This is a genomic window from Hydrobacter penzbergensis (assembly GCF_900106985.1).
Taxonomy (GTDB): domain Bacteria; phylum Bacteroidota; class Bacteroidia; order Chitinophagales; family Chitinophagaceae; genus Sediminibacterium; species Sediminibacterium magnilacihabitans.
The window spans coordinates 1-57671 of record NZ_FNNO01000011.1; the positions used below are offsets into that span (position 1 = coordinate 1).

Sequence of the window (57671 nt, forward strand, 5' to 3'; positions counted from 1 at the left end):
GGTACTTCTCAGAAAATCTAATCCCAGCTTTAAATGCCCGCTCTCCTCTCAAAATGAAAAGCCGCCTCAATTATTGTATTGAGACGGCCTCTTTTATTTTAGTGTAAGCTGTTGTTTATTGTTAGAAAGTATAACGAACTGCCAGTCCACCCCATCCGCTTTCAAAATAATTGTAGCCGATGAAGTTGAAAGACGGTTGCCAGTCGAAGCTAAGGTTAATGGGCGCGCCGGTAATCTTATAGTCAAGACCCAGTACACCATCCACACCAATGGCGGTACCGCTGTTACGGTAAGGATAAGCTTGTTTCCAGCTATCACTCCAGAAACCAACGTGGCCACCGCCTCCAATGTACCATTTCAATCCGGGCGCCCCATTGAAATCGCCATGTACTTCGTAGAGACCGGTAAGGCGGAAACCATCATTGTTGAAGTAACCCAGACCTTCCAGTGCCCTGTTATTCTGTATAAAATGTTTAATCGTTACAGCGCCAGGATATACCTTCAAACCTAAAGCTGTTTTATACGTGGAACCCTCACTTTGTGCATGTACAGCTACTGCCGCAAATAGCACTGCTACTGCCAATAATAATTTCTTCATAACTTGTTTTTTAGGTAGCATACAAAATCATGCCAAAATGCAATATGTATTTATAGTTTGATAAAAATTAATGTATTAACCATTTTAAGTTATTATAGTTAGGTTTGCGCCATGCATACATTCAAGGAACTGGTTGATTCTTTTGAGACTTTTTTTACCAGGAAGCACTTTCCGCCCGCACCTGCTACACTCTATGAGCCGGGAGAATATTTTCTATCCCGCGGGGGGAAACGCATCAGGCCGGTGATGTGCCTGATGGGCAATGAGTTATTTGACGCCATACAACCTGACAGCTGGGCAGTGGCCACTGCCATTGAGCTCTTCCATAATTTTACACTCATACACGATGATATCATGGACGCCGCCCCCTTGCGCAGGGGAATGGAAACCGTACACGTGAAATACGGTGAGAGCACGGCTCTGCTGGCGGGTGATGTGATGATGATCAGGGCTTATGAACAATTGAGCAGTGTGCAAACTCAATACCTGCCAAGGATATTGCAACTGTTCAATAAAACCGCCAGGGAAGTGTGTGAAGGGCAACAACTCGATATGGATTTTGAAAAAGCGCCATCGGTGCCGCTCAACGACTATATCCACATGATTACGCTGAAGACTTCGGTGCTGCTGGCTGCCAGCCTGCAAACAGGCGCCGTTTTGGGCGGCGCCAGCGAAGGCAATTGTCAGCATATGTATGAATTTGGCAAAAACCTGGGCATCGCCTTCCAGGTACAGGATGATTACCTCGACGCGTTTGGCGACCCTGAAAAATTCGGTAAAGAAGTGGGCGGCGATATCAGGCAAAACAAAAAAACATTCCTGTTGCTGCATGCATTGGAAACGGCTTCGCCTGAACAACGGAAACAATTACAAGAACTGATGCAGGAGAATCTGCCCGATAAAGTACAGCAGGTATTGCAACTTTTCAGGGCTTGTAATGTAGATGCATGGGCTACGAAGCTCAAAGACCAATACCTGCAAACCGCACTGCACCACCTCGATGCCATTGCGGTGGTAAGCGCCCGTAAAAAGCCTTTGCGCGACCTGGCCGAATTTCTTATCCATCGCGAATACTAACTCTTCATTCAAACCAACGACTGCTTATGCCACTTTCTTCTTTGTTCAGAAAAAAATCGATCAGCAAGATCATGGCCGAAGCCAATGCCGGTGAAGGTGATGGCCACAGCGGCCACCTGAAAAAAGTGTTAGGGGTGAGAGACCTTACTTTCCTGGGTATTGCCGCCGTGGTAGGGGCTGGTGTATTCTCTACCATTGGTGGTGCGGCTTATAATGGAGGACCGGGTATTTCTCTTCTGTTCGTCATTACAGCTGTCACTTGCGGCTTCTCTGCTTTGTGTTATGCCGAATTTGCGAGCCGTGTACCTGTTGCCGGAAGTGCCTATACATATTCTTATGTGACTTTCGGTGAACTGGTGGCATGGATCATCGGCTGGGCACTGATACTGGAATATGCCATTGGTAATGTGGTGGTGGCCATTTCCTGGAGCGGTTATTTCAATAACCTGCTGGTGAATGTTTTTCATGTCCATTTGCCCGACTGGTTATTGGTGGATCCTAAAACGGCCAGTACTGCTTTTCATACGGCTTCGCAAGCGCTGGCATCTGGCGCAACACTTACGCCGGACCAACTGAAGAATTATCAATTTGTTGTACAGGCATATAACAATGCACCGGTATTGGGCGGCTGGCATATATTTTTCAACCTGCCTGCTTTCTTTGTAGTGGGTTTCATTACCTGGCTTACCTATATAGGCATCAAAGAAAGCAAGGAGTCTGCCAACTACATGGTGATCTTTAAAGTAGCGGTGATCATTTTTGTGATCATTGCGGGCGCTTTCTTTGTAGATACCAATAACTGGAAGCCCTTTATGCCCAATGGTTTCACCGGTGTGTTAAAAGGCGTATCAGCTGTGTTTTATGCGTATATCGGTTTCGATGCCATCTCTACAACAGCAGAAGAATGTAAGAACCCGCAACGTGATATACCCAGGGGTATGATCTATTCGCTCATCATTTGTACCGTATTGTATATCCTCATCGCTATGGTGTTAACAGGTATGGAACATTACGATCATTTCATGGGCGTGAGCGACCCGCTGGCTTTTGTATTCAAACACCGTGCACCATGGATCGAAAAGATTGTATCGGTAAGCGCTGTAGTGGCCACTACCTCTGTGTTGCTGGTTTTTCAACTGGGACAGCCCAGGATATGGATGACCATGAGCCGCGATGGATTGTTGCCCAAACGTTTTCAGAAGATACACCCAAAATACCAAACCCCTTCATTCGCAACCATCATTACCGGGTTGATCGTGGGTACCGGAGCCCTGTTCGCTGAATCGGAGCTGATGACCAACCTCACCAGCATCGGCACTTTGTTCGCATTTGTACTCGTTTCCGGTGGTGTACTGTTATTACCTCCGCAAACGGAAAGAACAGGTAAATTCAAACTGCCCTATATCAATGGCAAATTCCTGATCCCTTTATTGATGGCGCTTTTCATCTATCTTTTCCGCGACCGGTTTTTCAGTTCTGTTCAACACTTTGGAGATGAGGGATACCAGGAAATACTATTCCTGGTATTTCTATTGATTGCGGTAATACTCGCCGTGCTTACTTTCATCAGGAATTATTCATTCATTCCTATCATGGGTGTGTTATCCTGCCTGTACCTGATGATAGAGATACCTATTGTAAGCTGGGAATGTTTTTTTGCCTGGATGGGGTTGGGACTGCTCATTTATTTCTTTTACGGACGGCGCAACAGCGTGCTTGCTGCGCAGCAGGGGTAGATTCATTAATTTTGTCGCATGAAATACCAGGTAGGCGACGAGATCATTGTGCTTCACTCCAACGAGGAAGGAAAAGTGATAGAGGTCATGAATGATAAAATGGTGCTCATTGAAGTAAGGGGCGTGAAATTCCCTGCTTATATGGACCAGATCGATTTCCCTTATTTTAAACGGTTCACTGAAAAAAAACTGGTACCGGAAAAAAAGCAGGCGCCCAAAACTTATATCGACCAGGTGCCCAAAGAAAAGCCGCAACCCAACCACATACAAGTGGCCAACGGCGTATGGCTCACACTGGTTCCCAAATTCGCGCTGGACGATTTCAACGACGAAGTAGTGGAACTGCTGAAAATATACCTGGTGAACAGAACGGACAAAGCCTATCGTTTTGTTTACAAACAACAGTTCTTTAACGAAACGAATTTTGAACTGGAAAATGAAGTACTGGCTTTCCACGACTTTTACCTGCACGATATTCCTTTCGAAGCGGTGAACGACAGTCCTTCTTTCAGCATAGATTTTTCCCTGGCAAAACCGGAGAAAAGAAAAGCATCGCATTTTGAAACACAGCTCAAACTCAAGACCAAACAACTATTCCGGAAAATAGAAGAGCTGAAAGAAAAAAATGAGCCGGTGATTTCTTATCCTTTATTCGATACTTATCCCGACCAGGTGGAAGACGATAAGCCCGAATGGAGCAGCCTGGCTGCCAAAGGATATAAAGTATACGATGCATCGAAAGCGCGCCAGTACCTGCCGCCCGCCCGTTCGGTGGTAGACCTGCACATAGAAAAACTCACGAACGACTGGAAACAGCTCAGTAATTTTGAGATCATCACCATTCAGTTAAAAGAATTTGAAAAATGGTATGAACTGGCGATAGCGCACCGGCAACCTTCACTGATTATTATACACGGCGTAGGTACCGGCAAGCTGCGCGATGAGATACACGACCTGCTGAAAAGCAGGCGGGAAGTGAAACATTTCATCAACCAGTACGACCCGCGTTTTGGCTACGACGCCACCGAAATATTCTTTCAATATTAAATCAGGCACCTTTCTCCAGCCATCCCAATCTATAGCGTTAAGCCTTAGGCGTTCTGCATTCAGCATTAGATTCTGTACCTTTGTACTTCCACTTGCCCGAACCATCGTCCCGTATATACGGGAAGGAAAGTCCGGACAGCGAAGGGCAACCCACCGGTGAACAGCCGGCTCCCGTTGCAGAACGGGAAGAGATAGTGCCACAGAAAATAACTGCTCCATTCAAACGGAGTAAAGGTGAAAATGTGAGGTAAGAGCTCACATCCCATGCTGGTAACAGTATGAGAGGGTAAACCTTGGGTGCTGTAATGCCATGTATAGGAACGTTTGAAGACGGCCCGTCTGAGTTCCAGGGTAGGCAGCAAGATCGCAACAGTAATGTTGCGGCCAGATAAATGATGGTTTAGAAACAGAATCCGGCTTACGAGGCAAGTGGTTTTATTATTATGATCGTCATCCCGAGCGTAGCCGAGGGATCTGCCCGAGTGTTCAGCAGGTCCTTCGACTCGCTTCGCTCGCTCAGGATGACGATCATAATAAATCAAAAATTTCCTCTATTTTCGCCGCATGACACAAGAACAGATTAAACTTATGAGGGACCGCGTGCTTGTCCTGAGGAGGTTTCTTTGACGTCGAGAACCGCACATACAAAGTAGAAACAGATCGACAACTTTCCCTTTCGCCGGGCTTTTGGGATGATAACGCAAGGGCCACGGCCATCATGAAAGAGATCAAAGTAAATGAATACTGGTTGAAACTCTATAAGCAGGTAGAAACTGCTGTGGAAGATTTTGCCGTATTGTTCGATTTCTGGAAGGGAGGAGACGCCAGTGAAGAAGAAACCAAACTGGCTTATGAATCCGCACTGGAAAGAATAGAAGAGGCCGAATTCAAAAGTACACTCAACAGGCCGGAAGATGAGTTGCCTGCTATCCTGCAGATTAACCCCGGCGCAGGTGGTACTGAAAGCCAGGATTGGGCGCAGATGCTCATGCGCATGTACCTGATGTATGGCGAAAAACAAGGCTGGAAAGTTACTGAACTGGATTTACAGGAAGGTGATGGCGCTGGTATCAAAAGCGCCACTTTACAATTCGACGGCGATTTTGCTTATGGCTTCTTAAAAGCAGAAAGTGGCGTGCACCGGCTGGTGCGTATTTCCCCGTTCGACAGCAATGCCCGAAGACATACTTCTTTCGCTTCTGTATTTGTTTACCCGTTGATCGATGACAGCATCGAAATCAACGTGAACCCCGGAGACCTCGAATGGGCTTTTTATCGCAGCGGTGGCAGCGGCGGACAAAACGTTAACAAAGTAGAAACAGCTGTTAGGCTCAAACATATTCCCAGTGGTATTATTGTGGAATGCCAGCAGGCACGTACACAAGGAGAGAACCGTGAATTGGCATTGAAGATGTTAAAAAGTCGTTTGTACGAAGAAGAATTGCGTAAACGACAGGAAGCAGTAGATGCAGCTAATGCCGGCAAAAAGAAGATCGAGTGGGGCAGCCAGATTCGCAGCTATGTATTCCATCCCTATAAAATGATCAAAGACCATCGTACCGATTATGAAGTAGGCAATGTTGGGCCGGTGATGGACGGAGAACTGGATGGATTCATCAAGGCTTACCTGATGCAGGAGAAGGAGGAGAATTAAAAAGCCAAACATATCCTGCAACCATAGCCAGCAGTGATGCGATGAGAACGGATATTTTAGCAATATCCTGAACGTTATTGTCATCAAATGCCAGTGTAGCGATGAAAATGCTCATGGTAAAACCGATGCCTGCCAGCATACAGCCACCCAACAGTTGATACCAATTGGTTGAAGAAGGCAGTACCGCCCATTTTTTTCGCACCAGCAAATAACAGGCAGCGCAGATGCCCAATGGTTTGCCAATGCAAAGGCCGGTAATGATACCCCAGCTAAGGCTTCCCGATAAAGTATGCAAGCTATTTTCGGGAAGCCTTATTGCTGTATTAGCCAGCGCAAATAGTGGCATAACAATAAAATAAACGGGCAGGTGAAACTTCAATTCCAACCGTTCTAATTGTTGAATGGGAACCATCAATGCAAAAACAACACCGGCTACCGTAGCATGAATGCCCGAATTGAACATCGCATACCAGAGCAGGATGCCCAATATCCAATGCATCCAACCGAAAGGCACTTTCCGGTAATTGAGCAACCATAAAAGCCCCACTGCCAGCAGGCAGATCAACAGGTATCCGGCCTGTAGCTGGCCTCCGTAAAAAAAGGCAATGACAATAATGGCGCCCAGGTCATCGATGATGGCCAGCGCGGTCAGGAATATTTTCAACGCTACCGGCACCCGCTTGCCTAACAAAGAAGCGATACCCAAGGTAAATGCAATATCTGTTGCCGTAGGAATGGCCCAGCCATTGATGAGTGTAGTTCCCTTGTTAAAGAGTGCAAAAAATAGCGCAGGTACTAACATACCACCCACAGCACCAAATACAGGCAACAGGGATTTTTTGATGGATGCCAGTTCTCCGCATACCAGTTCGCGTTTGATCTCCATCCCCGCCAGGAAAAAGAACAAAGCCATGAGTGCATCATTGATCACGAGCAGGGGAGAATTGGGCAGGGATAAAAAGCCTATGTGCAGGTGATGCTCAGCAGAGCCGTTGAAGCCGGCGGACCAACCATCAACATACCCATCACTCCAGAAACCACAGTTGGCAACTATGAGTGATATGGCTGTACAAGCCAATAATGTAATACCGATAGCGCGGCTATCGTTCACGAACTTCCGGAAAGGATGAATGAGTTTGGCCAGCATGTATACTTAGGATTAATTCGCTAAGATATCGAATTTGCTCTTGGGTCTCCTGGCATCGTACCAGTGAAAATTGCGCAGCTTGAGTTGATCGTGATTCACCTGCAACATCGGGTACATGGTTCCTTCCACCTTATTCAGCAGTTTTACCTGCTTCAGTTTGCCATCTGAGAAATAGGCCTTGATCATATCAGAACTGCTTTTGTTCACACCAGCCAGGCGATGCTGATCGTCCTGCGCGTAATAGACATTCTCTGCATAACCTTTGGCTTGCAAAAAATTAATTTTCCCATCTTCGAACAGCGCATTGATAGTGTATCCTTTGATCTGCTGATAATACTCGGTACTGTCTACCCGGCTCAGGGCCATGCCGTTGTTGAACACATACAAACGCTCCGGCTTTTTATTTTTCAGGTAGAGATAGATGGTATCGCCGGTGATCTGGTTCTCTTTGGCCCATACAATGGGTTCTTTGAAAAGCCGGAACACAGAATCCTGTAACGAATAAAAAAGACTATCGCCTACGGCCTGCAACGAATCGGAAAAGATCTTCACGTTGTTGTACGCTTCAAAGAATTTATCGCTGCTGCTATCGGGCTTGCCGGCAACCGTTAAAGGCGCCGTGCTATCACGCACCGATGGCACAGCGCGGGTCTTGACGAGGTCGGAGAGGCGTGCGGTATACAAAAGAGTGGCGGTTACAAAAATGGTATCGCGTTTTTGTTTGAGCAGCAACAAAGGTTTCTCCGTGGCCAGCGCCGAATTGTTTTTCTTGTTGATCTTGATATTGTTGGCAATGATATCGGCTCCTTCGGTTGAATCCTTGCCACGCAACACTGCATTCCCCCTCAATTCGCCCATGCCGGTAGAATCATCGAAAGCCATATCATCGGCAGTGGCGGTATAGGTGCTGTCGTCTATGAAAGAACGTTCATAGAGGGTGCTCTTTTTATTCTTCTTGTCGAAAATACCATTCCGTGTTTTGATGATCCGCTTTTCATTGTAAATAGTAGTGGGACTCGTAAACGTTGAGATCTCGGTATTGGTATTGTATTGCAGCGTATCGGTATAGACCTTGTATTCCGGATCAATGAGCACCACATTCCTTTTGAAGATGACATCTTTGGTATCGCCATAATAATATCCTTCCGTACTGGTGAGTACTGTTTTTTTATTCACCAGTTTACCGCTTTTGAGATAGGTGCCGATCTTAACAGCGGCATCATATTCCAGCTCATCGGTAGTTAATGTGCTTTTACTATCGGTGAGCTTTACTTTTTTCTGCAGGAAGGCTTTGCGTTCCTTGCCCTGGTAACGCATGTACTGGGCATAAGTATGCACGCTATCGGCATCATTGATGTGCACATTGCCGAAAGCCTCCATGGTATTATTGAGCAGGTTGATCACGGCGCTGTCTGCATAGAATAGTGTTTTATCCTGCTTTACTTCCACATGTCCGCCGAGAGAGGCAAAAGCATTGGCCGTATCTTTCTTGATATAATTATACCGGTCGGCCTTTAAGATCACCAGCGTGGTGCCTACGGCAGCAGTATCAGTGGTTGTAGTACGCTGCGCGCCCGCTACCAGGGAGCATGATAGTAGAAAGCCAATGATGATATATCGTGCACTGCTCATGGTTGTTGCCTTGAAGAATCAATGGGCAGGGGAGCAGTCAGTGGTCTGGATTTATCTTTCTTTCCGAAAACAGAAATGTTTACATAGCGTTTGGGATGCGAGCGCAGATCATCCAGCAAAATATTGGCGCTCCGCACGGTATTGGTGAGGTTATTATACAGCGCTTTATCGTTCATCAACTTACCAAAAGAACCGTCTGCCGAATTGATCTTGGTGAGAATACTGTTGAGGTTTTCAACAGAAGTTTTGAGCTTATCTACCGTACCGCTGATATCTGCTTTGGCCAGGTTATCGGTAGTCTTCTCCATATTACCCAGCAGGTGCGTGACTTTGTTGTTGTTATCGGCCAGGTTTTTGGTGAAGCTGTTTACATTGTTCATAGATGCCGCAATAGAACCAGATTGCTGGTTGAGCATGGATTGAATAGACGCTGAAGATACCACCAGGCTTGCTGTGGTTTTGTTAATGTTGGCGATCACGTCCTGCAGGTTATGCTTGGTATTCGGATCGAAAATGGCATTGATGTTCTTAAGTACGCTGTCGAGCGAATGAACAGTGCTCTTGATCTGTTCGCTCACGGGGCCCAGCTTGGTCATCACATCACCCAATAATCCAGCTGAAGAAGCGGTCAGTACCGTATCTCCCGAATGCAGGTATTGGTGGCCATCTCCCAGCTTGATGTTGATACTGGCAGGGCCCAGCGGGTTGTCTTTGATAGAAGCAACGGAGTTGGTGGGAATATTATAACTGCTTTTCAGCTTGATGGCAACAATGATGGAGGAAAGGCTTTCATCGGCATTTTCAATATCATAAACCGATCCTACCTGGTAGCCGTTGACGAAAACGGGATTCGATACCATAATGCCCTTGGTATCTGCGTATTTGGCATAGATGAGATTGCCGGTCTTGAACAGGGTCTTGCCTTTGAGGAAGTTAAAGCCAAGGATCAATAAGGTGATGGCTATAGCGGTCAGGGCACCCACCTTGGTTTCATTCGATATCTTCATATCATGCAAAACTAAGGGTTCTTCCGTAAGTGCCCTATTTCTGCTGTGTACTGTTGCTGCCCGTTGATCGCAACTGCTTTTCCAGTGAGGATTTATAGATTTTGATAGACCGGGTGATAACGTCTGCGATCTCCTGTTGTCCCGCAGCGCTGTTCAGGTAATCTTCTTCTTCCGGATTGGAAATAAACCCTGTTTCTACCAGCACGGCGGGCATAGAAACTGCTTGTAATACCCAGATACCTTTTTGTCTTTGCTTCGCTTCGCGGCTGATGCGACCGACTTGCTGGAATTGATTTTCGATGGTGAGGGCCAGCTTGGCACTGCGCTGGAAATACTGCTGGGTCATCACGGAAGCCAGCATGCGTTTGGTGGGATCATTGGCATCCTGCTCTTCCAGGGCTTTGATCTCTTTGAGTGAAATGCTATCCAGTGATTCATCCAGCCCTTCACTGGCAGCTTCTTTTCGTTGCTCGGTTTTACCTACTCCGTAAATAAATGTCTCCGTGCCTTTTACCGGACTGGGGGTATGCCAGTAATGATATACGGGCACTCTGCGGGTGTATTTTTTTCTTTTCTTTCCCTTGCCTTTGTAGTAGGTTTCGGTTTTATGACCTTCCAATTCCTTGTGTGTGATGGGGTCTGCGGAATTGGCATGGATACATACGAAGAGATCGCCTTTGGCCTGGTTGGCAATACTGGCTTTGGTTACCACGGAATGATAAACATCGGACCGGCGTGTGAGCACTACATCCACATCGGGCAATTCATCATGCAATACCTGCTCGAGCTTGAGGGCAACGGCCAGGGCAATGTCTTTTTCATTGGAATAGCGGCCGCGGGCCCCATTATCATGCCCCCCATGACCCGGATCAATCACAATTCTTCTTAAAACCTGTTTCTGGTAGGGTATACTACCATTGGAGAGAGAAAAAGACGATAACACCAGTGCACCGAAACTTAACAAAACCAAAGCAGCATATCTACTACGCATCATATCAATACGTTAAAGGATTTTTTTTAGAATTCTATTTCCACCAATTTGACACTATTTTTGCCCACGTGAATATGTGCAAACGCTGTAAAATTAACGTAAAAACCTGGCTGTCTATTGTTGTAGCCGGATATTTGCTCATATTAATATTTATTCAGCCCGTATCGGGAGGCCCTGCCGCCGTTCACCAACTTTTTTGGAATGCCGATACTACTGCGCCCCGGCCTGATACCACAAAGGGTCTTGCCGATACAACGATTAAGAAAAAAACAGACAGCACCTCCCGGCATATAGATTCATTGAAGATATCCAAAGATTCGCTGGATGCGCCCGTCAAATACAGTGCAGAAGATTCAGGCGTGCTGGTAGTAGATACCAAAGCTTTCTATTTGTATGGAAAGGCCAAGACCGATTATAAAGACATGCAGTTGGAAGCGGCTACCATTGGGTTTGACCAGCAAACGCAGACAGTGAAAGCATTCGGCTCGCGCGATAGCAGTGGTAACCCGCTGAGTAAACCGCTTTTCCTGCAGAGTGATATGAAAACGGTGAGTGATTCTATTTTTTTCAACCTCAAAACAGGAAAGGGGCAGGTTAAGAATACTTTTTTGCAGGAAGGGGAATTGTTTGTGAATGCGAGGGTGCTGAAAAAGGTAAGCCCCGACGAGGCATTTGCCGGCTGGGCCCGCCTCACCACCTGTAACCTCGATACACCGCATTTTGCGTTCCGCACAAGGAAGATGAAGATCATCAACAACAAACTCGGTGTATCCGGACCCGCATTTGCAGAATTCGAAGGCGTGCCGGTACCCATTGGTATTCCCTTTGGCCTCTTCCCTTTATACAAGGGGCGTCATTCGGGTATATTGGCGCCGGCATTTACGGCCAGTGAAGATTTTGGATTGGGATTGGAGGGACTGGGTTATTATAAAGTGATCAACGATTATGTAGACCTCACTACCAGGGCCAACCTGTATTCGTATGGGGGATGGAACCTGAACCTGAATTCCAAATACATCCAACGATACCATTTTACGGGGAGTGTGAACCTCACTTTTCAGAATACGAAGAGCCTGAACCGGTCTGGTAGCAGCGCAGAAGAATTCAGTTCTTCACATTCATTCATGATCAACTGGAGCCATTCGCGCGACAGCCGGGCGCGGCCGGGAACCTCGTTCAGTGCCAATGTGAACTTCGGTAGTACGCGCTTCAACCAGACATTGCTGAACAATCCTTTCCAGAATTTCCAGAACCAGTTGAACTCTTCTATCAGTTACTCGAAAGACTGGAATGGTAAAGTGAACATTTCACTCAATGCCAATCACAACCAGAACAGTGTAACGCGATTGGTGAACCTCAACCTGCCTACGGCCAACGTGAATGTGGTTACTTTTTATCCCTTCCAGAAAAAAGACCAGGTAGGCACGGGAAAATGGTATGAGAAAATAGGTATTGGTTACAGTGGTAACTTCATCAACCAATTATCTTTTTACGATACCAATTTCAATTTCAGGCGCATGCTCGATACCCTGCAATGGGGCGCGCAGCATAGCCTGCCCATCAGTTTATCATTGCCCTCATTGGGACCTGTAACGATCAGTCCCAGTGTGTCGTATGAAGAAAGATGGTATGGCCAGCGCATCCTGCGCCATTGGAATACTTCCGGGCAGAAGGTAGATACCGCGATACAAAAAGGATTGTATACGGCAAGGCAAATGAGTTTTGGACTGAGTGCCAGCACCCGCATATTCGGTACGTATAAGTTCGGACCTCATAGCAATATAATAGGTATTAGGCACGAGATCAGGCCCACCATTTCGCTGAACTATAAGCCCGATATGGCTTCGAAATATTTTTATAACCTGCGGATCGATTCAACGGGCAGGCAGATACGCGTTTCGCAATTCGATGGAGGTGTCATAGGGCCTTTTGGGGAAGGAACATTCGGAGGTATCTCTTTTGGGGTGGATAACCTGCTGGAGATGAAAGTGAAGGATAAAAAAGACAGTACGGGTAAGGCAACGCGTAAAGTAAAACTCATTGATGGTTTCGGTTTCAACTCTTCCTATAACCTGATGGCAGATAGCTTTGCGCTGAGCAACATCAATATTTATGCGAGAAGCACTTTGTTTGAAAAGATCAACGTAACCGCAGGCGCCATCCTCGATCCTTATGCCATCGACAACAGAGGCTATCGTGTTAACCGGCTGATACTGGATCCTACGAAATTTAAATTCGGCAGGCTTACATCGGGTAACCTGGCCATCGCTACACAGTTCCAGAGTAAAACAAGAGATGGAAAAGATCCCAAAGAAAAAGATAAAAATATTCCGGTGGATCCTTTCATGACACCCGATGAACAGCAACGGCAGTTACAGTTTGCCCGGGCCAATCCGGCAGAATTCACCGACTTTGATATTCCCTGGTCGCTTTCATTGTCTTATTCACTCACATTCAACAATGTGTTGAAGAGTGATTATTCGGGATTTGAGACCAAGACCTATTCCAGTGCCAATTTCAATGGCGATTTCAGTCTTACAGAGAAATGGAAAATGGGCGCCACGGGTTATTATGATTTTTCTACTGCGAAGTTGCAGTCGTTCAGCATGTTCATTAGCCGTGAAATGCACTGCTGGCAAATGTCTATCAACGTAACGCCCATCGGATTGTACCGTTCCTTCAATATCACCCTCAATCCCAAGTCGGGCATCCTGCGCGATCTGCGCATCAACCGCAGCCGTAGTTTCTCCAGTTATTGATTTCCTTGCGATTCGAGGTATTGCCACATCTGCTGAAATACCTGTTCTTTCAATGCTTTTGCATCATTGTTTGCAGATTGCACCGGGGGCAGGAAATGCATTTCGAGGTGATGGGGCAGGAGGAAGAAAAATTGATCTGCGGGTAATACTTTACCGGTATACAAGAGTATGGCAGGGATGATGGGTTTGCCGGTGTCGACGGATAATTTGAAAGCACCATCATAAAAACTTTTCAACGGGTTCCCGGTTTTGTTGCGCGTTCCTTCAGGATAAATGACCATATCGAGACCGGTTTGCAACACCTGCTTCATGGCTTCATAGCTTTTGCGGCGGCTCTCATCATTGTTGCGATCTACCAGCACGCTGCCGAAGGAATAGATCCATCCGAATACAGGAACGCGTGTAAAGCTTTTTTTGGCAATGGTTTTATTGGCCTGTGGCATAAACGGTGTGCTTACCGGTACATCCATAAGGCTGTTGTGGTTGCATACCACGATATAATTCTGCCCTTTTTGAAATTGTGATTCCCCTTTTACTTTAAAAGGACAGCCGATCAAAAACAGGAATACACGCATCCATCCCCTGGATACACGCCTGTGCCACCTGGCTTTGAGAGGTTCTTGCAGGAAAAAGCAGGGGAGATAAAAGACCATGGCGATTAACATGGTGCTGATAAACAATACCAATGCCCAGGCGGCCCAGATGCGGGCGAATACCTGTATGTAAAACGGATACCTGTTTTTTTTTGAATGCGTACTCATGAATGACAATATTACGATAAGATCATCATGCGGGATTCCAGTCAATAGGTTCCAATCCTTCTTTGGTCAATATTTCATTGGTTCTGCTGAAATGTTTGCAGCCAAAAAAACCTTTGTCGGCACTGAATGGCGATGGGTGTGCTGCTTTGAGCACCGAGTGTTTGGTCTCATCGATCAATACCTGTTTTTCCTGTGCAAAGCGGCCCCATAATAAAAACACAACCCCTTTTTTCTCCTGTGATATTTTACGGATGACTGCATCGGTAAAATCCATCCACCCAATCTTGGAATGGCTGGCAGGTTCATTGGCACGCACGGTTAATACCGCGTTCAATAATAATACACCCTGTTTTGCCCATTTGGTAAGATTGCCGGTGGAAGGGATGGGCATGCCGATGTCGCGGTTCAACTCTTTATAAATGTTAACCAGTGAAGGCGGGGGATGAACGCCATCGGGAACGGAAAAGCTGAGTCCATGCGCCTGTCCCGGCCCGTGATAAGGGTCCTGGCCAAGTATTACCACTTTAAGCTGATCGAAAGGTGTTTGTTCGAATGCATTGAAAATGAGGGAGCCGGGCGGATAGATCACCGCGCCGGTAGCTCTTTCTGTTTTCAGGTGGGTGGTTACCTGCAGGAAATAAGGCTTGGTGAATTCCTGTTTCAATACCTCCTTCCAACTGGGCTCAATTTTAACGTCCATAAGTGTGGTTGTGATAAACACGAAAATACTAAAACACATCGTCATCCCGAGCGCCTCTCGTACGTCATCCCGAGCGCCTTGCGTTCGTCATCCCGAGCGCAGCCGAGGGATCTGCCCGATTGTTCAGCAGGTCCTTCGACTCGCTTCGCTCGCTCAGGATGACGTTCTTCGCTCGCTCAGGATGACGGGTGAAAAGAAAGTTAAAAAGATTTTGATGTTTACGAAAATTTCGTAGATTTACGAAACAATCGTAATTTTCAGGGTATGGAAAAATTAACCAAACAGGAAGAAGAAGTGATGCAGGCTATCTGGAGCGCAGGCGAGAATACCACCAAGGCATTCCTAGAATACATGCCAGACCCCAAACCGCCGTATACTACCCTGGCTTCCACCATCAAAAACCTGGAGAAGAAAGGTTATGTAGGCAGCCGGCTGATGGGGAATACCTATCTCTATACCCCGCAGGTATCAGAAGAAATTTATAAGCAAAAGCTCATGCAGGGTTTTGCAAAAAGTTATTTCAATAATTCCTATAAGGACATGGTCAGCTTTTTCATCAAACAAAAAAAGCTCAAACCAAAAGAATTGCAGGAGCTCATTGAAATGATTGAGAAGAAATAAAATCAAAAGTCAAAACAGCGATTATGTCACAGTTGTTTGATTACCTGATCAAAGCCTCACTCTGTTTGGGAGTGGTGTACCTGTTTTATTATTGGTTGCTGCGTCCGCTGACGTACTATGCATGGAACCGGTATTTTCTTTTGCTGGCCACTTCGCTGGCTTTTATCATTCCATTGTTACCGGTAGATGCGCTGATGTCTGAACAGCCTTCGGCAGCGGTTACGTTCATCAGGCAGTTTTCGCTGGAGAAAGACCAGGCTGCAATCGCGGCCACATCAGCAGCACCGGAGCGCATGGCTTTGTGGCAGGTAATACTGCCGGTATTCCTGGTAGGATCACTGGTTATGCTGGTGCGGATGCTGATACAATTGATTTCATTGAAAAAATTGCGTTGCTCTGCGCCGTTACTGCATGAAGGGCAATATGCATTTTACCAGTTACCCAACGAACAGTCACCCTTTTCATTCGGCAACCACGTTTACCTGAACAGGCATTTGTACAATGAAGAAGAATTTGAAAAGATCATCCGTCACGAACTGGTGCATGTACAACAAAAGCATACGATAGACGTACTGCTGATGGAATGGATATGCATCATCAACTGGTTCAATCCATTCGCCTGGCTCATCAGGCAGGCGGCCAAGCAGAACCTGGAATTCATTGCAGATGAGCAGGTGTTGCAGGAGGGGCATAACCGTAAAGGGTACCAATACCTGCTTTTAAAAGTAGCGAGGGAGAACCATGGATTTCAACTGGCCAGTCCCTTTCTCTTCCCTTCGTTGAAAAAAAGGATAGAAATGATGAACCGCGATCGTACGGCCGGTATTCACCTGCTGAAATTCGCTGTGGTACTGCCCCTGATCGTGATGCTGGCAGTTGCTTTCGGGCAAACATCAGGTAAGCACAGCATCAAAAAAGCGGATGGTGAACAATACAATTTATCATCACTCACTTATCGTATCAACGATGCGCGTGTGGAAGCCATCGTCAAAGAAGATCAACGGAATTGCCTGCTCAAACCTGGCGCTGCGTTGAGCCTGGGATTGATGAGCAAAGAAAAAGACAGGCTCAAGACATTATTGGAACAACACGGATATGCCAACTTGCCGGGTAATGCCATCCGGTTCACGATCGATACCACGCTTTCGCCGCAACGTTTTGCTGTTGAAATAGCCATTCATATTGCGAATGCCGGTATGCAACAGGTAAGGTTGGCGCAGGGAAACGGATACGATCAGAAAGCAAAAGACCAAACCCTCATCAAACAAGAAAAAATCATAAGCAAGGTGCATTAAACAGGGGTTTCTTTAATCCAAACAAAATCCGGAATGAATTTTAAAACAGTGAATAATATCACAGGGTGGGTCGTGTGCCTGATCGCCTGTATGGTGTACCTGCTTACAATAGAAGCAGGAGGTAGTTTTTGGGATTGCGGCGAATTTGTAAGCTGCTGTTTCAAAGTGCAGATACCGCATCCGCCGGGCGCGCCGCTGTTCGTGCTATTGGGCAGGTTGTTCATTGTGGCATTCGGAGATCATCCGCTCAATGCTGCCAAAGCCGTCAACTGCATGAGCGCGCTGGCCAGCGGGTTCACCATCCTTTTCTTATTCTGGACCATCACGCATATGGCCAAAAGATTATTGTTGCGTAATTCCCCAACGCTTAACAACGCGCAGCTCATTTCCATTATGGGCGCAGGAGTAGTGGGCGCCCTGGCTTTTACTTTTTCCGATTCGTTCTGGTTCAGCGCCGTGGAAGGGGAAGTGTATGCCATGAGCTCTTTTTTTACAGCTATTGTATTCTGGTGCATTTGCAAATGGGAAGAGAGAGCCGATGAGCCGCAGGCCGACAGGTGGATCGTTTTTATTTTCTTCCTCATCGGTATGTCCATCGGTGTACACCTGTTGAGTATACTGGACATACCGGCCATTGTAATGGTATATTATTTCAGAAGGAAAGACCGGTTTGAATATCGCCTGGTTAAAAAATATTTTCTGTGGATCGTATGCATAGGCGGCATAGCGGCCACACTGGGGGCTTTGTTCATGGCACAACGTGAAACACCAGACGGACAATCATTCGATGGAACAGTAGCTGGCTTGTTTTTTCTCGGTACGTTATTGGTAATCGCAGGCCTGTACCTGGCAGAATGGATAGGTAAAAAACAAAAAATCTTTTTTGGCAGCGTATATGTTTTCCTGTTGCTAAGCTGTGCAGTGGAATTGTTTGTGCAGATAGGCGTTATCCAGTATTCCATCAAAGCTGCCGGCAGTTTCGATCTGTTCTTTGTGAATTCACTGGGGTTGCCATTCTTTTCAGGATTTACTTTTTTCTTCATACTGGTAGCAGTGGGCGTGTGGGCCGCTTTGCGTTATGCCAATAAAAAGAAATGGTCCATGCTCAACCTGGGACTCTGGTGCATGGTGTTTATATTGTTTGGATACAGCCCTTATGTTACCACCATGATACGCAGCAATGCAGATACTGGTGTGGATATGTTCAATGTAGATAACCCCATGAGCCTATATGGTTACCTGGGAAGAGAGCAATACGGCGATTTTCCGCTTTTATACGGACAAAAATTCACCGCCCGTCCTATCGATTACAAAGAAGGATCAACAAAATACGGCAAGGGTAATCATGGGCAATATGTAGAAGTGGGCAAGAATGAATATCCTGTCTTCGCACAGGAAGACCAGATGATCTTTCCACGCATGTGGGATATGAGCAACGAACAGTCACACGCAGATTATTACGCCCAGTTCATGGGTGCACGTAAACTGAAAGATGGCAGTTATGATAGCAGTCCTGGTTTTGCAGACAATCTTTCATTTTTTCTCCGTTACCAGAACTACTATATGTACTGGCGCTATTTCCTTTGGAACTTCAGTGGCCGGCAAAACGATGCGCAGGGATTGTTTACAGACAATGTGCGTGATGGCAACTGGATCACCGGCATACCTTTCATCGATCATATTTTTTATGGAGACCAGTCGGCATTGCCTGATAGCCTGAAACACAACAAAGCCAACAACAAATTATTTGCCCTGCCTTTGATATTGGGATTGATAGGCATGCTCTATCATTTTAAAAAGAACAGTGAACATGCCATTGTTGTGATGATGCTATTCCTGGTTACCGGAATTGGTATTGTGCTATACATTAACCAGTCGGGTATGCAGCCCCGCGAAAGGGATTATGCTTATGTGGGTTCATTCTATGCGTTTGCCATTTGGATTGGATTGGGAGTCTTGTATTTTACCGATAAAGCGCTGAAGCAACAACGTTATGGTAAATCGCTTGCGTTGGGCGCCATTTTATTACTACTGGGTATTCCTGCGTTGATGGCGCAGCAGGAATGGGACGATCACGACAGGAGTCAAAAGCAATTGGCGCGCGATATGGCGCGTAATTACCTGGAGAGTTGTCCGCCCAATGCCATCTTATTCACTTTTGCCGATAATGATACGTATCCACTATGGTACGCACAGGAAGTGGAAGGCATCCGGCCCGATGTAAGGGTAGTGATCACTACGCTGATCAGTGCCGACTGGTGCATCAACCAGTTGCGTTACAAGATCAACCAGAGCGCGCCGGTAGATGTGATCTGGACCAAAGACCAGATACTGGGTGAAAAACGAAATGTGGCCATTTGTCAGCCACAGCCAGGTTTTCCGCAAGACAGGTATTACGATCTGTATGATGTAATGAAAAATTATTTAGGAGATGATAGTCATCTCGATAACAGGGGATATGTTAATTTACCGGTGACCCGTTTTTCGGTTCCGGTTAATGAACAATTGGTGCGGGACAATGGAACAGTGAACGCAACGGACAGTGTACAAAAAGAGATGCGTTTCGAAATTACAAAGAGATACCTGTACAAGAACGATCTGGCCATATTGAATATCATTGCCGCCAACCAATGGAAGCGACCCATCTGTTTTTCCGGACCTTACAATGACCTGGGTTTTGGCAATTATTTGCGCAAGGAAGGCATGGTGTATCAGTTAGTACCAGTACTTCAATCACCCATCAATACCGATCGCTCCATGGATATTGTTTTGCATCATTTTAATTCGGGCAATGCGCAAATACCCGGTGTTTATTTTGATGAACCAAACCGCCTTCAGCTCAACTTACTCCGTCGTACCATGGCAGAGCTGGCCATCAATCTCTGCGGGAAAAACCGGAAACAGGATGCCATCAAAATATTGGAAAAGGCAGATACGATGATGAACGAACACAATTTTCCTTACGGAATGGTGTCGAGGGGGAATGATCACAACCGGCAGTCGATGTATTTTCTCGATGCATGTTATCGTGCCGGTGACACGCGACTGATTCAGAAAGTAACGGCTTCTTTGAAAAAAGATTTACAGGAACAGTTGCGTTATTACCAGCAACTTGCTCCTGAAAAAGCCGATGGATTGCAATACGATTGGCAGGAAGCCAGCCGCATGCTGGAGATACTGAACAAATTAAAAACTCAAAGCGAGAGGTAAAGCCATTCCTGTTGCGGGTCTGGCGGCTGCATGGTTTTTACTACTACCTGCTTGTGACCTATGAGCACCTGTATTTCATAATAACTTCCCCAAAAACTGATCTGTTGTATGGCGCCTTTCACGGCATCGGCATCAGCAGCAGTTACTATGCGGAATTGTTCGGGGCGCAGGTAAAGGGGTTTCCCATTCATGGGCAAGGCACTTAACGAAGGGAACAGTACAACATCGGTTTTGTCGAATCTGTTGTAACTGCCAAAGAGCCCGGCTATATAATCGTTTAGAGGGTTACGGTATATTTCTTCTGCTGGCGCTTGTTGTACGATCTGCCCATCTTTCATGGCAATGATCTCATCGGCCCAGGATAAGGTGTCGAGCGGATCGTGGGAAGTGAGCAGGCAAGTGATTTGCCATTCTTTGCCAATATCTTCCAATACGCGCTTTAATATGTTTTTGTGAATGGGGTCGAGGTTGGAGAAGGGTTCATCGAGTAACAACAACCTGGGCGTTTGGGTCAGCAGCTTTGCCAATGCAATGCGTTGTTTCTCTCCGCCCGATAATTGATCATTCTTTCTTTTCAGCAGGTGATCGATGCGGCAGAGCCGGTACAATGCCTGTGCTTTTTCTTCCGGTAACTTGTTGGCATATTCCAGCAACTCTTCCATGCGGTAGTTGTTGCGTAACTCATAATGCTGCGAGAGATAAGCAATGCCGGGGTGACCCGGAACCAGTTGTTCAAGAGGACCTGTTACACGCTTTCCTTCAAACAATACCTGCCCGCCATCGGGCTGTACCAATCCCGCTATGATCTTAAGCAGCGTGCTTTTGCCGGAACCCGTTTCCCCGGCGATAGCGATCTTTTGGAAAGGTGATTGCTGAAAAGAAATATCCTTTAATGCAAAACTGCCTTGTTGCTTATAGAGGGAAGATACGGAGAGCAAATGCATGGGCTAAAGGTACAACCCGCCAGGTTATTGACACCGGAAACGTTTGCGGTATCTGAAAGGGTGCGAATCTGGTTTATTGGTGTACTTTGCGGTATGTCACATTCGTTTCGTTACCAGGCTTCCCGCAGCGCCGAGGAAGTGAAGAAAATGGATACCGCACAGTTGCGGAATGCTTTCCTTGTAGAGAAAGTATTTGAGAAAGATACCATTACTGCTACTTATTCCATGCAGGACCGTTTTATTGTACTGGGTGTAAAACCTGTTCAGGAAAAACTGACCCTGCCTGCTTTTCATGAGCTCACAAAGGCCGATTATTTTCTTGAAAGAAGGGAGATTGGCATCATCAATGTAGGCGGTAAAGGAACGATAACTGTTGATGGCGAATTGTATCAACTGGACAATAAAGAGGGTCTTTATATAGGCAAAGGCAAGCAATCTGTTGTATTTGCGAGTGCAGATGCACAGTCACCCGCTTTATTCTATATCAATTCTGCATTGGCTGCTGCAGCTTATCCTACAACATATATCCGTAAAGCAGACATCACGCCGCTGACACTGGGCGATGCGCTGACTTCCAATTACCGCAAGATCTACCAGTATATTTTACCGGGCCGCGTACAAAGCTGCCAGTTGGTGATGGGATTCACGGAGTTATTGAACGGCAGTGTATGGAACTCCATCCCGCCGCATACACACTTGCGGCGCAACGAAGTGTATTTTTATTTCGACGTGCCGGAAGAGCAGGTGGTATTGCACCTCATGGGCGAGCCCACAGAAACAAGACATTTATTCATGCACAACCACCAGGCCGTTGTATCGCCTGAGTGGAGCATACATGCGGGAGCCGGAACGGCATCCTATTCATTTATATGGGGAATGGCAGGAGAGAACCAGGATTATACCGATATGGATAAACTGGAAGTTCAACATCTCCGCTAAGCGTTATTTCCTTTTGGATGAAGCCCGCTTAACAAGTTTGGTAGTGTACAATTTGGTTTGCGGGGTGAATGATTTACCTTGTTCAATCTGGTCGATCAGTAGCCCTGCAGCCATTTGTCCCATTTCAAAAGCCGGTTGCCGCACACTCGAAAGGGCGGGCGACATGATAGATACGATCGGTTCATCATTGAATCCCACAATAGCAATGTCTTCCGGAATGCGCAGTTTCTTTGCCTGTGCCGCCACCATGGCTGCAATGGCCTGCCGGTCGCTGCAAGTAAAAATACCATCGGGCGGGTTCTTCAGCTTAAGCAGTTGTGTGATTGCTTTCACACTTTTCTCGTGGTTGAATTCACAATACACCACCAATTGTTCATCGATGGGGATATGGTATTTTACCAATGCGAGCCGGTAGCCTTCTTTGCGGCGGCTGCTGATGGATAATTCCGAAGGGCCTCCGATATAAGCAATGCGGCGGCAACCCATTTTAATGAGGTGTTCAACGGCGCCGAAAGAGCCGGCCATATTATCAACGATCACTTTTGAAGTGTTCAACTCATCGGCAATACGATCAAACAATACCACAGGCATACCGCTTTGCTGCAATTCCAGTATATGCCGGTAGTCTCTGGTATGCTGTGCCAATGATAAAATGATACCATCCACACTGCTGCGCATCATATCCTGCGTATTCTTTATCTCGCGTTCGTACAGCTCCATCGACTGGCAGGCGATCACCGTATATCCTCTTTTGGAAGCGGCGTCTTCGATGCCCTGCAATGCGGTGGAAAAAACATAATACCCCAGGTTGGGAACAATGACACCGATGGTTTTGGTCTTGGCTTTCACCAGGCTCAGGGCGGCCATATTCGGACGGTAATGAAGCCGCTCGGCGGTTTCTTTTACCAGTCTTTGTGTTTCTTTGTTGATCTCATGGCTCGATTTCAATGCCCTGGACACCGTGGAAGGTGAGATATTCAGCAATCGTGCGATATCTTTTATCGTAACCTGTTCGGCCATATTTTGCGGGGAAGCGTTCTTGTTTGTGTGGCAATTTAAGCTATTTTTAGTGTCTTATGCCGCCGGAAAATAATAACCCACCCGGATATTCCATTGCGCCAGCAGCGGATTGAATGAGTTATTGCGGATAGCGTATTCGTCCACATAAGCACAACGCCCTTCCCAGGGTCATAAACCAGGTAACGATAAGAACCGTTTGTTTGTGTATAGTGCAGCACCAGGATAAAATGACGGGCTTGCGAACCAATAAAACCAACCAGCAATGGCATGGCAATGCCCCGGTTCAGTTGTGCCTGGAGCGATTTTTTTTCAAGCGCTGCAATCATGTGCCTGGCAGCAGCTTCATCGCTGCGCATGACCGATGGTATACGGATGATCAGGGTATCGATGGGCAGAGATGCATCATTATTTTTGGGGAAGGCAGGTAAATGATACATACCGAAAAGTGCAAGCAGGCACGGGGTTTGTATAACAGCTTTTTTTCTTTTGTACAATTCTTGCATATTGCCTGCGTTGGCGGGTATATGGTGCGTAAGAACACGCACCTTTCATCTTTCCAGATAAATATACTAAAAAGCCTTCGGCATGCTAAAACAAAAGAAATTAAGTTTTTTTATTAATCACCGGCTCGGTAATTTTTAATATTTTAGTTGCACGAACAACCATTCCAGCAATAAAGCCCCGGCACCTTGAAGCAGATAAGTATTTTTTTATCCAGTATTTTTTTCGCCTTTATAATGGTTCTTACAACTTCTTCCGTGGCGCAGGATACTGCCGGCAATGCGCCGCATGCAGATACGGTGGCCGAAAAAGACGTGATCGACATCCTTCTGGGCGTATTGAAAAAAGACGCATCGAAACGTGGACCAGCCGGCCAGAAGCATAGCGGCAAATTGCACCTGTCGGGATCCCCTGCAATAGAATATTCGTTGCAAACGGGTTTGTCCTTCAACGTAACGGGTAATATTGCTTTCTATACCACCGACCAGGCAGATGCCAACATATCATCTATACTGGTGGCGCCGATGTTCACCCAGAAGCAGCAGTTTGTGGTTCCGCTGCAATCGAGTATCTGGACAAAAGGGAACCTGTATAATTTTATCGGCGATTGGCGATTCCTTAAATATCCGGAAAACACTTACGGACTCGGCGGTTATACAAAATCAGAAAATGGTTATAAACTAGATTACGACTATATCCGTTTTTACCAATTCGCCCTACGAAAAATAGGGAATGACCTGTATGCAGGATTGGGTTACCAACTCGATAATCATTACAATATCAAAGAACTAACGCCTCCCGTGGGGGTAATAACCGATTTCCAGCGATATGGATTGGCATCCAGTTCCCGTTCATCGGGCTTGTCGCTCGATCTTTTATACGACACACGGAGGAACTCTATCAATCCGGATCCCAGCTTTTATAGCAATATCGTGTTCCGCCAAAATATGCAATGGATAGGGAGTGATGAAAATTACAACAGCCTGCTGATCGATGTGCGCAAATACCTTCACCCCATCAGTGGCTCCAGGAATATATTGGCTTTCTGGTCGTACAACCTGTTTACTCTGGGCGGACATCCGCCTTATCTCGATTTGCCCAGCACTGGTTGGGACACATACAGCAATACAGGCAGAGGATATGTACAGAGCCGTTTTCGCAGCCGTAACATGGTAGACCTCGAAGCCGAATACCGTTTTGGTATTAGCCGCAACGGATTAATAGGAGGGGTGGTGTTTGCCAATGCGCAGTCTTATTCAGAGATGGCCACCAACCGTTTTGAAGTGGCCCAGCCTGGTTATGGCGCCGGGTTGCGCATCAAATTCAATAAATTTTCGAGAACGAATGTCTGCATCGATTATGGCTTTGGTCTGCACGGGTCAAGCGGATTATTCCTGAATTTAGGCGAGGTATTCTGATATAAGGTTAATGATAGTCGAGGTAATCAACCAGGTAAGCGTTACCTTCTTCGAACTTAAAAATGATCCTCCAATTTGTTTTTACTGTAACGGACCAGAACCCTTTTAAATCACCTTTCAGGGCATGCAGGCGGGCGCCTGGGAAGTCGACAGCTTCTATCGTTTCTGCTGCATCTAAGATGTCCAGAATCAGCTTGATTTTGCGTAGTTGGTCCGTTGGCAGCCTGGCCCCGTTGCCTTTCATCCAGAAATCCCTTAAACCTTTGTGCTGTATAGAAACGATCATTATATATAGGATTGGGTGTTTAATTTAATATACAATGGCTTCAACTTCTATGACTTTGTTATGTTCAGCTTCCCATAGGTCGAAATTGCGCTGCAGGTTAAGCCACAGTTCCGGAGTGTTGCGAAATGCCTTCGATAAGCGGATAGCCATTTCAGCGGTGATTCCCTGGTGACCGTTGATCAGCCGGCTCACGGTAACCCGTGTAACACCGATCTTATTGGCAAATTCGGTAACAGAAATGTTCAGCTCGTCCAGGAAGAGCTCTTTCAAAATGGCGCCTGGGTGTTCTGGCTTGATGCCGCGTTTGTGCTTGACCATAGTGGTAATGATTTGTTACGTGTAAAGATACGATATACACTCCGGGTGGCCAAAAGATTGCTTAAAAGATGGCTTTTACTTTAGCTTGCTAAGTTGATTCTTTGGCCCTTAACAAAATCAGGTATTTATTCCTGTTCACAACGATGTGGTCTTTCCAGAACATGGCACCTGATTTTCCATTGGGCATTTTCATGCATAAAGCGCCAAACATTTTTCCGGCTTGGGCATTGGGAATTTTTTCAATCAGCTTGGTAAAGAATATTTCAGCTTCTGTCATAGTGAGATGCGGCTTTTTTTAATGGTAAACCATTTTTTGATTACCTGTCAATGCAATCGGATTTTTGTTTTTTATAAACCTGATAGCTTCAGCCGGGTCAAACCTAACGACCAATACCGTTGCTGAGATCAGGTATTTATACGCAATTACACCATATTTTGACGGCATCACTTTATTGGTGATATAAAACCGATTTTGTTGTACAGAATTGTTTTTATATTTTGGGTGAAATGCACGTCAATGAAAAAAGCCTTTCTGTTTTTATTGCTATTAAGCTGTTTAGTACAGCATGTTTCCTCGCAAGACAAGAAAATATTTAATGAAACAGCCGCACAAAAAGCCGAGCGCCTCAAATGGTGGACCGATGCCCGTTTTGGAATGTTCATTCATTGGGGGATATATGCCCTGCCAGCCCGGCACGAATGGGTAAAGCATAATGAAAGACTTACAAACGAACAATACCAAAAATATTTCGACCACTTTAACCCGGATGAGTTCGATCCTAAAAAATGGGCGAAAGAAGCCAAACAGGCCGGGATGCAATATGCAGTGCTTACTACCAAGCACCACGACGGGTTTTGTTTGTTCGATTCAAAATACACAAATTATAAAGCCACTAATACAAAAGCGCATCGCGATCTGGTAAAAGAATTTGTAGCTGCCTTCCGAGCAGAAGGAATTAAAGTTGGTTTCTATTATTCATTGCTCGACTGGCATCACCCGGATTATACGGTAGACGATGCGCATCCGCAAAGACCCGCCGATAACCTGGGCGAGAAAGAAAAAGAAGAAGTATACAGCAGTTTTAATAAAAACCGCGATATGGCCAGGTACAGGCAATACCTGAAAAACCAGGTGGCTGAACTGATGACCAACTATGGTAAGATCGATATTCTCTGGCTGGATTGGACCTGGGGTAAAGACGCTAAGCATGGCAAGCATCCGCAAGATTGGGGTGCTGTGGATCTGATCAAAATGGTCAGGAAATTACAACCGGGTATCCTGGTCAATAACAGGCTGGGACTCGACCAGGACGGTTATGCAGATGGCGGCGACTTTGAAACTCCTGAACAGGTAAAACCAGCTGAACTGCTCAAGTACAAAGGAAAATATTGGGAAACCTGCCAAACATTTTCCGGTTCATGGGGATATTACCGTGATGAACACTCATGGAAAAACCAGCGCCAGCTGCTCGACTTATTGATCACTGCTGCAGCAAACGGCGGCAATCTCATTTTGAATGTAGGTCCTACTGCACGCGGCGAATTCGATTACCGCGCCACCCATGCGTTAGACAGCCTGGGCTATTGGATGCATGAACACCATCCGTCTATTTATCATTGCACTTTTCCGCCGGACGAATACAATTTACCTGCATCGATGGATGACCGGTTGACTTATAATCCCGACACAAAAAAATTATACTTGCATCTTTTCCATTATCCCGATAACGGGGAATTGGTGTTGCCCAATTATAACGGGAAGATCAGCTATGCGCAGCTCTTGAATGATGATTCTGAAGTGCCATTTAAAGCAGGAGATAATACAACGGATCTAGTGTTAAAACTTCCCAAGGCCAAACCTCCTTATGAGATACCGGTTATTGAGCTTAGTTTGAAATAAGGACTGTTGGCGAATCTTATACTACTTTGGTTACCGGTTGATGTTTTACGGGGAAGTTGACCGAATTGGCAATAAAACAAAGCTTGTGGGCCTTTTCATGTAACCCGTTCGCTTTGCCAATCATGGATGCCTCTTTTACTGTTACAGTGGGATGCAGTATAACTTCAACAAAATGCCCGCCGCCATCAGCTGTTTCTGCCATGATGCCGGTAGCATTATCTGTATAATCTGTTACTATTACCCCGGCTTCCGAACAGAGGTGAAGATACCACAACATGTGGCAGGACGATATTGACGCCACTAATAATTCTTCCGGATTGTATTTTGTTTTATCACCCCGGAACGAAGGATCGGATGAAGCTGCAATGGCCGCTTTTCCTTCAACACTGATGGTATGGCTTCGCTCGTAATTACGATAATGATCCGTGCCGGAACCATTATTGCCTGTCCATTGGATGCTTGTTGTATAATGATGTTGCTTCATTACTCAGTACGGTTTCTTTTTGATGAATGCAAAGGGATTTCCAACACAAAGATATTTGTTGATCCTTTATGATCCTTCAGGTAAAGCCTGCCGCCATGCAGTTCTGTTAAAGATCGGGCAAGCGTAAGGCCAATGCCTGTGCCTTTTTGCCTGGCGGTTTCTTTTACCCTGTAGAAGGGCTCGAATATTTTTTCCCTTATTTCTGCAGGAATGGGGTAACCATCGTTTTCTATTTCCAGGATCAGTTTCCCGGCAGGCGCATCATCCCGGAAAAGCCGCAGCTTTACTATTTTATCTGCATATTTGATGGCATTGCTCAACAGGTTGCTGATGATCTTTCTCAAAGCATCTTCATCTGCCTGGATTTCAATGGTGTTTTCGGGTACACTTAAAGTATAAGACAGGTGCTTCTTTTTAACCAATGGTTTGAAATTGGTGAACATTTCCTGTAAGAGCCTGGAAAGGTTCACTGTACTGAATTCCAGGCTGAATCCCTTTTGCTCTGTTTGCCTGAAATCGAGTATCTGGGTAACCAGTTCGGTAAGCCGTGTGGTATTTCTGTCCATGGTAACGAGGTCTTCCCGGGTTTCTTCATCTTCAATCTGCGGCAGGCGATCGAGCATGTTTTCAAGCGGCCCTTTGATCAGCGTAAGTGGCGTGCGTATTTCATGCGCCACATTGGTAAAGAACGCCATCTTCGATTCGTACATCTCTTTTTCCCTCTTTACTTTTTGCCGGTTGTGATAAGTAATGATCAGGTACCAGGATAACAGTCCGAGTATAAGGAAATAAAATGCATACGCATAAGGTGTAGCCCAAAGCGGCGAATTGATGTGTATGACCATTTTTGTTTCAGGCGTGTTCCACAAATGGTTGTGCGTGGCTTTTACCCTGAATATGTAAGTGCCGGGTGACAGGTTAGTAAAATATACTTTGCGATTGGTATTCAGGTAGGTCCATTCTTTATCGAGCCCCTCAAGCATATAGGCGTATTGCACGGTTCCGGGCGCCACATAACTAAGCGCTGAGAAATCAAAACTGACAGATGTTTGAAAATAAGGAAGTGTTATTTTATCGGTAACAATGGGTGATTTCTTCAGTATGCCATTTTGCGGATCAACCGGAATTTCTTTATTCTGTACCTGGATAGAAGTGATGTATACATGCAACTGTGATGAATCGGACGGCATGCGTTTTGGTTGGAAAGCGATCAGGCCATTTACACTGCCAAAATAAAGTTTGCCGTTTTTGTCTTTATACCCGGAATGATAATTGAACTGATCTGTGAGCAGGCCATTCGCTTTTGTATACACATTCATTTCGCCGGTAGAAGGATTCATATTAACGAGCCCTTTGGAAGTGGTAATCCAGATATAATGGTTATTGTCTTCAATGACTTTGAAAATAAAGTCACTGGGTAACCCGTCCCGGATGGAGTAACGGGTAAACTTTTTTCTGTTAGTGTCCAGCTTGCACAAACCACCACCTTCTGTAGCAAACCAGAGATTTCCTGCACTGTCTTCAAAAAGTGCATTCACATTATTGTCAGACAGGCTGTTGGTATTGCTTGCCATGGATTGTACCTGTCCACTCTTATGGGTAAGGGTGTTAAACCAGAAAACACCCTGCCCAAAAGCCGCAGCCCATATAACGCCATTGTGGTCTTCAATAACTGACCTGACATTATGTGCACCCGCCAATTCCGGTGGCCTTTGAAATGTTTCCGACCGGGGGCTAAATAAATATACCCCGTTGGTGGTACCCATGTACAGGTCATTTCGGGAATGCCTGAGGAAACAATAAATAAAATTGCTTTTGATGTCGGTTGCTTTAGGGCCTGCCGAAAAATGTTTGATCACCTTCTCTGTGCGGATATCCATCACATCGATCCCATGTTCAAATGTGCCGATCCACAAAAGACTATCATCTATAAAAAGCCCATGTATATTTCTGTAGGAGATGGTATTCTTTGTGCCATCGGGCTCAAACTGTCGTATAGCGCCGGTTTGCGGGTTGATCTTGCTGATACCTGCATCTTCTGTACCAATCCAGATATTACCGTTCTTGTCTTCGCAGATTTCCCGCACGGCCCTGCCGCTGATGCTGGTGAATGTATTATCGGGGAAGAATTTCTGAAAAAAAGTATTGGCGGCAGACCAATAATTTACGCCGCCAAAATAACTGCCAGCCCATACACCCCCTTCACGATCCTTGCACAATGCATATAAAGCATTGTCGGAAAGTGAGTAAGGATCCAGGAATCTTTTTTTCAGGTGTGTAAAAGTCTGGGTATTTGTTTTCCAGATAAAGATGCCCGATTCAGTTGCAAACCAATACTCATTCATGGATACCTGCAGGATATCCCGTACAATAACATTTGTTTTATCCTCATTATAAATAAGAAGGTCTTTGTATGTTTTTGATGGCAGGTCGAACTCTTTGATTCCCTGTTCATAACTGCCGATATACATTTTATTACCCCCGATCAGTATTTTCTGAAGCAAGCCTGTAGCAACGGGTTTGGAATGACTAAATACATTGTAGGCAATAAAACTACCTGTGCTCTCATTGTATTTTTCAACAAACCCCGTTGCTGTAGCACACCATAAGTTGCCTTCTGCGTCGAGGTCTAATGAAGTTATATAAGCGTGGTTGGGATGCGGAAGCCGCTGCATTTTTTTTGTAACGGTATTGAAATGGCAAATGGCGCCGTCGGCAATGAACCATAAGTTATGACGGGTATCAGCCAGGATATTGTGTACAAAACGAATTGAATCAATTAAAACAGAAAGACGCTCTTCATTGGCGTGATAGAGATAGAGACCTCCATCAGCTCCAACATACATGCTTCCGTCCTGGTCTACGAACAAGCCTGTGATAGGGTTATAAGTGATGGGATGTTGGGAAACGGGATTTTGCGGGTTGAATCTCCGGAACCGGTAGCCGTCGAAACGGTTCAACCCGTCTTTTGTTCCGAACCACAGAAAGCCTGTTTTGTCTTGCCTGCCACAAAGAACAGTATTGTTCGATAAGCCATCTTCTACCTGGTAGTGCCTGAAATAATATGGCTGTGCAGGTGTTATGCCTGGCAACGAAACCAGGGCAATCAACATAATACAAAAGGCAATACAGCAACGCATGAGTACTTGCAATATATCGTTTTTGCACGGCATGCGGTGAATTTTATCTCTCTGTTACAACATCAAAAAAAGTTGTAACAAAATGAATAGTTTATGATACGGAGGGAATTTTCAAAATCTTGTTTTCTTGTTTTCTTCACAACCTAACAAGATGCTTTGCCATGAAGTTGAACTATGCTGCTTCTGCTGTTCTATTTGCGATAACTACTTCATTCATATCCTCCAATGATGGTGACATACGCATCAGCAGCGTTAAAACCACTCCCGTTGTTGCCACTAATAAATATTATACAGCTAACCGCGCGCCCTTGCAGCCGCTGCATTTCATCAAACTGCCAATCGGCAGTATCAAGCCTGCCGGATGGATCAGGAAATACCTTGAACTGCAACGCAATGGTTTAACAGGGAAGCTCGGCCAGATCAGCGCCTGGCTGGATAAAAACAATAATGCCTGGTTCAGCGGAACAGGACAGGGAGACCATGGCTGGGAAGAAGTGCCTTACTGGTTAAAAGGCTATGGCGATCTGGCATACCTGCTGAGCGATACAGCTATGATCCGTGAGACCAGGTCGTGGCTCAACAAAGCCATGCAAAGCCAACGCGCCGATGGTTTTTTCGGACCAGGATATGATGATAGAAAGCAGAACGGTAAGCAGGCAGCACCCGATAGCTGGCCCAATATGATCATGCTTTGGTGCTTACAATCTTACTATGAATATTCCGGCGATCAGCGCGTTATTCCTTTCATGAAAAAATATTTCCAATGGGAAGCGTCTATCCCCGATGACCAAATGCTCACGCGTTATTGGGAAAAGAGTCGCGGTGGCGATAATCTATACAGTATCTATTGGCTGTACAACCGTACCGGCGAACAGTGGTTGCTCAACCTGGCCAACCGCATACACGCACGCACCGATAACTGGAACGCCCGGCATAAACTTCCCAACTGGCACAACGTAAACATTGCGCAGGGCTTTCGCGAGCCCGCCACTTATTTCATGCAAAAAGGCGACAGCAGTTTGCTCAAAGCCACCTATAACGATTTTGACCTGGTGAGGACATTATATGGTCAGGTACCCGGGGGTATGTTTGGTGCGGACGAAAACGCCCGCCCCGGGTATACTGACCCTCGCCAGGCAGTGGAAACCTGTGGCATGGTAGAGCAGATGGCCAGCGATGAAATGCTCACCGGCATCACCGGAGATCCTTTCTGGGCAGATCATTGCGAAGATGTGGCTTTCAATACTTACCCGGCGGCAGTGATGCCCGATTTCAAAAGTCTCCGTTACCTCACAGCGCCGAATATGGTAATGAGTGATATGAAAAATCATAGTCCGGGTATACAGAACGAAGGCCCCTTCCTGATGATGAACCCCTTCAGCAGCCGTTGCTGCCAGCACAACCATACACAGGGCTGGCCTTATTATGCCGAGCATTTATGGATGGCTACGCCTGATAATGGTCTTGCTGCTATCCTGTACAACAGCGCCAGTGTTACGGCAAGGGTAGGAAACAATAACAAGGTAACAATCACAGAGCAGACGAAATATCCTTTCGAAGACACCATCCAACTGCAGGTGCATCCTACTGCACCTGCGCATTTTCCTTTGTATTTGCGCATCCCTGCCTGGTGTAATGGCGCGCAGGTATTCATCAATGGAAAATTGCAATCGCATGAATCGTTGCCGTCGACATTCACGCGGATCGAAAAGAACTGGCAGAAAGGAGACCGTGTAACGATTGTGCTTCCCAGGAAATTAGCTATCCATACCTGGACAGCCAATAAGAATAGTGTGAGCATCAATTACGGTCCGCTTACATTTTCACTGAAAATTCCCGAACGGTACGAGCAACGCGACAGCCGTGTATCAGCTATTGCTGATTCGCGGTGGCAGCAGCATGCCGATAGCAAACAATGGCCTTCTTACGAAATATTTCCCGCAGGCAGTTGGAACTATGGCCTCTGCCTGGGAGAGGGTAATCCCAATACTTTGTTCACTGTTAAACATAAACCGTGGCCACGAAACGATTTTCCATTCAGCCAGGAAACGGTGCCGATTGAAATACAGACTTGCGGAAGAAAGATCCCTGGCTGGGGAATAGATAAATATGGTTTGTGCGACACGCTTCCGGCGAGCCCGGTAATAGTGCACAGTGCAAAAGAACAAATTACACTGGTGCCTATGGGCGCTGCGCGGTTGCGAATTTCCGCATTCCCGGTAGCCAAAGGCACAACAGAGTAGCAAACCCATCAACCGAAAACCTATATCTAAAAATTAAACTTGCATTATGAAAAATTGGCCTCTCGAATCTTCTTTTGCAGGCCGTGGACGGCCGCCACGCCGTGGTACAGTGCACGGAAAAAAACAGCTATTGTTGCTGTTCCTGCTGGGCTGCTTTTTTACGGCTCAATCGCAAACGTTGCTAACCGGAAGGGTAGTAGACTCCGCCGGAAACAAACCACTGCAAGGCGTTACGGTTGCTACCGACATGTCTAAGCGGTCGGCAGTTACCAATGCATTGGGTGTTTACCAGATCAGGGTAACCGACAAAGACAAGAAGTTGGTATTTTCTTATGTAGGCATGAAACCCGTTACACGAATGTTGGGTAGCAGCGCGGTGTATGATGTTACGATGGTAACGGATATATCAGGCCTGAGCGATGTGGTAGTGGTAGGTTATGGTACACAAAAAAGATCGGCCACCACCGGTTCTATTGCCACCATCACCACCAAGGATATCGACCGTGTGCATGGTGGTGCTACAGTGAGTACCACGCTCGCCGGTAAATTACCCGGTGTTACTTTCAGAATGCCGGATGGACGGCCCGGCTCATCTGCAAATATCCAGATACGAAACATGGGTACCCCATTATATGTAATTGATGGTATTCAACAGGATGAAGGCCAGTTCAATAACCTGGCCCCCAATGATATCGAAAGCATCTCCATATTAAAAGATGCTTCTGCTGCGATCTATGGTGTGCGTGCGGCAAATGGTGTAGTAGTAGTTACCACCAAGCGAGGCGCCACTGGCAAGAACAATGTGAACATAGATGCTTACTCAGGCTGGCAACAATGGTTCCGCTTTCCCAAAGTGCTGAACAATTCGTATGACTACATGTCTTACCTCGCAGAAGCACAGGTGAATAGTTTTGGCAGCACCAATATTACCCAGACCGAACTGGATAAATACAAACAGGGTGCAAGCGCCGGGCTGCAATACCGCAGCTTCGACTGGCGGAAATTTATCATGAGCAATGATTTCGCTCCGCAGAATTCAATCAATGTCAATATCAACGGAGGATCTGATAAAGTAAATTATTATGTTTCCGCAACGAACTTTTACCAGAATTCCGTACTGGGTAAAGAATACCAGTTCATGCGTACCAATATCCAATCCAATATCACGGCAAAACTGGCCAGTGGATTTAAAGTAGGAATGGATGTGAACGGAAGGATCGAGAGCAGGGAGAACCCCGGCGTGCCTGGTCTAGATGACTATTGGCTGGCACGATTTGCAGTGCTTCGCAACACGCCGCTGGAAAGACCTTATGCCAATGACAATCCAGCTTACCTGAATAATATCGGTCATACAGAAACCAACTATGCATTTTTGAATGAGCGCTTGTCGGGCAAGTTCCGTAGCGACTGGCGCGTATTGCAGGCGAATTTTCATGCAGATTATGAAGTGCCCGGTGTGAAAGGATTAACTCTCAGGGGCTTGTATTCTTATTATATAGCCGATTATTTGCTCAATAACCACGAGTTTACCTACAACGCGTATACATTCAATCCCACCGACTCAAGTTATAATGTTACCGGCGGCAGCACCAACCCATGGCGCGAAAGGGAACAGATCAAACAGATCAATACCACCATGCAGGGACAGATCAGCTATAACAACACTTTTGGAGATCATACCATTGGCGCTACCATGGTTGCAGAGCGACTGAAATCACAACGCACGCGCAACTGGATACACGCTTCACCGGTATCCAATAACCTGCCATTGATTTATTTCCCCACTGCAGATACTTACCAGGACAGTGACGACAAACAAGCGCGCGTTGGTTATATCGTGCGATTGAACTATAACTACGCCAACCGTTATTACCTGGAATTGTCGGGCAGACGTGATGCTTCTTATCTTTTCGCTCCCGGCTACCGCGTGGGTTATTTCCCCGGAGGTTCTGTTGGATGGCGTATTACAGAAGAGCCTTTCTTCAGGAACCTCTTGCACAACAACAAGAACATTCTTTCCGACCTCAAGCTGAGGGCTTCTTATGGCATATTGGGTGATGATAATCCCAATGGTTCTCCCATCGTAGCGCCTTATGCTTACCTGCCGGGATACAATTACAACCAGGGAACCGCTATCATCGATGGTAACGCCCTCACTGTATCGAGAGACAAAGGCATACCCACTACCAATATTACCTGGTTGAAAAGCCGCATTACCGATCTGGGTCTTGACTTCGTATTGCTGAAAGGAAAACTCACCGGTAGTATCGATTATTTCTATCGCAAACGCACGGGCCTGCCTGCGAGCAAGAACGATGTGATCGTTCCGCAGGAACTGGGATACAGTTTGCCTTTGGCTAACCTGAACAGCGATGCGCAGTATGGTGAAGAATTGTCGATCGCTTATACAGGAAAGATCAATGCGGTGAACATTAGTGTGGGTGGTAATATTTCTTATACGCGCTCTGAATTCCTGCAGTCTTATAACCCGCTCTTCCTCAACTCATGGGATCAATACCGGAATTCTTCCGAAGGGCGTTTCACCAATATCGGTTGGGGATATACGGTTGTAGGACAGTTCACTTCACAGGACCAGATCAATCATTATCCCGTGAACATCGATGGAAAGGGCAACAAAACCTTATTGCCCGGTGACCTCATATACAAAGACTGGAATGGCGATGGTAAGATAGACCAGTACGATATGCGCCCCATTGGTTATGGTTATGGAACACAGCCCAATATCAATTTCGGATTCAACTTTGCATTGGCCTATAATCATTTTGATTTCCATGCCGATTTTTCCGGCGCTTCCGGTTACACCTGGTACCAGAACTGGGAAATGCGCTGGGCATTCCAGAACAATGGCAACCTGAATACCATTTTCACAGACAGGTGGCATCATTCGAATCCGCTGGATCCTACCAGTCCGTGGATACCCGGAAAATATCCGCCCACAAGACTGAACCCCGGCACGGGCCACAGCGATTACAACGCCAACTCTACCTTCTGGTTGCACAACGTAACACAGATCAGGGCCAGAACAGTGGAATTTGGTTATACAATGCCAACATCACTCGTGAAAAAAGCAGGACTGCAAAGAGCAAGGTTTTATGCAAACGTTTATAACCTGTTTTCCATCGACAACCTGAAACAATATGGTATCGATCCGGAAGTGATCGACGACAATGGATTGCAGTTCCCGCAGAGCAGGGTATATAATGTAGGAGTGAACCTTACTTTTTAACTAATTCGATCATAAAACATTTGTAATGAAAAAGCTTATTTCCATCTTATTGGCTGCATCCCTGCTCACGATGGCAGGATGCAAAAAAGACGATGACTTCCTGAACATACCGCCTACACAGGTCATACCGCAAGACCTGGCTTTTTCTGATCCCGCCCTCGTGCTTTCTATTGTGGGCGACCTGTACAACCGGCAACTCGATTTCTCCAGTTTCAGAAACGGCTGGTCGAGCTTTACAGATTTCAGTGAAAGCTTCCCTTCCGAAAACGGCAGTTATTATATCGTTCAACGTACCGGTTGGGATTTTGGTTCCTGGGGCGTGAACTGGTCAGGCAGTTATGCGTATATACGCGACCTCAACCTGTTCATCCAGCGCGACAGCGCTTCTACCAAATTGGCGCCGTCTGACAAAGCACGGTTCATGGCAGAAGGCCGTTTCCTGAGAGCGAATTTTTATTTTGAACTCGCTAAAAGAATAGGCGGCGTACCGCTGATTTTGCAGCCACTGGTATATGACCTGAAAGGCGATCCTACCTATCTGCAATATCCCAGGGCCAAAGAATCGGATATTTATGATTTTGTCATCAGCGAAGCAGAAGCCATCAAGAACAGTCTGCCTTCCGATCCTTCTGAAAAATCAAGGGCAACAAAAGCTGCTGCATTGGCTATGGAAGCGAGGGCCGCGCTTTATGCCGGTTCTATTGCCAAGTATGGCGCCAAAACACCGCAGGTAATGCTTTCCGGTGGAGAAGTGGGCATAGCAGCTTCCAAAGCGAATGATTATTATACCAGGGCGCTGGCAGCTGCACAAGAGATCATCAGTGGTCAGGCTGGTAATTATAAATTGTACAAAGTACTGCCCAACCTTTCTGATAATTTCGCTGCCATTTTTCTCGATAAGACCAGCGTGAACCAGGAAACCATCTTCCTGGAAGACTATAAAGTGAACAGCGGTAAAACGCATCCGTTCACTACCAATGATCAACCCTTCTCATTGTCCGATGAAGGTTATGATGCAGGCCGACTCAACCCTTCTTTGAACCTGGTAGAGTCGTTCGAAAAATTAGATAACACTTATGCGCCACTGCCTACCACCGATGCTACAGGCAGCCAGCTATTCTACAGCAATGTACAGGATATTTTTGCCGGCCGTGATGCACGTTTAGCAGGAACCGTGTTGTTGCCGGGAACTGTATTTAAGACCGGTGTGGTAGATATATGGGCGGGCTATCAACTGGCCAATGGCAGCATCATCAGCAGTAATGATGCCGTTAATCTCAAACCGTTGCCTGGCAGTACAACGCCTGTACAGGTGGTGGGTAAGGATGGTCCGGTGAGCGGATTGGAACTGAGAACACAAACCGGTTTTTATATCCGCAAATGGCTTGATCCTACTACAGGTTCGGGAAGAAGGGGAAGGGGAAGTGATGTGGCATTTGTGCGTTACCGTTATGCAGAAGTGTTGCTCAATGCTGCTGAAGCGGCATTTGAACTGGGCCGCACCGATCTTGCTGCCGGTTATATGAACCTGGTAAGGGCAAGGGCCGGCCTCACTACGCCGTTGCTGCCTACCGATATGAGCTTTGACCGTATTGTACATGAGCGCAGGGTAGAGCTGGCTTTCGAAGGACATGTATTGTATGATATGAAACGCTGGCGTTTGGCTAACCAGATATGGGATGGAACGCCTACCGGCCTTGCCGATCTGAAAGCCAATATCGGAACAGCGAACAAAAGAAGCACACAGCCCTGGGGACTCTGGCCCTACAGGTATTACGATCCGGGTGGACCCAATGATGGCAAATGGGTATTCAAAGAAACATTGCCAGGACCTGTAACCGGTGCCAACCTCTTCCTCATGGGTAATTACTATTCGCGCATTGGTGATGATGTGATTGCCGCTAACCCGAAGATCATCAGGCAACCCAACCAGTAAGTTTCATTTAATAAATCAGTAGTATGAAAAATAAATTCCTTTTCTATATACTTTGTGTCAGCATGTGTGGGATATTATCCTGCAAGAAGGATAATTATACACCACCGAGTTCACAATTGAACGGCGCGCTGACTTATAAAGGCGATACCATCCGCGTGGAATACAACCGTGTGTCTTTCCAGTTGTATCAATTCGGTTTTGGTAAAGTAGGCCCGATCGGCGGAACATTCAGTCAGAATGGTACCATGAATATGGTATTGTTCGCCGGAAATTATAAATTCATCATACCAAACGGACAGGGTCCCTTCCTCTGGAAGAAAACCCCGGCCGGCGATCCCGATACACTGAACATCAGTTTGGCGGGAAGCCAGAACCTGAACATTGAAGTAATGCCGTATTATATGATACGTAATGCCGCGTTCAGTGGTGGTGGCGGCACAGTAAAAGCAACATGCAAAGTGGAGAAAATTATAACCGATGCAAATGCAAAAGCGATTGAAAGGGTAACCTTGTATATCAACAATACCGCTTTTGTTTCAGGAGCCAACAATGTAGCCAGCGCCAGCATCAGCGGCGCGGCCATCACCGATCCGAATAATATTTCGTTGAGTGTGGCGGTTCCTTCGGGGTTGGGACAGAACTTTGTACAGGCACGGATTGGCGTGAAGATCGCCGGCGTGGAGGCTTTGATTTTTTCACCGATAATGATAGTAACATATTAACTCAATGAAGCGTAGTTTTTTTATTTCCGTTTTCTTTTTTGCCTTTCTTTCCCTTCATGCACAAAACGCCTGGAAGCGGGTGCCGGGGACTATTGCAACACCCTGGGCCGACAGTGTAGATCCCAAACATGTATTGGATACCTATCCCAGGCCACAATTGCAGCGTGAACAATGGACCAACCTGAATGGGTTGTGGGATTATGCCATCTTGCCAAAAACAGCAGAGCAAAATATTCCTGCAACATACCAGGGCCAGCTACTCGTGCCGTTTGCAGTAGAATCGTCATTATCCGGTGCGGGAAAAACCGTGGGTAAAGACAGCATCTTATGGTATCATACCGTGTTGCAACTCACCAATCCTAAAAACAAGCAGCGTACGCTGTTGCATTTTGGTGCGGTAGATTGGCAGGCTACTATCTATGTGAATGGAAAAGAAGTAGGCAGTCACGAAGGCGGATACGATCCTTTTACGGTAGACATTTCATCTGCATTGATAAAAGGATCAAAACAGGAACTGGCCGTGCGTGTTTGGGATCCCAGCGATGATGGTCCGCAACCCCGCGGCAAGCAGGTGAAAAAGCCCGCAGGCATTTGGTACACACCGGTAACAGGTATATGGCAAACGGTATGGCTGGAAACGGTGCCTGAAACCTATATCACGGCATTGCGGTCAACACCGGATTTGGATAAAGCAACTGTTACCATCAACGCTGCAATTGAAACATTGCAGCCAGGCGATCAACTGTTGGTATCGGCATGGAATAACAAAGAAAAAATAGCGGAGTATACAGGATCGGAGACAAATATTACGCTCCACATACCTGACCCCAAAACATGGTCGCCCGATCATCCGTTTCTGTACGATCTGCAGGTTTCGATTCTTAGAAAGAGCAAGCTCATCGACCAGGTGAAAGGTTATTTTGCGATGCGTAAAATTTCTATTGCGCCCGACAGTCACGGTATACAAAAGATGATGCTGAACAACAAGTTCTGTTTTCAGTACGGTCCGCTCGATCAGGGCTGGTGGCCCGATGGTCTCTACACCGCACCTACCGATGCAGCGCTGAAATACGATCTGCTGCAGACAAAGGCCATGGGCTTTAACATGATACGCAAACACGTAAAAGTAGAGCCCGCCCGCTGGTATTATTACTGCGATCAATTAGGCATACTGGTATGGCAGGATATGCCCAGCGGCGACCTGGGAAATCACTGGGAAAACAGACCCGGCGTGCTTGGCAGGGCTACAGATAAAGACAGAACGCCTGAATCCATTGCCATTTATCATAGAGAATGGAACCATATCATGGATGCATTGTATCCTTTCCCCTGTATTGTGGTATGGGTACCATTCAATGAAGCATGGGGACAATTCAATACCGTAGAGATCGCTAAAGAGACCATGCAAAAAGATCCGTCGCGATTGGTGAACAGTGCGAGTGGTGGGAATTTTTATACGGTAGGACATATCATCGATCTGCACAACTATCCCGATCCTGCCATGCCAAGGCCCGATGTTTTTGGCTCACGACAGGCGTTGGTATTGGGAGAGTTCGGTGGATTGGGACTTCCAATGGAAGGGCATACCTGGCAATCATCTAAGAACTGGGGTTACCAGAGTTTTAAAAACCGGGAAGAATTATTTCAACGGTACCTCACACTCACAGATAAATTACAGGAACTTATCAGGGCAGGATTATCGGCTGCAGTGTACACACAAACAACAGACGTGGAAATAGAAGTAAATGGATTCATGACCTACGACAGGAAAGTGCTGAAAATGCCTTTGCAGCGTTTGCATGAAGTGAATACGGCTTTGTATAAGATACATGAATAACCAGCTATGAAAGTCATTACCGCAAGAAATATATGTTGGGTAAGCATCATGCTGTTATTTTTCTGTCCGGCAGCTGTTTCCGCACAGAAAGGTTTCATGAACCCGCTGCTGACGTCAGGCCCCGATCCCTGGTGCCTGTATAAAGATGGGATGTATTATTACATGCATACAACCGGCCACGACCTCCGGTTATGGAAGACGAAAGATATCACTGCATTGTCCCGCGCGGCTTCTGCTGTGATATGGACGCCTCCCGCTACCGGCCCTATGTCGCGCGATATCTGGGCGCCGGAGATACATTTCCTGCAAGGCAAATGGTATGTTTATTTCGCTGCAGATAATGGTGATAATTACCAACACCGGTTGTATGTATTGGAAAATGCATCTGCCGATCCATTACAGGGGCAATGGATCATGAAAGGAGAACTGAAAACCCCTGGCGACAAATGGGCTATTGACGGTTCTGTCTTTGAAGATCATGGACAACTCTACCTGATCTGGAGCGGATGGCAGGGCGAGAAAAACGGCGAGCAGGATATTTTTATTTCCAGGATGAAAAATCCATGGACAACAGAAGGAGAACGGGTAATGCTTTCTGCACCCGAGTACGACTGGGAAAAAAATGGAGAGATCAAGGAGCAGGGGAAGACTACACACCTCTATGTAAATGAAGGGCCTGAATTACTGAAACACGGTAAAGATCTTTTCCTGGTTTATTCAGCGAGCGCCTGCTGGATGGATACCTATTCGTTGGGTATGCTCAGGGCAAAATCCGGTTCCGATCTGATGCAACCTTCTTCATGGAAGAAATCTGCGCAACCTGTTTTTCAACAATCACTGAAAAACCAGGTCTATGCAACCGGACATTGTTCTTTTTTTATGTCGCCCAACGGTAAAGAAAATTATATTCTTTACCATGCGAATAGTAAACCAGGTGAGGGATGTGGTAAGTCACGCTCCCCACGTGCGCAGCGTTTTTCATGGAAAAGGGATGGCAATCCTTCTTTCGGAGAACCCATAGCTGATGGTGTGTTGCTTCCGCTTCCTTCGGGTACGGTTAGCGATAGGTGATCGTTTTAATATAAAGTGTGCAAGATGCGAGCAAAAAGGAGCAGGTATTATGTGCTGGGTTGCCTGGTAGCTATACTGGCAATGCAAGGACTGCTTTGTTCTGCCCAGCAACCGGGAACCCTGTTCCGTTTATTATCGCCAACTGCCACTGGTATTGATTTCAAGAACCAACTTACAGAAAGTGATTCCATCAACATTCTCCGGCAGGCCAACCTGTACAATGGTGGCGGTGTTGGCATCGGTGATTTCAATCGCGATGGATTGATGGATATTTATTTCGCGGGCAATATGGTGAGTAACCGGCTGTACCTGAACAAAGGCCACCTGCAATTCACCGACATTACAAAGGAAGCGGGTGTAGACGGACAGGGACATTGGTGTACCGGTGTTTCCGTGGTAGACATCAATAACGATGGATGGCCGGATATTTATGTATGCGGGTCATTTCAAAAAGATCCGAAGCTCAGAAGAAATTTACTCTATATCAACCAGGGCCCTGATAAAAATGGTGTGCCGGTATTCAAAGAAATGGCGGAAGCATGGAAGCTTGCCGATACAGGATTCAGCACCCAGGCTTATTTTTTCGATTACGACAAAGATGGCGACCTGGATATGTACCTGGTGACGAATGAATTATATGATCCGAAAACGCCTATTAAATTCCGTCCTAAAGTAAAAGATGGCAGCGCGCGTAATACCGACAGGCTTTATCGAAACAACGGCAATGGAACATTCACCAATGTTTCGAAGGAAGCAGGTATTTTAATTGAAGGATGGGGGCATGCTGCCTGCATTGTAGACCTGAACCAGGATGGATGGCCCGATATTTATGTGGCCAATGATTTTGTTTCCAACGATCATTGTTATATCAACAACAAGAACGGCACTTTCACCGACCGGTTGGGAGAATATTTCAAACACACGGCATGGAATGCCATGGGCACCGATGCGGTTGACATCAACAACGATGGATATATCGATCTCATTTCATTGGAAATGTTGCCGGAAGACAATCAGCGTAAGAAAAGAATGCTCAGCGGCAATGAATATTACAACTATACCAACAGCGCCAAATACGGATACACACATCAATATGTGCGGAACGTGTTGCAGTTGAATAGTGGTCCGGTTCCCGGCAAACATCCTGTATTCAATGATGTAGCCTTTCTTTCGGGTGTGTACGAAACCGATTGGAGCTGGTGCCCGCTGGTAGCCGATTTCGACAACGATGGTTTCCGCGATTTGGTCATCACCAATGGATTGCCGCGGGATGTTACCGATCTCGATTATGTATCATATAACAACAGACAGGGTGGCAAGGGTGGCGCTTATACACTGGCCATGACAGATGCACTGCCTATTGTAAAGCTGGCCAACTATGCATTCAGGAATAAGGGTGGATATGTTTTTGAGAACCGTTCTGAAAACTGGGGATTCACTCAACCTTCTTTTTCCAATGGCGCTGTATATGTTGATCTGGATAACGATGGCGATCTGGACGTGGTGATCAATAACATCAATGACACGGCTTTTGTATATGAGAATCGGCAGAACAATGACCGCACACAAGAGCATAAACATTGGTTGACAATAAACATTGCCGGCGACCAAAAGAACCGCGATGGCATGGGAACGGCGCTACGACTGTATTCCAAAGGAACACAGCAGCTCTATGAACATCATCCTGCACGCGGCTATCTTTCCACACATGATCCGCGGGCGCATTTCGGACTCGGCGTCATCACTGCATTGGATTCATTGTTGGTAGTGTGGCCGGATGGTAAACAACAGGTATTGAAAGGAGTGGAGGCCAACCAGATCATCACCGTTGATCATGCCAATGCCACCGCGCCTGTTCGCTCGCCTACGAAGACAGCACAGCCTTTGCTGGTGCATGCAGAAAACAAAACCAATATTTTATACAAACCCGTAGAAAGGGATTTTGTCGATTATAACATACAGGTCACGCTGCCGCATAAGTTAAGTCAGTATGGACCGGGGATGGCTGTGGGTGATATAGATGGCAATGGTTTGGATGATATTTATTTCGGAGGCACTTCGGGTCACCCGGGTATTTTTTATATGCAACAGTCACCGGGAAAATTTGTTCCCGACAGCACCCGTTTCAAACATACTGAGAGTGAGCTCTATGAAGATATGGGTGTGCTTTTGTTCGATGCAGATAACGACAACGACCTCGATCTCTACCTGGTGAGTGGTTCTTATGAAATACCACCCAATCATGCCATCAGCAACGACCGTTTATTTTTGAACGATGGTAAAGGAAGATTTACCAGGAGCGCCGATGCGTTGCCTGCCGATTCTGCCAATGGTTCTTGTGTAAGGGCGGCAGATATAGACGGAGATGGCGACCTGGATCTTTTTGTTGGAGGCAGGGTGCGTTCAGGCGCTTATCCGCTGGCGCCGAGAAGTATGATATTGGTGAATCATGGAGGTAAATTTAAAGATGAAACAGAAGCTTTGTGTCCGGGATTACAAAACATAGGAATGGTGACTGATGCATTGTGGACCGATTTCGATAACGATGGTAAATTAGATTTGGTAGTAACCGGCGAATGGATGCCGGTGGTCTTTTTCCGGAACACAGGAAAAGGGTTTGAGCGATTGACCAATACTGGCATCGAACAACATCTTGGTTGGTGGAATAGTCTCGTAGCAGGCGATTTCGACAATGATGGAGATATTGATTATATAGCAGGTAACCTGGGCCTCAATTCCAACTATACAGCTACTTTAACCGAGCCAATGACTTTATTGGCGAAAGATTTAGACAATAACGGCTCCATCGACCCCATGGTATTTTGTTATGGCAAAGCAACGGATAGTTCAAGAAAACCATTCCCCATGGCCACCAAAGACGATCTTTCTTCGCAAGTGGTGTCTATGCGTAAACGCTTTCCTTCTTATGCGAGCTATGGACTGGCAACGCTCAATAATATCTGGCGAGCAGAAGACCTGAAAGACGCAGTAAAGCTAACTGCTACCGATATGCGCAGCAGTTTCATTGAAAACAAAGGGAACGGAAAATTTGAAATACATCCTTTGCCACTGCAAGCGCAACAGGCGCCGGTATATGGCATGTTGGCCAGGGATATCAATGGCGATGGCAACCTCGATTTGCTGATGACTGGTAATGATTATGGTATGGAACCCTTTAGTGGCCGGCATGATGCGTTCATAGGCCTTTGTTTGCTGGGTGATGGCAAAGGACAGTTTACACCATTGTCACCTGCAGAAAGCGGTTTCTTTGTAGATGGCGATGGAAAAGGCATGGCGGTTGTTCACGGTGGTAAGAATGATCTGTTCATAGCTACGCAAAACCAGGATAGTGTGATGGTGTTCGCAGAAAACCCTGCTGTACATAAAACAACGCAATGGATATCATTGCATTCCGATGATTTCGCTGCGGAGATCACCTGGCAGGATGGTCACAGGCAATACATGGAATTTTATTATGGCTCTACTTTTTTGTCGCAGTCATCCAGAAAAATTCCTGTTGATGCACGCATGAAAAAAATGGTTGTTACCAATTTCAGGGGGAAGAAAAGGACTGTGTTATGAAATCGATTACCCTTATCATAATCATGAGCCTGTTCGCGTATATGCCTGGCAAAGCCGCTACGGGAGATGTATTGCGTGACGCCGAACCGGTTCATCGCGCATTGAAAGCGGTAACGGATATCATGGTGCATGATATCTATTCACCACCGGTGGCCAGTCGCATTTATGCGTATGTAAGCGTTGCCGGTTATGAAGCTGCTGTTCCTGCCGATCAGCGATACTTAAGCCTGGCCGGGCAATTACACAGTCTGCAACCCGCGCCATCACCGGCATTGGGTAAGCCCTGCGATTTTACAGTGGCTGCGGTAGAAGCCATGTTGGTCACTGCAAAAGCACTGGTTATTTCAGAAGACAGCATCGAGCGTTTCCGTTTACAAAGCATACAGGAATTTCGCAAGCGGGGAATAACAGAAGATCAATTACAACAATCATTGGTTTATGGCGATGCGGTTGCAGCACATATACTTGCCTGGGCAGCGAAAGACTATTACCGCGAAAGCAAATCATTGCCTCAATATACGGTTACTGAGGATGATGCTTCATGGAAGCCTACACCGCCGGCTTATATGAAAGCCATTGAACCGAACTGGAATAAATTAAGAACTATGGTGGTGGATTCGGCGCCGGCTTTCAAACCGGCGCCGGCAGTAACTTATGCAGCGGATACAGGTAGTGTGTTTTATAAAAATGCGGTGGCTGTTTACAAAGCGGGTTTGCAGTTAACGGCGGAACAAATTGATATCGCTAAGTTCTGGGATTGTAATCCGTTCAACCTGAATGTACGCGGGCACGTGATGTTTGCCACTAAAAAAATATCTCCCGGCGGACATTGGATCAACATCACCCGTATCGCCTGTGAAAAAATGCAGGCCGGTGTATTACAAACGCTCGAAGCCTATGCATGGGTGGCTGTAACCATCAACGATGCATTCATCAGTTGCTGGGATGAAAAATACCGCAGCAGGGTAGTGCGACCCGAAACTTTCATCAACCGGTTCATCGACGAAGCATGGACACCGTTGCTGCAAACGCCGCCTTTTCCTGAATACACCAGCGGGCACAGTGTAGTGTCTATGGCTGCCGCCACCATACTTAACAAACTATTCGGACAATCATTCGAATTTTTGGATGCTTCGGAAATGGAATTCGGGTTGCCTGCACGCAATTTTTCTTCTTTTGAAGCAGCCGCGAGGGAAGCAGCCATCAGCCGTTTTTATGGTGGCATTCATTATATGCCTTCTATTGAGAACGGGGTGAAAGAAGGCGCCATGCTGGGCCTTTTCATCGCTGCAAAACTGATTACCAGAAAATAAGTACAAGACTTATCCTTTTTTAACCGGCTCCTGTTTGGAAAGCATATAATTAGTGGGCGTCATGCCAAATTGCTTCAGAAAATAACGCGAGAAATTACTTTGCGAACTGAAGCCTACCATGGCGGCAATCTCGTAGATACGGTACTCGCCGGTAGCCAGCAATTCAGCCGCGCGCTTGAGCCGTGTGATATTGATCAGTTCAACAGGCGTGAGGTCGGAAATAGATTTGATCTTACGGTACAGAGAAACACGACTCATGTTCATGATCTTCGCCAGTTTATTCACGTCCAGGTCTTCGTCTTCGATATTCTGGTAGATCGTATCGTTCAGCATTTCCAAAAAACGTTCATCGGTCTTGGTATGGGCAATGCTCCGGATATGCACCAGCGGGGAACTTGCAAAATATTCCTTGATCATATTGCGATTGTTGATCAGGCTGGAAATTTGTGCCAGCAAGTGTTCCCGGGAGAAAGGTTTTTCAATATAGGCATCGGCGCCGATTTCCAATCCTTCCACTTTCGACTGGATGGTATTCTTTGCAGTGAGCAACACAATGGGAATATGCGCATGGCCGATATCTGATTTGATGGCTTTGCAAAGGGCGAACCCGTCGATTTCCGGCATCATTACATCGCTCACTACCAGTTGTACAGGCGTGGATTCGAGGATTTCAAGGGCTTCTTTCCCATTAGTGGCGGTCAGTATGGTATATTTCGATTTTAATATACGGGTGAGGAACTCCAGTATCTCTTCCTCATCATCAACAAGCAGAATGGTTGGTTGCATGGCAATATCGCAGAATGATGTTACAATTTGCAAAAGTTATGAAATACAGGGAATAACAGTATATCTTCAGATACTTTTTCTTTACACCCCATCAGTGTAACTTATTTGGCAGGCACTGACCCCTGTAAATTAATTAAATCATTATGAAAAAGCTATTCTTATTTTTTTGCTTGTTGAGTGTTTACGGTCAAATCCTGGCGCAGACCGAAAAAGCGCCTGCCTATCCCCTGATTACACATGATCCTTATTTCAGTATATGGTCAGCCAACGATACACTGAATGGAGGCCATACCAGGCACTGGACAGGAGCGGAGCAACCGTTACTGGGTATCATCAAAGTAGACGGACAAGCCTATCGTTTTCTGGGAAACGAAGGCAAATCTTATCAATCCATTCTTCCCACAGCCGATGAACAGAACTATAGTTCCAAATACACCGAAGAAATGCCTGCGGCTGATTGGATGAATGCAGGTTTTGACGACCGCCAGTGGAAAACCGGTGCCGGCGCTTTCGGCGATAACCCCAGCGTGGCCAAAACAAAATGGGTAAGCCGCGATTTGTGGGTGCGTCGCACATTTACACTCGGCAAAACTTCACTCGACAATGTATTCCTGAAGTTGCAGCACGATGATAATATCAGTGTGTATCTTAATGGCAAGCAGGTATTCACTACCAAAGGATGGACAGCCAAATACATTTATATTCCCATCCGCGAAGCGGCGCATGTTTTACAAGCTGGTAAAAACGTATTAGCCATTCATATTGAAAACACAGCAGGCGGACAATCACTGGATGCCGGCATCGTGCGCGAACAGGCGCCTGTTAATGCTGCGGCAGTAGCCAAAGCCATTCAACAATCTGTTGTAGTAAAAGCAACGCAGACTGCTTACCGTTTCAAGTGTGGCGGGGTTGACCTCTCGCTTCGTTTTACCTCACCGCTTTTACTCAATAACCTCGACCTGCTTGCAAGACCGGTTTCTTATGTAGATTTTACCGTGCAATCGAACGATGGTAAAGTGCATACGGCGGAGTTGTATTTCGGCGCTTCAACCAATATTGCTGTTAATACACCTGCACAGGAAGTAAAAGCAGAACAATACCATGCCGGTTCATTGTCGCTTCAGAAAGCAGGCAGCGTGGCGCAACCGGTTTTAGCGAAAAAAGGCGATGACCTTCGTATCGACTGGGGCTATATGTATGTAGCAGTACCTGAATCTGATGCTGCGAAACAATACATTACCACTGCAAAAGCAGCCATACCTTCTTTCCTCAAAAAAGAAACAGCAACTACGGTTACTACAGGCATTAACCTGGTATTGAATACGGTATTGCCATTGGGAAAAGTAGGCAGTACGGCTAAAACAAAAACGATTTTATTGGGATATGATGATATTTATTCCATCCAGTATTTTCACGACAACCTGAAGCCATGGTGGAAGAACGATCCTTCACAAACCATCGAAAAGCAATTGACACAAGCGTATGCCGATCATCAGGAAATACTGGAACAATGTACCAGGTTCGACGATCAGCTGCATACCGATGCTGTTGCTGCCGGTGGAGAAACCTATGCACAGTTGTGCGAGCTCGCGTATCGCCAGAGTATCGCTGCGCATAAGCTGGTAAGAAGTCCGCAAGGCGAACTACTGTTCTTTTCCAAAGAAAATTTCAGCAACGGTTGCATCAATACGGTAGACGTTACCTATCCTTCGGCGCCTTTGTTCCTCATCTATAATCCTGAACTGATGAAAGGTATGCTGAATGGTATCTTTTATTTCAGCGAAAGTGGTAAATACACAAAACCTTATGCAGCGCATGACCTGGGTACTTACCCGTTAGCAAACGGACAGGTATACGGAGAAGGAATGCCGGTAGAAGAAAGTGGCAACATGCTCTTGTTAACAACAGCGATTGCCAAGATGGAAGGCAATGCCGATTATGCTAAAAAGCATTGGGCAACCCTTACCACCTGGGCTAATTACCTGCTTAAAGAAGGCTTCGACCCTGCAACACAATTATGTACCGATGATTTTGCAGGGCACCTGGCCCGTAATGCGAATCTTTCAGTGAAAGCTATATTGGGCATCGCCGGCTATGCTATGCTGGCCGAAAAGCTGGGATACCCCGATGTGGCCCGCAGGTTCCGCGACAGTGCATTGGCCATGGCACCACGATGGATGCAACTGGCAAACGACGGCGATCATTATACGTTGGCTTTTGAGAAGCAGGGTACCTGGAGCCAGAAATACAACCTGGTTTGGGATAAGGTATTGGGAATGCATATTTTCCCCGAATCGGTTTTTGAAAAAGAAATACGTTACTACCTGGGCAAGCAACAAACCTACGGATTGCCACTGGATAGCCGCAGAACCTATACCAAGTCTGACTGGATCATGTGGACTGCTACACTGGCCAATAACCGCCACGATTTTGAACAGTTCATGCTTCCGCTGTTGCGTTATGCAGCGGAAAGTCCCACTCGCGTTCCGTTGAGTGACTGGCATGAAACCACCAATGGCAAACAGGTAGGCTTCCAGGCAAGAAGTGTGGTGGGTGGATATTTCATGAAAATGCTGGAACAAAAAATAAAATAAAATATTCCCGATGCGGAACAATCAAACAATCATTTTAAAAACGATAAGCATCTTCGGGATGCTTATCGTTTTATTAGGCCTGACTTCCGTTCATGCGCAACATCCTTCAGCCATATACTTGCAACGTGCCGGGGTAGTGCACGATCATATTTACAAAGAGTTTTATGACAGCTCGAAACAGTTGTTCAAAGAAAAAACAGTATTGAGAAAAGATGAAAGGCCTTATTCCTACCTGTGGCCTTTGTGCGCATTGGTTCAGGCGGCCAATGAAATGGAAGTATTGGATCATGCTACAGATTACATGGGGCCGGTAGACCGGGCTATCGCGCAGTATTACAGTCCTTCCAAACCGCCCAGTGCAGGTTATGACTCTTATGTAGCAGGAGATGGGGGAGGCGACCGGTTTTATGATGACAACCAATGGATTGGGTTGGCCTATACGGATGCGTATCAGCGAACAAAAAAGCCAACATACCTGCAAATGGCTACAACAATTTACCGGTTCATGCTTACGGGTTATGATACTGTTTCAGGAGGAGGCATGTATTGGCAGGAGTTTCATAACAACAGCAAGAATACCTGTTCCAATGGCCCGGGCATTTTGCTGGCGCTGCAGCTCTACAGATCAACCCATGAAAAGAAATACATCGATACGGCCATCCTGCTTTATAACTGGGTAAATGCACGCCTGCAGTCACCCGATGGTTTGTATTTTGATGCTTTGAAATTGCCATCCGGAAAAATCGATGAGCGAAAGTACACGTACAACACCGGCACCATGTTGCAAAGCGCTGTTTTGTTGCATCAATTAACAGGGAAGGATCAATATTTATCACAAGCTAAATCCATTGCCGAGCAATCGGCGCGTTATTTCTTCAAAGACGGACTCCTGCCCGGCAATTACTGGTTCAATGCTGTTTTGATGAGAGGATATGTTGAATTATATAAGATTGACAAACAGCAGACTTATATGCAGTTATTCAAAAAATACCTTGATGCGGTCTGGGACCACCAGCGGGATGAGCAGGGACTGATTGGCACAAAGCAGGTCAAGACCCTGCTTGACCAGGCGGGATACCTTGAAATGCTTGCACGAATGGCTGCTTATTTTCAAAGCCGTGACTGATCTTTTATTTCCTGATGGTTCTGCAGCCGAATATTCTGCCGGCGGTCTTGCCATTGGTGGCTTGTACCCTTACAATGATCTTGTTCTTGTTTTTTGTCAATGATTCAGGTATCGGGTATTCTTCGGTGAAGAATTTACCCGGTGTGCGGCCTTTTAATTCAACAGCGGCAATTTTCACTCCATCTATTAAAATGTCGAATGATCGGTTTTTATCGTCGCCAATATAAGTGCACAATAATGCATTGGTTTGATGGGGGGCCACGGTCATATCGAATGAAAAAAATCCGTTGCTACGCGCTTCCCTGCCGGTTCTTCCCAATGCATCGCTTGCATAAGATTGCTCGCTTGCCTGTAAATGATGATCACGTTCCGGTTGCATTTCACCGAGCCGCATGATATCGATGGTTTGGGCTTCTATTTCCTGTTGTTTTTTCTTTTCCGCTTCATAGTCGGCCTGACGGGTATTCCATTCGGCATTGGTAAAATAATCCCAATAAACACTGTAATGGTTATGGATGTTTTGATAAAATGGTGTAAGTGTTACGTCGAATGGTTTCCCTGTGCCATTGGTGTGGAATGACAATGGCTGCTGGCTATTCTGTACTACCCAATCGCTTACCTGGTGGTTATCGGTGAGGAGTACCGGTGTGCCATATACCGGATCGGGCATGGTATCACCCAGGTTGCCTGCGAGCAGCAGTGGCCCGTATAGAATGGCTACCCGGTTGGCATTATCGGGCATGCTTTCTGTGTATAAGTGCATGGAGAAATGAATGTTCAGCCGGTCGTTGTTATGCCATGTTCGATGAACGGCCAGGTAGCCTGTTGAATCTGGCTTTACTTCAATCGATTGATCGTTGACGGTTATTGTTGCGCCGCTGGTGGCCCACCATGGTTGCCTGATACGGATGGTAAAATCGGCTGGTTTGTGTGTGGTGATGGTTAATGAGGTGGACGCATTTTGGGGATAGTTGGTGTTTTGTGTAATGATCCGTTGTTTATCCTTCCAGTTTAATTGAGAAGGGATGAACAGGTTTACATACAAACTGCCGTCAACTCCTTCGAAATAAATGTTCTCGCCGTATTTAGAATGGTTTTCCATGCCGCTTCCCACACAACAGGTAAAGGTGTTGAAAGAATCGCTGAATTGTTTTTTGCCGCCCATGCGCAAAGGTTCGAAGTACAGCGTCATGGCAGTGTTTGGATTTTGAGAAGCCAGGATATCGTTATACAAAGCGCGTTCAGCATAATCGATCAGTTGGCTGTTCGGCTGCCAGCAAAACAGGTGGCCGGTCAATTTCAGCATATTGTAGGTACAGCAGGTTTCTGTGTTGTTATCGCTCAACGCGTCATTGAGTTTATTGGCTGCGCCCAGGTATTCATAATTGCCGTTGCCGCCATTTACATACGTGTGACCATGCACCAGTATGTTCCATCCCCTGGAAGCAATGGTATGATCTGCATTGTTGTTGGTGAGTTCATACTGCCTGGCGCTGCCGATCAGCTTGGGGATATTGGTATTGGAATGTTTGCCTGCCAACGGATCTTCTTTTCCTTCCGCTAGTGGTTGCATTACAAAATCATCATAGAATTGATAGGAGAGATCAAGGTATTTTTTCTGACCGCTGAGGCTGTAGAGGGTTGCCAGTACATCATTCATGCCGCCATATTCGCACCGCAGCATTTTCTGCCGTTGTTCATTGGTAAGGCCGTTAACGATGGTGCCCGTCCAGTCGGCTATTCTGGCCACAATCTTCAAAGCCTGTTTGTTACCTGCATAGAGATAAGCATCTACCAAACCTGCCATTATTTTATGCACCGTGTACCAGGGACTCCAGGCGCCATTCAAATCGAAACCACCCGATTTAATGATGCCATGCTGCACTTTGTACCACAGGGAATCTTCATTCGGTATGGCGCCTACGTAACCTGTTTCGCGTGCCGCCTGGCATTTAGCCAACTCATGTACAATATAATTGATACGGTCTTTGAATGCTTTATTGCCGGTGGAAGCATACATCATGGCACAGGCCGATAAATAATGCCCGAGGGTATGACCAGAGAGTCCGGCGTTTTCCCAGCCGCCATAAATGGAGTCTTTGGGAGCCAGCCCGGCATTTTTATAAAAGCGATACAATAACCTGTCTGGCTTCAAGGCCAATATATAACCACTATCCGCCTTCAGTGCCTGCCTGAAAGGACTGCCATCCAGCAATTGAACAGCTGCCAGGTTGAACGCATAGGCTTTTAATTCAGCCACTGGTCTGATCTTCGTTTTATTGTCATGCCTTTCAGGTAGATAAGATTGCGTAAATCCTATATGCTGCGCCAGGCAACTGCCGATTAATAACAGGTATGGTAATCTCTTCATAAAAAATGTGTTGCTAAATTTAATTACGTTTAATGATGTATAACGATTTTTCTGGCGGATAAGCTAAACATTTTACAGGTATCCTATCTTTAAGATCATCAATCAGTTGAATGTAAAAGCAGTGGCAATATGAGCAACGAAAAAAACAATAAGATACTGCTTGGTTCCGGACTGGTGCTGGCGCTGACATCATCGTTATGCTGTATTGTTCCTGCACTGGCCATTATAAGCGGTACCGGCAGCGCTGTTGCCGCATTCAGCTGGGCTGCACCGCTCAGACCTTACCTCTTGGTGGCAACGGTATTGATCCTGGGTTTTGCTTTTTACCAGGCATATAAACCAAAAGCGAAAGACGAATGTGCATGCGAAACAAAGCGCAGTTTTTTGCAATCAAAATCTTTTCTTTGGATCGTTGCGGTGGTTTCCCTTTTGCTGTCAGCCTTTCCCTATTATGCAAAATATTTGCAACCGCAAATCCCGCAACAACAGGCAGCGAATTATTTTCGATAGCACACGCATATCACTGCAACAGTTGGCCGACGCCATAGAAAATGAGACTGGCTATAAAGTAATATCACCCGGCAAATAACAGTAACAGCTGGAAACAAAATCTGATCATATGTCAAATACTGTGCAACTGCAATCAATTATTACTTGTCCCCACTGCGGACATCAAAAAGAAGAAACCATGCCCACCGATGCATGCCAGTATTTCTATGTATGTGAAAACTGCCAACAACGCCTGCAACCCAAGGCGGGCGACTGCTGTGTGTATTGCAGCTACGGTTCGGTTAAATGCCCGCCTGTTCAACAAGGAACCTGCCATTGCTGAAGAAATAATTTTCCCGATAAATAGAAGAATCCTGGTTGAAAATCAGAAAAGCTGCTGCAACTTGCAGTCCATTCGGATAATAAGTGTATTATTAAAAGTTGTATGCAAAAAATAACCATATTTCTCCTGCTTTGCCTGGCCCTGGCCAACCCTTCCATTGCACAAACGGTTTCGGCTTATAAGAACGCCCGTCTTCCCATAGAAGTACGTGTAAAGGACTTGCTGAAGCGCATGACGCCGGAAGAAAAATTCTGGCAACTGTTCATGATACCGGGCGACCTGGGTAATGATCCTTCAAAATATAAGAACGGCATTTTTGGTTTCCAGGTAAATACAGTACAGCAACAGCATGGGGCTGCTGCGCAGCTGTTGAATTATCAATCCGGACAAACCGCGCAACAAACCCTTCAAAAGATCAACAGTATACAGAAGTATTTTGTAGAACAAACAAGACTGGGCATTCCCATCATTGCTTTTGATGAAGCATTACATGGTCTTATACGGGATGAAGCCACTGCTTTCCCCCAGGCGATTGCCCTGGCAGCTACCTGGGATACCATATTGATGAACAAAGTGGCTGCTGCCATTGCCAATGAAACAAAATCGAGGGGTATTCGCCATATTCTTTCACCTGTGGTTAACCTGGCCACCGATGTGCGCTGGGGAAGGGCAGAAGAGACTTATGGAGAAGACCCGGTGCTCTCGGCAGCCATGGGTGTAGCTTTTGTAAAGGCATTTGAACAAAGAGGTATCATCACCAATCCCAAACATTTTGCGGTGAATCATGGCGAAGGTGGTCGGGATAGTTACCCGATCCATTATAATGAAAGGCTGCTCGAAGAAACTTATTTTGTTCCCTTCAAAGCGGTGATACAGAAAGGAGGCGCCAGGAGTATCATGACGGCTTACAATTCGCTGGATGGTTCGCCCTGTTCTGCCAACGACTGGTTGCTGAATAAAAAACTCAGGAAAGATTGGGGGTTCAAAGGATTTGTGTTGTCCGATGCCGGAGCCACCGGTGGCGCCAATGTATTACATTTTACGGCAGCAGATTATGCAGAAGCTGGCAAGCAGGCTATTGAGAACGGATTGGATGTGATCTTTCAGACTGCGTATGAACACCATCAATTGTTCGAAAAACATTTTCTCGATAAGAGCATGAGACCGGGCGCCATTGATAGCGCCGTAGCCAGGGTATTAAGGGCGAAATTTGAACTGGGTCTTTTTGAAAAACCTTATGTAGATGCATCGATGCTGGAGCAGTGGAGCATCCAGCAACACAGAGAACTGGCCAAAGAAGCAGCCATCCGTTCAATGGTGCTGCTGAAGAACGATCACCAGGTATTGCCTTTTACCACATCCATCAAAAAAATTGCGGTGCTTGGTACAGACGCTGCCGAAGCGCGGCTGGGTGGTTACAGCGGCCCAGGTATTCATAAGCAATCCATCCTGGCAGGTATACAGGAAAGAGCCGGAAATAATTGGCAGGTAGTGTATGCACCCGGACCCGGAAGGCAACATCAACCATGGACGATCGTTCCGGATAGTTGTTTATTTACCATACAAAACGGCAAAAGGGTAGCAGGACTATCAGCAGATTATTTCAACGACATCAGTTTACAAGGAACGCCGGCATTATCAAGAGTGGATGCATCCATCAATTTTCAATGGACCTTGTTCTCTCCCGATCCCGCAAAGATCAATTATGATTTTTTCTCTGCAAGATGGACAGGAAAAATACAATCACCTGTAACGGGTAATGTGAATATTGGCATCGATGGCAACGACGGATACCGCTTGTTCATCAACAACCAACTCATCATCGATAATTGGCAAAAACAGAGCTATACTACGAAGCTGGCCAATTTTCATTTTGAAAAAGAAAAAGCTTACGATATCAGGGTAGAATATTTTGAACCGGCTGGTAATGCACGGTTCCACCTTATTTGGAATGCAGGTGTGCAAGACAGCAGCGAATACAAGATACAGCAAGCAGTGAATGCAGCAGCCGGCGCTGATATAGCAGTAGTGGTTGCTGGTATTGAAGAAGGAGAGTTCAGGGACAGGGCTTCACTGGCGTTGCCGGGCTTGCAGGAAGAAATGATACAGCGTGTAGCTGCTTCTGGTAAACCGGTTGTGGTATTGCTGGTAGGCGGCAGCGCTGTTACTATGCATAACTGGCTGGATAAAGTGAACGGTGTATTGGATGTGTGGTATCCGGGCGAAGCAGGCGGAGATGCAGTGGCGGCTATTTTATTCGGAGACCGGTCGCCTTCGGGTAAACTGCCCATTACATTCCCTGTATCGGAAGCGCAACTGCCCCTGGTTTATAACCACAAACCTACCGGCCGCGGCGACGATTACAACAACCTTACCGGAATGCCGCTGTTTCCGTTTGGATTCGGGTTGAGTTACACAAGTTTTACCTATTCGGATCTCCGGTTGGCGAAACATGTGATCAAAACAGGAGAAACATTGTCGCTCAGCTTTAAACTGAAAAACACAGGTAATTATAAATCTGATGAAGTGGTGCAATTATACCTGCACGATGAACTGGCATCCGTGGCAAGGCCTGTTAAAGAACTGAAAGCATTTCAACGGGTAAGCCTTGATAAAGGAGAAGAAAAAGAAATCCGTTTCAACATTACACCCGATATGCTCACCATGTTGAACATAAACATGAAAGAAGTAATTGAACCGGGGCAATTCCGGATCATGATTGGTAGTTCCAGCAACGACATGCGGTTGCGGGAAATATTTCAAGTAAAATAGTCGACACCCTGAAAGTACTCAGTCAGGTCAACGCAATCGTTTGTCTGATTTATT

Annotated in this window: 41 protein-coding genes and 1 other RNA gene; 25 read left to right on the forward strand and 17 right to left on the reverse strand. The window is 46.2% G+C overall.

All coding sequences use genetic code 11. The features are described 5' to 3' along the window. Positions 1-121 precede the first annotated feature (121 nt). On the reverse strand, positions 122-598 hold the full coding sequence (locus BLU98_RS12055; RefSeq protein WP_092724399.1) for a hypothetical protein: 477 nt from the start codon (positions 596-598) through the stop codon (positions 122-124). Between the two features lie 111 nt (positions 599-709). Between BLU98_RS12055 and BLU98_RS12060 the strand changes: the two genes are divergently transcribed. From BLU98_RS12060 to prfB, 5 genes are all read left to right on the forward strand, one after another. Continuing rightward, the gene (locus BLU98_RS12060; protein ID WP_092724401.1) at positions 710-1675 is read left to right on the forward strand and encodes a polyprenyl synthetase family protein; all 966 of its coding nucleotides are present in this window, start codon (positions 710-712) and stop codon (positions 1673-1675) included. A gap of 26 nt (positions 1676-1701) precedes the next feature. After that, entirely contained in the window at positions 1702-3411 is a 1710-nt protein-coding gene (locus BLU98_RS12065; protein WP_092724403.1) for an amino acid permease, read from the forward strand. A gap of 18 nt (positions 3412-3429) precedes the next feature. Further along, positions 3430-4458 (forward strand): Smr/MutS family protein, encoded by a 1029-nt coding sequence (locus tag BLU98_RS12070; RefSeq protein ID WP_092724405.1) that lies wholly within the window; start codon positions 3430-3432, stop codon positions 4456-4458. Positions 4459-4546: 88 nt separating this feature from the next. Beyond that, positions 4547-4895, forward strand: an RNA gene (gene rnpB, locus BLU98_RS12075) — RNase P RNA component class A. A gap of 127 nt (positions 4896-5022) precedes the next feature. Then, positions 5023-6112, forward strand: a protein-coding gene (gene prfB / locus BLU98_RS12080; protein WP_371937905.1) for a peptide chain release factor 2 whose coding sequence is annotated in 2 segments (ribosomal slippage) — positions 5023-5070 and positions 5072-6112 — 1089 coding nt in all. Because the reading frame shifts where the segments join, the coding sequence is not laid out codon by codon here. Here prfB and nhaA read toward each other — a convergent pair. The 4 genes from nhaA to BLU98_RS12100 are packed head-to-tail and all read right to left on the reverse strand — an operon-like array spanning position 6075 to position 10892. Then, positions 6075-7259, reverse strand: coding sequence for a Na+/H+ antiporter NhaA (gene nhaA / locus BLU98_RS12085; RefSeq protein ID WP_092724407.1), 1185 nt, complete (start codon positions 7257-7259; stop codon positions 6075-6077). The two genes, prfB and nhaA, sit on opposite strands and share 38 nt — an antisense overlap. A 12-nt stretch (positions 7260-7271) precedes the next feature. After that, on the reverse strand, positions 7272-8891 hold the full coding sequence (locus BLU98_RS12090) for an OstA-like protein (protein WP_092724409.1): 1620 nt from the start codon (positions 8889-8891) through the stop codon (positions 7272-7274). After that, complete coding sequence (locus BLU98_RS12095) at positions 8888-9898, reverse strand: MlaD family protein (RefSeq protein ID WP_092724411.1); 1011 nt, start codon at positions 9896-9898, stop codon at positions 8888-8890. Before BLU98_RS12095 ends, BLU98_RS12090 begins: the two co-directional genes overlap by 4 nt. Positions 9899-9932: 34 nt before the next feature. Continuing rightward, positions 9933-10892 carry an N-acetylmuramoyl-L-alanine amidase family protein gene (locus BLU98_RS12100; RefSeq protein ID WP_092724413.1) on the reverse strand — a complete coding sequence of 320 codons (960 nt, stop codon included), beginning with the start codon at positions 10890-10892 and terminating at the stop codon, positions 9933-9935. A 131-nt stretch (positions 10893-11023) separates the two neighbouring features. On the opposite strand from BLU98_RS12100, the gene BLU98_RS12105 reads away from it, so the two are divergent. Next, the gene (locus BLU98_RS12105; RefSeq protein ID WP_257574950.1) at positions 11024-13648 is read left to right on the forward strand and encodes a putative LPS assembly protein LptD; all 2625 of its coding nucleotides are present in this window, start codon (positions 11024-11026) and stop codon (positions 13646-13648) included. Here the strand turns inward: BLU98_RS12105 and BLU98_RS12110 are convergent. Further along, on the reverse strand, positions 13642-14409 hold the full coding sequence (locus BLU98_RS12110; protein WP_092724417.1) for a lysophospholipid acyltransferase family protein: 768 nt from the start codon (positions 14407-14409) through the stop codon (positions 13642-13644). The genes BLU98_RS12105 and BLU98_RS12110 overlap by 7 nt on opposite strands. Before the next feature lie 25 nt (positions 14410-14434). Then, positions 14435-15109: a uracil-DNA glycosylase gene (gene ung, locus BLU98_RS12115; protein ID WP_092724419.1), complete on the reverse strand. Its 675-nt coding sequence runs from the start codon at positions 15107-15109 to the stop codon at positions 14435-14437. A gap of 264 nt (positions 15110-15373) precedes the next feature. Between ung and BLU98_RS12120 the strand changes: the two genes are divergently transcribed. From BLU98_RS12120 to BLU98_RS17870, 3 genes are read left to right on the forward strand one after another with little or no spacing between them, the layout of a single operon-like run. Next, positions 15374-15730, forward strand: coding sequence for a BlaI/MecI/CopY family transcriptional regulator (locus BLU98_RS12120; RefSeq protein ID WP_092724421.1), 357 nt, complete (start codon positions 15374-15376; stop codon positions 15728-15730). Positions 15731-15753: 23 nt separating this feature from the next. Further along, positions 15754-17025 carry a M56 family metallopeptidase gene (locus tag BLU98_RS12125; RefSeq protein WP_092724423.1) on the forward strand — a complete coding sequence of 424 codons (1272 nt, stop codon included), beginning with the start codon at positions 15754-15756 and terminating at the stop codon, positions 17023-17025. A 33-nt stretch (positions 17026-17058) separates the two neighbouring features. After that, on the forward strand, positions 17059-20235 hold the full coding sequence (locus BLU98_RS17870) for a DUF2723 domain-containing protein (protein ID WP_257574951.1): 3177 nt from the start codon (positions 17059-17061) through the stop codon (positions 20233-20235). Here the strand turns inward: BLU98_RS17870 and BLU98_RS12135 are convergent. Continuing rightward, complete coding sequence (locus tag BLU98_RS12135; RefSeq protein WP_092724425.1) at positions 20220-21179, reverse strand: ABC transporter ATP-binding protein; 960 nt, start codon at positions 21177-21179, stop codon at positions 20220-20222. The two genes, BLU98_RS17870 and BLU98_RS12135, sit on opposite strands and share 16 nt — an antisense overlap. 93 nt (positions 21180-21272) lie before the next feature. Between BLU98_RS12135 and kduI the strand changes: the two genes are divergently transcribed. Beyond that, positions 21273-22118 (forward strand): 5-dehydro-4-deoxy-D-glucuronate isomerase, encoded by an 846-nt coding sequence (gene kduI, locus BLU98_RS12140; RefSeq protein ID WP_092724578.1) that lies wholly within the window; start codon positions 21273-21275, stop codon positions 22116-22118. Positions 22119-22121: 3 nt separating this feature from the next. Here kduI and BLU98_RS12145 read toward each other — a convergent pair whose 3' ends face one another. Further along, positions 22122-23138: a LacI family DNA-binding transcriptional regulator gene (locus BLU98_RS12145; RefSeq protein ID WP_092724427.1), complete on the reverse strand. Its 1017-nt coding sequence runs from the start codon at positions 23136-23138 to the stop codon at positions 22122-22124. A gap of 35 nt (positions 23139-23173) precedes the next feature. Then, positions 23174-23641 carry a hypothetical protein gene (locus BLU98_RS12150; RefSeq protein ID WP_092724429.1) on the reverse strand — a complete coding sequence of 156 codons (468 nt, stop codon included), beginning with the start codon at positions 23639-23641 and terminating at the stop codon, positions 23174-23176. Positions 23642-23875: 234 nt separating this feature from the next. Here BLU98_RS12150 and BLU98_RS12155 point away from each other — a divergent pair, with 234 nt between their 5' ends. Continuing rightward, complete coding sequence (locus BLU98_RS12155; protein WP_105470201.1) at positions 23876-25057, forward strand: BamA/TamA family outer membrane protein; 1182 nt, start codon at positions 23876-23878, stop codon at positions 25055-25057. Positions 25058-25064: 7 nt separating this feature from the next. On the opposite strand, the gene BLU98_RS12160 is transcribed toward BLU98_RS12155, so the two are convergent. The 3 genes from BLU98_RS12160 to BLU98_RS12170 form a co-directional block, all read right to left on the reverse strand. Then, positions 25065-25343 (reverse strand): type II toxin-antitoxin system RelE/ParE family toxin, encoded by a 279-nt coding sequence (locus BLU98_RS12160; RefSeq protein ID WP_092724433.1) that lies wholly within the window; start codon positions 25341-25343, stop codon positions 25065-25067. A 24-nt stretch (positions 25344-25367) separates the two neighbouring features. Further along, the gene (locus tag BLU98_RS12165; RefSeq protein ID WP_092724435.1) at positions 25368-25661 is read right to left on the reverse strand and encodes a HigA family addiction module antitoxin; all 294 of its coding nucleotides are present in this window, start codon (positions 25659-25661) and stop codon (positions 25368-25370) included. 88 nt (positions 25662-25749) lie between these two features. Next, positions 25750-25938, reverse strand: coding sequence for a hypothetical protein (locus tag BLU98_RS12170; RefSeq protein ID WP_092724438.1), 189 nt, complete (start codon positions 25936-25938; stop codon positions 25750-25752). A 240-nt stretch (positions 25939-26178) separates the two neighbouring features. Here BLU98_RS12170 and BLU98_RS12175 point away from each other — a divergent pair, with 240 nt between their 5' ends. Then, positions 26179-27561 carry an alpha-L-fucosidase gene (locus BLU98_RS12175; protein WP_092724440.1) on the forward strand — a complete coding sequence of 461 codons (1383 nt, stop codon included), beginning with the start codon at positions 26179-26181 and terminating at the stop codon, positions 27559-27561. A gap of 16 nt (positions 27562-27577) precedes the next feature. On the opposite strand, the gene BLU98_RS12180 is transcribed toward BLU98_RS12175, so the two are convergent. Both BLU98_RS12180 and BLU98_RS12185 read right to left on the reverse strand, forming a co-directional pair. Beyond that, complete coding sequence (locus tag BLU98_RS12180) at positions 27578-28045, reverse strand: OsmC family protein (RefSeq protein WP_092724442.1); 468 nt, start codon at positions 28043-28045, stop codon at positions 27578-27580. Continuing rightward, entirely contained in the window at positions 28045-31218 is a 3174-nt protein-coding gene (locus BLU98_RS12185) for a ligand-binding sensor domain-containing protein (RefSeq protein WP_092724444.1), read from the reverse strand. Before BLU98_RS12185 ends, BLU98_RS12180 begins: the two co-directional genes overlap by 1 nt. Before the next feature lie 128 nt (positions 31219-31346). On the opposite strand from BLU98_RS12185, the gene BLU98_RS12190 reads away from it, so the two are divergent. The 8 genes from BLU98_RS12190 to BLU98_RS12225 are packed head-to-tail and all read left to right on the forward strand — an operon-like array spanning position 31347 to position 47136. After that, positions 31347-33428, forward strand: coding sequence for a beta-L-arabinofuranosidase domain-containing protein (locus BLU98_RS12190; protein ID WP_092724446.1), 2082 nt, complete (start codon positions 31347-31349; stop codon positions 33426-33428). A 46-nt stretch (positions 33429-33474) separates the two neighbouring features. Then, positions 33475-36675, forward strand: coding sequence for a SusC/RagA family TonB-linked outer membrane protein (locus BLU98_RS12195; protein WP_092724448.1), 3201 nt, complete (start codon positions 33475-33477; stop codon positions 36673-36675). 25 nt (positions 36676-36700) lie between these two features. After that, positions 36701-38611, forward strand: coding sequence for a RagB/SusD family nutrient uptake outer membrane protein (locus BLU98_RS12200; protein WP_092724450.1), 1911 nt, complete (start codon positions 36701-36703; stop codon positions 38609-38611). Positions 38612-38634: 23 nt separating this feature from the next. Continuing rightward, complete coding sequence (locus BLU98_RS12205; protein ID WP_092724452.1) at positions 38635-39333, forward strand: DUF3823 domain-containing protein; 699 nt, start codon at positions 38635-38637, stop codon at positions 39331-39333. A gap of 4 nt (positions 39334-39337) precedes the next feature. Further along, complete coding sequence (locus BLU98_RS12210) at positions 39338-41170, forward strand: glycoside hydrolase family 2 protein (RefSeq protein ID WP_092724454.1); 1833 nt, start codon at positions 39338-39340, stop codon at positions 41168-41170. Positions 41171-41176: 6 nt separating this feature from the next. Next, positions 41177-42241 carry a glycoside hydrolase family 43 protein gene (locus BLU98_RS12215; protein ID WP_257574952.1) on the forward strand — a complete coding sequence of 355 codons (1065 nt, stop codon included), beginning with the start codon at positions 41177-41179 and terminating at the stop codon, positions 42239-42241. 24 nt (positions 42242-42265) lie between these two features. Beyond that, positions 42266-45823 carry a VCBS repeat-containing protein gene (locus BLU98_RS12220; protein WP_257574953.1) on the forward strand — a complete coding sequence of 1186 codons (3558 nt, stop codon included), beginning with the start codon at positions 42266-42268 and terminating at the stop codon, positions 45821-45823. Further along, on the forward strand, positions 45820-47136 hold the full coding sequence (locus tag BLU98_RS12225) for a vanadium-dependent haloperoxidase (RefSeq protein WP_092724456.1): 1317 nt from the start codon (positions 45820-45822) through the stop codon (positions 47134-47136). The genes BLU98_RS12220 and BLU98_RS12225 overlap by 4 nt, the downstream gene beginning before the upstream one ends. A 9-nt stretch (positions 47137-47145) precedes the next feature. Here BLU98_RS12225 and BLU98_RS12230 read toward each other — a convergent pair whose 3' ends face one another. Beyond that, complete coding sequence (locus BLU98_RS12230; protein WP_092724458.1) at positions 47146-47922, reverse strand: response regulator transcription factor; 777 nt, start codon at positions 47920-47922, stop codon at positions 47146-47148. Positions 47923-48065: 143 nt separating this feature from the next. Between BLU98_RS12230 and BLU98_RS12235 the strand changes: the two genes are divergently transcribed. Then, positions 48066-50516 carry a glutaminase family protein gene (locus BLU98_RS12235; RefSeq protein WP_092724460.1) on the forward strand — a complete coding sequence of 817 codons (2451 nt, stop codon included), beginning with the start codon at positions 48066-48068 and terminating at the stop codon, positions 50514-50516. Positions 50517-50526: 10 nt separating this feature from the next. After that, the gene (locus BLU98_RS12240; protein ID WP_257574954.1) at positions 50527-51642 is read left to right on the forward strand and encodes a glycoside hydrolase family 76 protein; all 1116 of its coding nucleotides are present in this window, start codon (positions 50527-50529) and stop codon (positions 51640-51642) included. 4 nt (positions 51643-51646) lie between these two features. On the opposite strand, the gene BLU98_RS12245 is transcribed toward BLU98_RS12240, so the two are convergent. Continuing rightward, positions 51647-54013: a glycoside hydrolase family 127 protein gene (locus BLU98_RS12245; protein WP_092724462.1), complete on the reverse strand. Its 2367-nt coding sequence runs from the start codon at positions 54011-54013 to the stop codon at positions 51647-51649. 129 nt (positions 54014-54142) lie between these two features. Here BLU98_RS12245 and BLU98_RS12250 point away from each other — a divergent pair, with 129 nt between their 5' ends. From BLU98_RS12250 to BLU98_RS12260, 3 genes are all read left to right on the forward strand, one after another. Then, entirely contained in the window at positions 54143-54523 is a 381-nt protein-coding gene (locus BLU98_RS12250) for a mercuric transporter MerT family protein (RefSeq protein WP_092724464.1), read from the forward strand. A 109-nt stretch (positions 54524-54632) separates the two neighbouring features. Then, positions 54633-54845, forward strand: a complete 213-nt coding sequence (locus BLU98_RS17980; RefSeq protein WP_092724466.1) for a GDCCVxC domain-containing (seleno)protein — start codon at positions 54633-54635, stop codon at positions 54843-54845. Between the two features lie 102 nt (positions 54846-54947). Further along, the gene (locus tag BLU98_RS12260) at positions 54948-57617 is read left to right on the forward strand and encodes a glycoside hydrolase family 3 protein (RefSeq protein WP_092724468.1); all 2670 of its coding nucleotides are present in this window, start codon (positions 54948-54950) and stop codon (positions 57615-57617) included. Positions 57618-57671: the final 54 nt, after the last annotated feature.

Excerpts from the sequence above, each read along its gene's own strand:
- BLU98_RS12060 (WP_092724401.1), top strand. The coding sequence starts at position 710 with ATGCATACATTCAAGGAACTGGTTGATTCTTTTGAGACTTTTTTTACC.
- BLU98_RS12260 (WP_092724468.1), top strand. The coding sequence starts at position 54,948 with ATGCAAAAAATAACCATATTTCTCCTGCTTTGCCTGGCCCTGGCCAAC.
- BLU98_RS12125 (WP_092724423.1), top strand. The coding sequence starts at position 15,754 with ATGTCACAGTTGTTTGATTACCTGATCAAAGCCTCACTCTGTTTGGGA.
- BLU98_RS17980 (WP_092724466.1), top strand. The coding sequence starts at position 54,633 with ATGTCAAATACTGTGCAACTGCAATCAATTATTACTTGTCCCCACTGC.
- BLU98_RS12230 (WP_092724458.1), bottom strand. The coding sequence starts at position 47,922 with ATGCAACCAACCATTCTGCTTGTTGATGATGAGGAAGAGATACTGGAG.
- BLU98_RS12195 (WP_092724448.1), top strand. The coding sequence starts at position 33,475 with ATGAAAAATTGGCCTCTCGAATCTTCTTTTGCAGGCCGTGGACGGCCG.
- BLU98_RS12070 (WP_092724405.1), top strand. The coding sequence starts at position 3,430 with ATGAAATACCAGGTAGGCGACGAGATCATTGTGCTTCACTCCAACGAG.
- BLU98_RS12095 (WP_092724411.1), bottom strand. The coding sequence starts at position 9,898 with ATGAAGATATCGAATGAAACCAAGGTGGGTGCCCTGACCGCTATAGCC.
- BLU98_RS12175 (WP_092724440.1), top strand. The coding sequence starts at position 26,179 with ATGAAAAAAGCCTTTCTGTTTTTATTGCTATTAAGCTGTTTAGTACAG.
- BLU98_RS12220 (WP_257574953.1), top strand. The coding sequence starts at position 42,266 with ATGCGAGCAAAAAGGAGCAGGTATTATGTGCTGGGTTGCCTGGTAGCT.
- kduI (WP_092724578.1), top strand. The coding sequence starts at position 21,273 with ATGTCACATTCGTTTCGTTACCAGGCTTCCCGCAGCGCCGAGGAAGTG.
- BLU98_RS12185 (WP_092724444.1), bottom strand. The coding sequence starts at position 31,218 with ATGCCGTGCAAAAACGATATATTGCAAGTACTCATGCGTTGCTGTATT.
- BLU98_RS12160 (WP_092724433.1), bottom strand. The coding sequence starts at position 25,343 with ATGATCGTTTCTATACAGCACAAAGGTTTAAGGGATTTCTGGATGAAA.
- BLU98_RS12210 (WP_092724454.1), top strand. The coding sequence starts at position 39,338 with ATGAAGCGTAGTTTTTTTATTTCCGTTTTCTTTTTTGCCTTTCTTTCC.
- BLU98_RS12055 (WP_092724399.1), bottom strand. The coding sequence starts at position 598 with ATGAAGAAATTATTATTGGCAGTAGCAGTGCTATTTGCGGCAGTAGCT.
- BLU98_RS12145 (WP_092724427.1), bottom strand. The coding sequence starts at position 23,138 with ATGGCCGAACAGGTTACGATAAAAGATATCGCACGATTGCTGAATATC.
- BLU98_RS17870 (WP_257574951.1), top strand. The coding sequence starts at position 17,059 with ATGAATTTTAAAACAGTGAATAATATCACAGGGTGGGTCGTGTGCCTG.
- BLU98_RS12240 (WP_257574954.1), top strand. The coding sequence starts at position 50,527 with ATGCGGAACAATCAAACAATCATTTTAAAAACGATAAGCATCTTCGGG.
- BLU98_RS12155 (WP_105470201.1), top strand. The coding sequence starts at position 23,876 with ATGGTTCTTACAACTTCTTCCGTGGCGCAGGATACTGCCGGCAATGCG.
- nhaA (WP_092724407.1), bottom strand. The coding sequence starts at position 7,259 with ATGCTGGCCAAACTCATTCATCCTTTCCGGAAGTTCGTGAACGATAGC.
- BLU98_RS12235 (WP_092724460.1), top strand. The coding sequence starts at position 48,066 with ATGAAAAAGCTATTCTTATTTTTTTGCTTGTTGAGTGTTTACGGTCAA.
- BLU98_RS12180 (WP_092724442.1), bottom strand. The coding sequence starts at position 28,045 with ATGAAGCAACATCATTATACAACAAGCATCCAATGGACAGGCAATAAT.
- BLU98_RS12250 (WP_092724464.1), top strand. The coding sequence starts at position 54,143 with ATGAGCAACGAAAAAAACAATAAGATACTGCTTGGTTCCGGACTGGTG.
- BLU98_RS12225 (WP_092724456.1), top strand. The coding sequence starts at position 45,820 with ATGAAATCGATTACCCTTATCATAATCATGAGCCTGTTCGCGTATATG.
- BLU98_RS12100 (WP_092724413.1), bottom strand. The coding sequence starts at position 10,892 with ATGATGCGTAGTAGATATGCTGCTTTGGTTTTGTTAAGTTTCGGTGCA.
- BLU98_RS12190 (WP_092724446.1), top strand. The coding sequence starts at position 31,347 with ATGAAGTTGAACTATGCTGCTTCTGCTGTTCTATTTGCGATAACTACT.
- BLU98_RS12135 (WP_092724425.1), bottom strand. The coding sequence starts at position 21,179 with ATGCATTTGCTCTCCGTATCTTCCCTCTATAAGCAACAAGGCAGTTTT.
- BLU98_RS12245 (WP_092724462.1), bottom strand. The coding sequence starts at position 54,013 with ATGAAGAGATTACCATACCTGTTATTAATCGGCAGTTGCCTGGCGCAG.
- BLU98_RS12120 (WP_092724421.1), top strand. The coding sequence starts at position 15,374 with ATGGAAAAATTAACCAAACAGGAAGAAGAAGTGATGCAGGCTATCTGG.
- BLU98_RS12170 (WP_092724438.1), bottom strand. The coding sequence starts at position 25,938 with ATGACAGAAGCTGAAATATTCTTTACCAAGCTGATTGAAAAAATTCCC.
- ung (WP_092724419.1), bottom strand. The coding sequence starts at position 15,109 with ATGGACGTTAAAATTGAGCCCAGTTGGAAGGAGGTATTGAAACAGGAA.
- BLU98_RS12205 (WP_092724452.1), top strand. The coding sequence starts at position 38,635 with ATGAAAAATAAATTCCTTTTCTATATACTTTGTGTCAGCATGTGTGGG.
- BLU98_RS12165 (WP_092724435.1), bottom strand. The coding sequence starts at position 25,661 with ATGGTCAAGCACAAACGCGGCATCAAGCCAGAACACCCAGGCGCCATT.
- BLU98_RS12090 (WP_092724409.1), bottom strand. The coding sequence starts at position 8,891 with ATGAGCAGTGCACGATATATCATCATTGGCTTTCTACTATCATGCTCC.
- BLU98_RS12065 (WP_092724403.1), top strand. The coding sequence starts at position 1,702 with ATGCCACTTTCTTCTTTGTTCAGAAAAAAATCGATCAGCAAGATCATG.
- BLU98_RS12110 (WP_092724417.1), bottom strand. The coding sequence starts at position 14,409 with ATGAGTACGCATTCAAAAAAAAACAGGTATCCGTTTTACATACAGGTA.
- BLU98_RS12215 (WP_257574952.1), top strand. The coding sequence starts at position 41,177 with ATGAAAGTCATTACCGCAAGAAATATATGTTGGGTAAGCATCATGCTG.
- BLU98_RS12200 (WP_092724450.1), top strand. The coding sequence starts at position 36,701 with ATGAAAAAGCTTATTTCCATCTTATTGGCTGCATCCCTGCTCACGATG.
- BLU98_RS12150 (WP_092724429.1), bottom strand. The coding sequence starts at position 23,641 with ATGCAAGAATTGTACAAAAGAAAAAAAGCTGTTATACAAACCCCGTGC.